Annotated in this window: 53 protein-coding genes and 1 pseudogene (2 of these 54 only partly in view); 31 read left to right on the forward strand and 23 right to left on the reverse strand. The window is 69.1% G+C overall.

Going from position 1 to position 57,039, the window contains the following annotated elements; all coding sequences use genetic code 11:
• From ACM6LU_RS18130 to ACM6LU_RS18145, 4 genes and pseudogenes are all read left to right on the forward strand, one after another.
• Positions 1–777, forward strand: partial view of a LysR family transcriptional regulator gene (locus ACM6LU_RS18130; protein ID WP_414938882.1) — the 3' portion only. The gene continues 129 nt to the left of window position 1, outside the view; only the last 777 of its 906 coding nucleotides appear in the window; its start codon lies off the left edge, out of view; its stop codon occupies positions 775–777.
• 54 nt (positions 778–831) lie between these two features.
• Positions 832–1,197, forward strand: coding sequence for a hypothetical protein (locus ACM6LU_RS18135; RefSeq protein WP_414938883.1), 366 nt, complete (start codon positions 832–834; stop codon positions 1,195–1,197).
• Between the two features lie 96 nt (positions 1,198–1,293).
• The gene (locus ACM6LU_RS18140; protein ID WP_414938884.1) at positions 1,294–1,545 is read left to right on the forward strand and encodes a hypothetical protein; all 252 of its coding nucleotides are present in this window, start codon (positions 1,294–1,296) and stop codon (positions 1,543–1,545) included.
• Between the two features lie 191 nt (positions 1,546–1,736).
• Positions 1,737–2,198: pseudogene (locus ACM6LU_RS18145) on the forward strand (MgtC/SapB family protein); the annotation flags it as partial.
• Between the two features lie 406 nt (positions 2,199–2,604).
• Here ACM6LU_RS18145 and ACM6LU_RS18150 read toward each other — a convergent pair.
• Together ACM6LU_RS18150 and acnA are read right to left on the reverse strand one after the other, a co-directional pair.
• A complete protein-coding gene (locus ACM6LU_RS18150; RefSeq protein WP_414938885.1) occupies positions 2,605–3,195 on the reverse strand; it encodes an alpha/beta fold hydrolase in 591 nt (196 codons plus the stop codon).
• A 79-nt stretch (positions 3,196–3,274) separates the two neighbouring features.
• Positions 3,275–6,088 carry an aconitate hydratase AcnA gene (gene acnA / locus ACM6LU_RS18155; RefSeq protein WP_414938886.1) on the reverse strand — a complete coding sequence of 938 codons (2,814 nt, stop codon included), beginning with the start codon at positions 6,086–6,088 and terminating at the stop codon, positions 3,275–3,277.
• Between the two features lie 377 nt (positions 6,089–6,465).
• On the opposite strand from acnA, the gene ACM6LU_RS18160 reads away from it, so the two are divergent.
• The 6 genes from ACM6LU_RS18160 (at position 6,466) to ACM6LU_RS18185 (ending at position 12,137) form a co-directional block, all read left to right on the forward strand.
• The gene (locus tag ACM6LU_RS18160; RefSeq protein ID WP_414938887.1) at positions 6,466–7,824 is read left to right on the forward strand and encodes an NlpC/P60 family protein; all 1,359 of its coding nucleotides are present in this window, start codon (positions 6,466–6,468) and stop codon (positions 7,822–7,824) included.
• A gap of 179 nt (positions 7,825–8,003) precedes the next feature.
• Positions 8,004–8,546 carry a molybdenum cofactor guanylyltransferase gene (locus ACM6LU_RS18165; protein WP_414938888.1) on the forward strand — a complete coding sequence of 181 codons (543 nt, stop codon included), beginning with the start codon at positions 8,004–8,006 and terminating at the stop codon, positions 8,544–8,546.
• Between the two features lie 22 nt (positions 8,547–8,568).
• On the forward strand, positions 8,569–9,003 hold the full coding sequence (locus tag ACM6LU_RS18170) for a VOC family protein (protein WP_414938889.1): 435 nt from the start codon (positions 8,569–8,571) through the stop codon (positions 9,001–9,003).
• 132 nt (positions 9,004–9,135) lie between these two features.
• Positions 9,136–10,206 carry an AAA family ATPase gene (locus ACM6LU_RS18175; protein WP_414938890.1) on the forward strand — a complete coding sequence of 357 codons (1,071 nt, stop codon included), beginning with the start codon at positions 9,136–9,138 and terminating at the stop codon, positions 10,204–10,206.
• Between the two features lie 69 nt (positions 10,207–10,275).
• Complete coding sequence (locus ACM6LU_RS18180) at positions 10,276–11,160, forward strand: DUF58 domain-containing protein (protein WP_414939153.1); 885 nt, start codon at positions 10,276–10,278, stop codon at positions 11,158–11,160.
• Positions 11,157–12,137 (forward strand): VWA domain-containing protein, encoded by a 981-nt coding sequence (locus ACM6LU_RS18185; protein WP_410598855.1) that lies wholly within the window; start codon positions 11,157–11,159, stop codon positions 12,135–12,137. Before ACM6LU_RS18180 ends, ACM6LU_RS18185 begins: the two co-directional genes overlap by 4 nt.
• 271 nt (positions 12,138–12,408) lie before the next feature.
• Here ACM6LU_RS18185 and ACM6LU_RS18190 read toward each other — a convergent pair whose 3' ends face one another.
• Positions 12,409–12,870 carry a tRNA (cytidine(34)-2'-O)-methyltransferase gene (locus ACM6LU_RS18190; protein ID WP_414938891.1) on the reverse strand — a complete coding sequence of 154 codons (462 nt, stop codon included), beginning with the start codon at positions 12,868–12,870 and terminating at the stop codon, positions 12,409–12,411.
• Between the two features lie 110 nt (positions 12,871–12,980).
• Between ACM6LU_RS18190 and ACM6LU_RS18195 the strand changes: the two genes are divergently transcribed.
• Positions 12,981–14,576 carry an alkaline phosphatase D family protein gene (locus ACM6LU_RS18195; RefSeq protein WP_414938892.1) on the forward strand — a complete coding sequence of 532 codons (1,596 nt, stop codon included), beginning with the start codon at positions 12,981–12,983 and terminating at the stop codon, positions 14,574–14,576.
• 176 nt (positions 14,577–14,752) lie between these two features.
• On the opposite strand, the gene ACM6LU_RS18200 is transcribed toward ACM6LU_RS18195, so the two are convergent.
• From ACM6LU_RS18200 to ACM6LU_RS18220, 5 genes are all read right to left on the reverse strand, one after another.
• Complete coding sequence (locus ACM6LU_RS18200) at positions 14,753–16,039, reverse strand: alpha/beta hydrolase family protein (protein ID WP_414938893.1); 1,287 nt, start codon at positions 16,037–16,039, stop codon at positions 14,753–14,755.
• A gap of 100 nt (positions 16,040–16,139) precedes the next feature.
• The gene (locus ACM6LU_RS18205) at positions 16,140–17,081 is read right to left on the reverse strand and encodes a TAXI family TRAP transporter solute-binding subunit (protein WP_414938894.1); all 942 of its coding nucleotides are present in this window, start codon (positions 17,079–17,081) and stop codon (positions 16,140–16,142) included.
• The gene (locus ACM6LU_RS18210) at positions 17,078–18,478 is read right to left on the reverse strand and encodes a sensor histidine kinase (RefSeq protein ID WP_414938895.1); all 1,401 of its coding nucleotides are present in this window, start codon (positions 18,476–18,478) and stop codon (positions 17,078–17,080) included. Before ACM6LU_RS18210 ends, ACM6LU_RS18205 begins: the two co-directional genes overlap by 4 nt.
• 3 nt (positions 18,479–18,481) lie before the next feature.
• On the reverse strand, positions 18,482–19,150 hold the full coding sequence (locus ACM6LU_RS18215) for a response regulator transcription factor (protein WP_414938896.1): 669 nt from the start codon (positions 19,148–19,150) through the stop codon (positions 18,482–18,484).
• 10 nt (positions 19,151–19,160) lie between these two features.
• A complete protein-coding gene (locus ACM6LU_RS18220) occupies positions 19,161–20,519 on the reverse strand; it encodes an MFS transporter (RefSeq protein ID WP_414938897.1) in 1,359 nt (452 codons plus the stop codon).
• A 191-nt stretch (positions 20,520–20,710) separates the two neighbouring features.
• On the opposite strand from ACM6LU_RS18220, the gene fabG reads away from it, so the two are divergent.
• Positions 20,711–21,415, forward strand: coding sequence for a 3-oxoacyl-ACP reductase FabG (gene fabG, locus ACM6LU_RS18225; protein WP_414938898.1), 705 nt, complete (start codon positions 20,711–20,713; stop codon positions 21,413–21,415).
• Between the two features lie 48 nt (positions 21,416–21,463).
• Positions 21,464–22,231: an enoyl-ACP reductase FabI gene (gene fabI / locus ACM6LU_RS18230; protein WP_414938899.1), complete on the forward strand. Its 768-nt coding sequence runs from the start codon at positions 21,464–21,466 to the stop codon at positions 22,229–22,231.
• Positions 22,232–22,295: 64 nt separating this feature from the next.
• Here fabI and ACM6LU_RS18235 read toward each other — a convergent pair whose 3' ends face one another.
• From ACM6LU_RS18235 to ACM6LU_RS18245, 3 genes are all read right to left on the reverse strand, one after another.
• Positions 22,296–22,700: a nuclear transport factor 2 family protein gene (locus tag ACM6LU_RS18235; RefSeq protein ID WP_414938900.1), complete on the reverse strand. Its 405-nt coding sequence runs from the start codon at positions 22,698–22,700 to the stop codon at positions 22,296–22,298.
• 8 nt (positions 22,701–22,708) lie between these two features.
• Positions 22,709–23,890, reverse strand: coding sequence for a Cmx/CmrA family chloramphenicol efflux MFS transporter (locus ACM6LU_RS18240; protein ID WP_414938901.1), 1,182 nt, complete (start codon positions 23,888–23,890; stop codon positions 22,709–22,711).
• A gap of 71 nt (positions 23,891–23,961) precedes the next feature.
• Entirely contained in the window at positions 23,962–24,546 is a 585-nt protein-coding gene (locus ACM6LU_RS18245; protein WP_414938902.1) for a TetR/AcrR family transcriptional regulator, read from the reverse strand.
• A gap of 85 nt (positions 24,547–24,631) precedes the next feature.
• On the opposite strand from ACM6LU_RS18245, the gene ACM6LU_RS18250 reads away from it, so the two are divergent.
• Positions 24,632–25,678, forward strand: coding sequence for a ferrochelatase (locus ACM6LU_RS18250; protein ID WP_414938903.1), 1,047 nt, complete (start codon positions 24,632–24,634; stop codon positions 25,676–25,678).
• Positions 25,679–26,458: 780 nt separating this feature from the next.
• Here the strand turns inward: ACM6LU_RS18250 and ACM6LU_RS18255 are convergent.
• Positions 26,459–27,256: a hypothetical protein gene (locus ACM6LU_RS18255; protein WP_414938904.1), complete on the reverse strand. Its 798-nt coding sequence runs from the start codon at positions 27,254–27,256 to the stop codon at positions 26,459–26,461.
• 397 nt (positions 27,257–27,653) lie between these two features.
• Between ACM6LU_RS18255 and ACM6LU_RS18260 the strand changes: the two genes are divergently transcribed.
• Together ACM6LU_RS18260 and ACM6LU_RS18265 are read left to right on the forward strand one after the other, a co-directional pair.
• Complete coding sequence (locus tag ACM6LU_RS18260; protein WP_414938905.1) at positions 27,654–29,051, forward strand: sigma 54-interacting transcriptional regulator; 1,398 nt, start codon at positions 27,654–27,656, stop codon at positions 29,049–29,051.
• Entirely contained in the window at positions 29,048–31,006 is a 1,959-nt protein-coding gene (locus tag ACM6LU_RS18265; protein WP_414938906.1) for a vWA domain-containing protein, read from the forward strand. Before ACM6LU_RS18260 ends, ACM6LU_RS18265 begins: the two co-directional genes overlap by 4 nt.
• Position 31,007: 1 nt before the next feature.
• Here the strand turns inward: ACM6LU_RS18265 and ACM6LU_RS18270 are convergent, their stop codons facing one another.
• Positions 31,008–32,321 (reverse strand): cytochrome P450, encoded by a 1,314-nt coding sequence (locus ACM6LU_RS18270; protein WP_414938907.1) that lies wholly within the window; start codon positions 32,319–32,321, stop codon positions 31,008–31,010.
• A 49-nt stretch (positions 32,322–32,370) separates the two neighbouring features.
• Here ACM6LU_RS18270 and ACM6LU_RS18275 point away from each other — a divergent pair, with 49 nt between their 5' ends.
• Both ACM6LU_RS18275 and mshC read left to right on the forward strand, forming a co-directional pair.
• Complete coding sequence (locus tag ACM6LU_RS18275) at positions 32,371–33,129, forward strand: MerR family transcriptional regulator (RefSeq protein ID WP_414938908.1); 759 nt, start codon at positions 32,371–32,373, stop codon at positions 33,127–33,129.
• Positions 33,130–33,208: 79 nt separating this feature from the next.
• Positions 33,209–34,447, forward strand: a complete 1,239-nt coding sequence (mshC, locus tag ACM6LU_RS18280) for a cysteine--1-D-myo-inosityl 2-amino-2-deoxy-alpha-D-glucopyranoside ligase (RefSeq protein ID WP_414938909.1) — start codon at positions 33,209–33,211, stop codon at positions 34,445–34,447.
• 16 nt (positions 34,448–34,463) lie between these two features.
• Here mshC and ACM6LU_RS18285 read toward each other — a convergent pair whose 3' ends face one another.
• Together ACM6LU_RS18285 and ACM6LU_RS18290 are read right to left on the reverse strand one after the other, a co-directional pair.
• Positions 34,464–36,071, reverse strand: coding sequence for an ABC-F family ATP-binding cassette domain-containing protein (locus ACM6LU_RS18285; RefSeq protein WP_414938910.1), 1,608 nt, complete (start codon positions 36,069–36,071; stop codon positions 34,464–34,466).
• Between the two features lie 152 nt (positions 36,072–36,223).
• Positions 36,224–36,685 (reverse strand): MarR family winged helix-turn-helix transcriptional regulator, encoded by a 462-nt coding sequence (locus ACM6LU_RS18290; RefSeq protein WP_414938911.1) that lies wholly within the window; start codon positions 36,683–36,685, stop codon positions 36,224–36,226.
• A 154-nt stretch (positions 36,686–36,839) separates the two neighbouring features.
• Between ACM6LU_RS18290 and ACM6LU_RS18295 the strand changes: the two genes are divergently transcribed.
• The 3 genes from ACM6LU_RS18295 to ACM6LU_RS18305 are packed head-to-tail and all read left to right on the forward strand — an operon-like array spanning position 36,840 to position 39,493.
• Complete coding sequence (locus tag ACM6LU_RS18295) at positions 36,840–37,418, forward strand: ArsR/SmtB family transcription factor (protein WP_414938912.1); 579 nt, start codon at positions 36,840–36,842, stop codon at positions 37,416–37,418.
• Positions 37,415–38,653: an MFS transporter gene (locus ACM6LU_RS18300; RefSeq protein WP_414938913.1), complete on the forward strand. Its 1,239-nt coding sequence runs from the start codon at positions 37,415–37,417 to the stop codon at positions 38,651–38,653. Before ACM6LU_RS18295 ends, ACM6LU_RS18300 begins: the two co-directional genes overlap by 4 nt.
• A 15-nt stretch (positions 38,654–38,668) precedes the next feature.
• Positions 38,669–39,493, forward strand: coding sequence for a metallophosphoesterase family protein (locus ACM6LU_RS18305; RefSeq protein WP_414938914.1), 825 nt, complete (start codon positions 38,669–38,671; stop codon positions 39,491–39,493).
• Positions 39,494–40,004: 511 nt separating this feature from the next.
• On the opposite strand, the gene ACM6LU_RS18310 is transcribed toward ACM6LU_RS18305, so the two are convergent.
• On the reverse strand, positions 40,005–40,904 hold the full coding sequence (locus tag ACM6LU_RS18310; RefSeq protein ID WP_414938915.1) for a PAC2 family protein: 900 nt from the start codon (positions 40,902–40,904) through the stop codon (positions 40,005–40,007).
• A 53-nt stretch (positions 40,905–40,957) separates the two neighbouring features.
• Complete coding sequence (locus ACM6LU_RS18315; protein ID WP_414938916.1) at positions 40,958–42,067, reverse strand: FAD-dependent oxidoreductase; 1,110 nt, start codon at positions 42,065–42,067, stop codon at positions 40,958–40,960.
• Positions 42,068–42,138: 71 nt separating this feature from the next.
• Between ACM6LU_RS18315 and ACM6LU_RS18320 the strand changes: the two genes are divergently transcribed.
• From ACM6LU_RS18320 to hisG, 6 genes are all read left to right on the forward strand, one after another.
• Positions 42,139–42,819, forward strand: a complete 681-nt coding sequence (locus ACM6LU_RS18320; RefSeq protein ID WP_414938917.1) for a TetR/AcrR family transcriptional regulator — start codon at positions 42,139–42,141, stop codon at positions 42,817–42,819.
• Positions 42,820–42,883: 64 nt separating this feature from the next.
• Positions 42,884–43,564: an HAD family hydrolase gene (locus ACM6LU_RS18325; protein ID WP_414938918.1), complete on the forward strand. Its 681-nt coding sequence runs from the start codon at positions 42,884–42,886 to the stop codon at positions 43,562–43,564.
• A 55-nt stretch (positions 43,565–43,619) separates the two neighbouring features.
• Positions 43,620–45,086, forward strand: a complete 1,467-nt coding sequence (locus ACM6LU_RS18330; protein WP_414938919.1) for a DNA-3-methyladenine glycosylase 2 family protein — start codon at positions 43,620–43,622, stop codon at positions 45,084–45,086.
• A 15-nt stretch (positions 45,087–45,101) separates the two neighbouring features.
• Entirely contained in the window at positions 45,102–45,593 is a 492-nt protein-coding gene (locus tag ACM6LU_RS18335) for a methylated-DNA--[protein]-cysteine S-methyltransferase (protein ID WP_414938920.1), read from the forward strand.
• Positions 45,594–45,665: 72 nt separating this feature from the next.
• Complete coding sequence (locus ACM6LU_RS18340; protein ID WP_414938921.1) at positions 45,666–45,929, forward strand: phosphoribosyl-ATP diphosphatase; 264 nt, start codon at positions 45,666–45,668, stop codon at positions 45,927–45,929.
• A gap of 32 nt (positions 45,930–45,961) precedes the next feature.
• The gene (gene hisG / locus ACM6LU_RS18345; RefSeq protein ID WP_414938922.1) at positions 45,962–46,807 is read left to right on the forward strand and encodes an ATP phosphoribosyltransferase; all 846 of its coding nucleotides are present in this window, start codon (positions 45,962–45,964) and stop codon (positions 46,805–46,807) included.
• Positions 46,808–46,852: 45 nt separating this feature from the next.
• Here hisG and ACM6LU_RS18350 read toward each other — a convergent pair whose 3' ends face one another.
• The 3 genes from ACM6LU_RS18350 to ACM6LU_RS18360 all read right to left on the reverse strand — a co-directional run bounded on the left by ACM6LU_RS18350 (position 46,853) and on the right by ACM6LU_RS18360 (position 49,794).
• Positions 46,853–47,788 (reverse strand): ParA family protein, encoded by a 936-nt coding sequence (locus ACM6LU_RS18350; protein ID WP_414938923.1) that lies wholly within the window; start codon positions 47,786–47,788, stop codon positions 46,853–46,855.
• Positions 47,789–48,021: 233 nt separating this feature from the next.
• Positions 48,022–48,810 carry a thioesterase family protein gene (locus tag ACM6LU_RS18355; protein ID WP_414938924.1) on the reverse strand — a complete coding sequence of 263 codons (789 nt, stop codon included), beginning with the start codon at positions 48,808–48,810 and terminating at the stop codon, positions 48,022–48,024.
• Between the two features lie 90 nt (positions 48,811–48,900).
• Positions 48,901–49,794: a PD-(D/E)XK nuclease family protein gene (locus tag ACM6LU_RS18360; RefSeq protein WP_414938925.1), complete on the reverse strand. Its 894-nt coding sequence runs from the start codon at positions 49,792–49,794 to the stop codon at positions 48,901–48,903.
• 128 nt (positions 49,795–49,922) lie between these two features.
• Here ACM6LU_RS18360 and ACM6LU_RS18365 point away from each other — a divergent pair, with 128 nt between their 5' ends.
• Together ACM6LU_RS18365 and ACM6LU_RS18370 are read left to right on the forward strand one after the other, a co-directional pair.
• Positions 49,923–51,074 (forward strand): site-2 protease family protein, encoded by a 1,152-nt coding sequence (locus ACM6LU_RS18365; RefSeq protein ID WP_414938926.1) that lies wholly within the window; start codon positions 49,923–49,925, stop codon positions 51,072–51,074.
• A gap of 98 nt (positions 51,075–51,172) precedes the next feature.
• Positions 51,173–51,997 (forward strand): tRNA (adenine-N1)-methyltransferase, encoded by an 825-nt coding sequence (locus ACM6LU_RS18370; RefSeq protein WP_414938927.1) that lies wholly within the window; start codon positions 51,173–51,175, stop codon positions 51,995–51,997.
• 230 nt (positions 51,998–52,227) lie between these two features.
• Here ACM6LU_RS18370 and ACM6LU_RS18375 read toward each other — a convergent pair whose 3' ends face one another.
• Both ACM6LU_RS18375 and ACM6LU_RS18380 read right to left on the reverse strand, forming a co-directional pair.
• Positions 52,228–52,677 carry a hypothetical protein gene (locus tag ACM6LU_RS18375; RefSeq protein ID WP_414938928.1) on the reverse strand — a complete coding sequence of 150 codons (450 nt, stop codon included), beginning with the start codon at positions 52,675–52,677 and terminating at the stop codon, positions 52,228–52,230.
• A 10-nt stretch (positions 52,678–52,687) separates the two neighbouring features.
• Entirely contained in the window at positions 52,688–53,527 is an 840-nt protein-coding gene (locus ACM6LU_RS18380) for a hypothetical protein (RefSeq protein WP_414938929.1), read from the reverse strand.
• Between the two features lie 361 nt (positions 53,528–53,888).
• On the opposite strand from ACM6LU_RS18380, the gene arc reads away from it, so the two are divergent.
• Positions 53,889–55,691, forward strand: coding sequence for a proteasome ATPase (gene arc / locus ACM6LU_RS18385; protein WP_076161922.1), 1,803 nt, complete (start codon positions 53,889–53,891; stop codon positions 55,689–55,691).
• Between the two features lie 55 nt (positions 55,692–55,746).
• On the opposite strand, the gene ACM6LU_RS18390 is transcribed toward arc, so the two are convergent.
• Positions 55,747–56,658, reverse strand: coding sequence for a DMT family transporter (locus ACM6LU_RS18390; protein ID WP_414939154.1), 912 nt, complete (start codon positions 56,656–56,658; stop codon positions 55,747–55,749).
• 143 nt (positions 56,659–56,801) lie between these two features.
• Between ACM6LU_RS18390 and ACM6LU_RS18395 the strand changes: the two genes are divergently transcribed.
• Positions 56,802–57,039, forward strand: the 5' portion of a protein-coding gene (locus ACM6LU_RS18395; RefSeq protein ID WP_410598890.1) for a hypothetical protein. Its footprint extends 107 nt past the window's final position; the window shows 238 of its 345 coding nt (coding positions 1–238); the start codon lies at positions 56,802–56,804; its stop codon lies beyond the right edge, outside the window.

The raw sequence follows: 57,039 nt of genomic DNA on the forward strand, positions 1-57,039 counted from the left end.
CGGCGGGCGATGGGGGACCCGATCCTGGTGCGCGCCGGCCGTGGGATGGTGCCGACGCCCTTCGCACTGCGGACCGCGCCGCGCGTGCGGTCACTGCTCGACGAGGCGTCGGCTCTGATCAGCGCCGACCGGGAACTCGCCATCGGGGACCTCGAACGCACTTTCACCATCCGCATCAACGACGGCGTCGCCGCGACGCTGGCGACGGCGGCCGTCGAGGCGACCGCCGCCGTCGCGCCGGGTGTGGTCCTGCGCTTCGTCGGGGAAGGCAGCGAAAGCACCGAGGCGCTGCGGGACGGCTCTGTGGATCTGGACATCGGCGCCGGTGACGTCTCGGCTCCCGACATCCGCTCGATGCTGCTGTACCGCGAACGAGTGGTCGCGATCGTCCAGGCGGACAGTCCACTGGCGCGCACGCGCCGCCCGACGCTGGCGCAGCTTTGCCGGTATCCCCACGTTTCCGCCTCCCGGCGCGGCCGCACCCGAGGGCCGCTCGACGAGGTCTTGGAGGCCGAGGGACTCCAGCGCCGGGTCGCGGCGATCGTCCCGACGTCCGCCGTCGCCGCGTTCCTGGTCGCGTCGAACGAGTACATCGGACTCGCGCCGCAGCGGCTCGCCGAGCAGTACGGCCGGTCGCTCGGCATCCGCTGGTTCCCGATCCCCGCGGACCTCCCGGAGATCGAAGTGCGCCAGCTCTGGCACGCCCGGCTCGACGCCGATCCGGCCCAGCGCTGGCTGCGCGGCACGATCCGCGACGCGTTCGATTCACCCGCTTAGCGGCGATTTCCGGAGCCGGAATTGACCTGGGAGGACTGATCGCCTCTCGCCAAGGTGATCTCGATCTGCGGCTTGCGTCGCAGCTGGGGGAAGGAAAACTTCGCGTACCAACAGAACTCTGTCCATCGCCGGGACGTCCGCGGTCACGCTGGCCGTTCTCGTTCCCGGCTCGGCTTCGGCGGCGCTGGCGAGATCAACGACGCCGGGATAGCGGTCGGCTGGTCCGACACGAGCGGCGCCGACGACGAGGTCACCGATCTCGGCACCGCGGCCGGTGACACCGGGAGCGAGGCCACGGGGATCAACGACGCGGGAACGGTGGTAGCGCGGTTGTTATCGGGAGCGACGTATTGCCAGGCGGACGCGATCAACGCCACCGGTGAGATCGGCCGGTCCGCTGGAGCGTCGACGGGAAGGTGACCGCACTGGCCATGCCCGGCGGGACCTCCGGTGGCGGGGCCGCGATCGCGGACGACGGCACTGTCGCGGGCTACTTCGCGTAGGTGATGGGCTTCGGTGCCGACGGCGACGATCGTCGACAGGGTGCAGCGGTCGGTCGGCGGTAGCCACGGCGTGTTCGCGGTCGGTATGTCGAAGGACACAGAAAGGGCGCTCCACCGCCGTGCGCTGGAACTCCGAGGAACCCTCACCGACTTCGGAAGGGCGGCTGGAGCAGGGCCGGGAACCATCACCTTCGCCACCTCGGTCAACACGCACGGGGTGATCGTCGGCCGGTCCAGCGCGGTCGCGGTGCGCTGGACGCCTTGATCGGCGTGGTATCTTCCGAAGGTTGATCAACACCGTTCGAGTACGAAAGCGAGGTGAGCGGCACATGCCGGAAGACAGTTCTGGAACGACCGGATGCGGTCGCCGTTCACCCGTGTGCGCGGTGCGGTGACCTTTCCGGTCTCCTTTCCCTGTCTGGCCTTGTGTGCGCACGCCAGAAAAGAGCCGGAATCATGAACACCTTCGAAATGCTGCTCAGGGTCGGCACCGGCGTCGGACTGGGCGCCGTCATCGGCATCGAGCGCCAGTACCGCGCCCGGATGGCCGGACTCCGCACCAACGCCCTCGTCGCCGTCGGCGCCACCCTCTTCGTCCTGTTGTCCGCGCACGGTTTCGGCGGGCTGGACACCAGCGGTGACGCCGACCCGACGAGGGTGGCCGCCCAGATCGTTTCCGGCATCGGCTTCCTCGGCGCCGGGGTGATCCTGCGGGACGGCCTCAACGTCCGCGGACTCAACACGGCCGCCACACTGTGGTGCTCGGCGGCCGTCGGATCCCTTGCGGGAGCGGGACTTTACGTCGTCGCGCTCGCGGGGACGGCCGTGATCGTCGGGGTCAACGTACTGTTGCGCCCGCTCGGCCACGTCCTGGACCGTCGCCCGGAGAACCGGGAAGAGTCCTCCGAGCAGGAAGAGCGCGAGACGGCTTAGTGCCCTGTGAGGTTGTCTTTGCCCGTCGCTGGTTTCGGTACAGGGAAACCTTGACCGGTTGATCTCGTGAGTGGGACGTTGAGTGTCCAGGTTCTACCCTCGGGGCAGCCACCTGGGAGTAGGCAAATACCTCCTCCGTTCTCTTTTCGGCTGGGCAAGGGTCGCTCACCCGGCGTCCTGGTGGTGAAGGCCTCCTTGCTGATCGCTGGTGACACTGAGACGACCGTGACGCCACGCTCCGCGCTTGAAGTCCGTGAAGGCCTCCTTGAGGGACCCAGAGTCCCTCAAGGAGGCCTTCACGGACCCGCCACCCGACACGAGATCGTTCGGCCCAAGCGGTCCAGGAAATCCAGCAGGAGCCGGGAAAACTCGGTGGGCTTCTCCAGGTTGATCATGTGCGCGACCCCGGGAACGACAAGTTTCCGGGGTCGCGTGCCTCGCGATCGATCTGCTCGGCGATGTCGAGGATGCCCGAAAAATCCAGTTGGTCCATCAGCGTGAAGCTGGTGCCACCGTGCCGGGTGATCGTGTGCGTGTACATCTCCCGGCACCGTCGGCGGCTTCCTGGTCGACGTCCGCCGGGGGGCCGTCCACCCGCATCCGCAATACGCACTCGATGGCGGCGGGGAGATCGCCTCTGGCGCCGGCTTCTTGGAGTTTTTGTTCTGTCCAGGACACAGGGGTCTTTCGTCGTCATCGCGCTGCGGCCGGTGGCCACGAGAACGAGGTCCTCGACGAGGTCTGGGCAGGTCAGGACGAAGTCCATCGCGATCCGCCCGCCACCGGACGACCCGATCAGTGAGGCGCGGGGGAGTTCCAGGGCGGTCATCAGCTCGCGGAGATCGTCGTAGTGCCTGAACCGCTCGGTCGGTGTGGACGATCCGCCGTGTCCCCGGGCGTCGTAGCGAACGGCGGTGCAGTGGTCTTCGAGCGCTGACATCTCGGCGTCCCACATGCGGGAGTCGAGCATCCCGCGCGCCATGGCGGGCACGGTACCGAAGAAACGCAAGAGGCCCCTTTCCCCGAAGTGCGGGGAAAGGGGCCTCTTGCGTACAGAGTGCTTACGCCTGGGTCATCTTCCGCAGGACGTACTGCAGGATGCCGCCATTGCGGTAGTAGTCCGCCTCACCCGGCGTGTCGATGCGGACGTCCGCCTCGAACTCCACCTTGGTGCCGTCGGTCTTCGTCGCGGTGACGTGGACCGTGCGCGGGGTCTCGCCGTCGTTCAGCTTCGTGATGCCCGAGATGTCGAACGTCTCGGTGCCGTCGAGGCCGAGCGACGAGGCCGACTCGCCCGCCGGGAACTGCAGCGGGATGACGCCCATGCCGATCAGGTTCGACCGGTGGATCCGCTCGAACGACTCGGTGATCACCGCGCGGACGCCGAGCAGCGAGGTGCCCTTGGCCGCCCAGTCGCGGGAGGAACCGGAGCCGTACTCCTTGCCGCCAAGGACGACGAGCGGGATGTTCTGGGCCGCGTAGTTCCGCGCCGCGTCGTAGATGAACGACTGCGGGGCGTCGTCCTGGGTGAAGTCGCGGGTGTAGCCGCCCTGCACGTCGTCCAGCAGCTGGTTGCGCAGCCGGATGTTCGCGAAGGTGCCGCGGATCATGACCTCGTGGTTACCCCGACGGGAGCCGTAGGAGTTGAAGTCCTTCTTCTCCACACCGTGCTCGGTCAGGTACTGCGCGGCCGGGGTGCCCGGCTTGATCGCGCCGGCGGGGGAGATGTGGTCGGTGGTGACCGAGTCGCCCAGCTTCGCCAGCACGCGGGCGCCGGAGATGTCGGTGACCGCCGACGGCTCCGCCTTCATGCCGTCGAAGTACGGGGGCTTCCGGACGTAGGTGGACTCCGCGTCCCACTCGAAGGTCTTGCCCTCGGGGGTCGGCAGCGACTTCCACCGCTCGCCACCGTCGAAGACGTCGGCGTAGTCCTTGGTGAACATCTCCTGCGTGATGGCGTAGTCGATGGTCTCCTGGATCTCCTTGGCCGCGGGCCAGATGTCCTTCAGGAAGACGTCGTTGCCTTCGGTGTCCTGGCCGAGCGGCTGGTTCTCGAAGTCGAAGTCCATCGTGCCGGCGAGCGCGTAGGCGATGACCAGCGGCGGCGACGCGAGGTAGTTCATCTTCACGTCGGGGTTGATCCGGCCTTCGAAGTTCCGGTTGCCCGAGAGCACCGAAACCGCGGTGAGGTCGTTCTCCTGGATCGCCGCGGAGATCTCGTCCGACAGCGGGCCCGAGTTGCCGATACAGGTGGTGCAGCCGTAGCCGACCAGGTGGTAGCCCAGCTTCTCCAGGTACGGCCAGAGACCGGCCTTGCTGTAGTAGTCGGTGACGACCTGCGAACCCGGCGCCATCGAGGTCTTGACCCACGGCTTGACCGTGAGGCCCTTGTCGACCGCGTTCCGCGCGAGCAGTGCCGCGCCGAGCATGACCGACGGGTTGGAGGTGTTGGTGCACGAGGTGATCGAGGCGATCACCACGGCGCCGTGGTCGAGGACGAATTCGCCGCGGTCCGACGTGCTGACCTTGACCGGGTTGGTCGGGCGGCCGCTGTGGCCGTTCGCCGCCGACTGGACCTGGACCTCGACCGCACCCTCGTCCTTGAACGAGAGGGCGGCCGGGTCGCTGGCCGGGAAGGACTCCTCGACGCTTTCGTCGACGTTGGTGTGCGGGACCTGCTCGCCGCCGACGTAGTCGTGGATCGACTTGCGGAACGAGTTCTTCGCGTCGGTCAGCTCGATGCGGTCCTGCGGGCGCTTCGGGCCGGCGATCGACGGGACGACCGTGGAAAGGTCCAGCTCGATGTACTCGGAGAACTCCGGCTCGTGCGACGGGTCGTGCCAGAGACCCTGTTCCTTGGCGTAGGCCTCGACGAGCGCGACCTGCTCCTCGGACCGGCCGGTGAGCTTGAGGTAGCGGACGGTCTCCTCGTCGATCGGGAAGATCGCCGCGGTGGAGCCGAACTCCGGGCTCATGTTGCCGATGGTGGCGCGGTTGGCCAGCGGCACCGCGCCGACGCTCTCGCCGTAGAACTCGACGAACTTGCTGACCACGCCGTGCTTGCGCAGCATCTCGGTGATGGTGAGCACGACGTCGGTCGCGGTCACGCCGGTCGGGATCTCGCCGGTGAGCTTGAAGCCCACGACGCGCGGGATGAGCATGGAGACCGGCTGGCCAAGCATGGCCGCCTCGGCCTCGATGCCGCCGACACCCCAGCCCAGCACGCCGAGGCCGTTGACCATGGTGGTGTGCGAGTCGGTGCCGACACAGGAGTCGGGGTACGCCTGGCCGTTGCGGGACATCACCGTGCGCGCGAGGTGTTCGATGTTGACCTGGTGCACGATGCCGGTGCCCGGCGGGACGACCTTGAACTCGTCGAAGGCGCCCTGGCCCCAGCGCAGGAACTGGTACCGCTCGCGGTTGCGCTCGTACTCGATCTCGACGTTGCGCTCGAACGCGTCGGGGCGGCCGAAGACGTCGATGATGACCGAGTGGTCGATGACCAGCTCGGCCGGCGCCAGCGGGTTGACCTTGTCCGGGTCGCCGCCGAGGTCGGTGACGGCCTCGCGCATGGTGGCGAGGTCGACGACACAGGGCACGCCGGTGAAGTCCTGCATGATCACGCGGGCGGGGGTGAACTGGATCTCGATCGACGGATCGGCCTTGGCGTCCCAGTCGCCGAGCGCGCGGATGTGGTCGGCGGTGATGTTCGCGCCGTCCTCGGTCCGCAGCAGGTTCTCGAGCAGGATCTTCAAGCTGTAGGGAAGGCGCTGGGAGCCCTCGACCTTGTTCAGGCGGAACACCTCGTAGGAGGCGTCGCCCACCTTCAGCGTGTCTTTGGCGCCGAAGCTGTCCTTGCTGGCGGGTGCGGTCACTTCTAACTCCAGTGGCGGGTCAGTTCGGGGTGTTCTCCAGGTCGTTCGGGCCGACCAGGAGCGAGTGTTGCGCACCCCCACCGTAAGTCCGGACCCGGGATGGCACACCTCGTTCGTCCCCACAAACAGTACGCCTGTCCTTTTTTCGATTCAAGTCGCCCTCGGCTCGGGTGTCCCTTCTTGCTCGGTTTGAGTGGCAAGCCGACACGCTCATCGCGAAGGTTGCGGCCATTCGAGTGATGAAACGTTCGTCTGTTCGTCCCCCGTTGAGGGGAAATGGTGCCTACGGTGTGTAAGTTCCTGGTGGTGTTTCTGGTATTGCTGTGACTGAAGTGGCACAGTGAGTTCGTCGTTCAAGATCAGGAGGTGGGCGGATCGTGCGTGGTGAAACCGGGTCCGGCAGCGTTACCCGCCGTGGCGTGACCATCGGCGCGCTCGGCGTCGCCTTGTTGCTCGGGGTGACCGGTACGGGTCTCGCGGTTCCGCCGCCCCCGCCGAACCCCAGCGACTCCGAGATCAACTCCAGCAAGGCCGACGCCAACGCCAGGGCGGGTGATGTCGGCAGACTCACCAATCAGCTGGCCCAGGCCGAGTCGAAGCTCTCTCAGCTCAACGACGAGGTCGAGCTGAAGATGGAGGAGGCCAACAAGGCCAGGGTCGACGCGGAGACGGCGCTGGACGAGGCCGCGCTGGCGGACCGTGAAGCGCGGTCGGCGCGCACGGAGGCCGACGCCGCGCAGTCCACCATCGACGAGGCCCGTGCGGACCTCGACAAGTTCGCCGCCGCCAGCTTCCAGCAGGGCAGCACCGTCGGCTCGGTGTCGGCGTACCTGACCGCCAACAGCCCCAAGGAACTCCTCGGCCGCGCCCAGATGCTCGACGCGGTCGGGGGCAGCAGGCTCAACGCGCTCGACACGATGAAGCGCGCGCAGACCGAGAAGTCCAACAAGGACGCCACGGCCCGCAAGAAGCTGGAGATCGCGCAGGAGCGCAAGCGCGAGGCCGAGGCGGCCAAGCACGAGGCCGACAACGCCCAGAGCGCCGCCCAGCACGCGCAGGACACCCAGGCCACCCAGAACGACCTGCTGGAAGCCGACAAGACCAACGTCGAGAAGCAGCTTTTCGAGGCGCAGCAGAAGGTCAGTGGGCTCCAGGGGCAGCGGCAGCGCTACGACGACTGGAAGGCGCAGAAGGCCCGCGAGGACGAAGAACGCGCTCGTCAGGCCGCTCTCGCCGCGTCCCGGCCCAGCCCCGGTCAGGGTGGCGGTGACCGTCCGTCGACCGGAAGGCCCGTCCAGTCGGCTCCCGCTGGTTCGAGTGTCGAGGCCGTCGTCCGGCGGGCGCTGTCACAGCTGGGACTTCCGTACGCGTGGGGCGGTGGCAACGGCTCCGGGCCGACGCGCGGCATCCGCGACGGCGGCACGGCGGATAGCTACGGCGACTACCTGAAGACCGGCTTCGACTGCTCCGGGCTGATGATCTACGCGTTCGCCGGGGTGCGGTCGCTCCCGCACTACAGCGGATACCAGTACAACGCGGGGCGTAAGGTGCCGCTCTCGCAGATGCGCCGCGGCGACATGCTCTTCTGGGGCGGCAGCGCGCGGGGCATCCACCACGTCGCGATCTACCTCGGGAACGGGCAGATGGTCGAGGCGCCGCAGTCCGGTCTGCGGGTCCGGATCGCGCCGGTGCGCTACGGCGGCATCATGCCGTACGCGGCGCGTTTGATCGGCTAGAGCGTGTCTCCCGAACTGACGTTGGCTGGTCGAGTGAGAGCACGCGCGCGCGTTTCTTTTGGGTCGGAGGCCTCGGATTTGCGGAGGTGGGTCGCTGACATGGCCGCCAGAGTGAACGGCCAATGCCGCGGCCCGGCCGCGGAAGACCGAAAGCGCGCTTTGAGAGACGCGGCCTAGCCGTGGCGTACGCGGGGATCGTGCTGGCGGGCGGTGCCGCGCGCCGCCTGTCCGGTGTGGACAAACCCGCCCTCGTCGTCGGCGGGAAACCTTTGCTGGCACGGGCTCTGGCGGCGCTCGCCGAAGCGGACCCGGTGATCGTCGTCGGGCCGGAACGGCCGGGTTTCGGCGACGTCCGGTGGACGAGGGAAGCCGAGCCCGGTACGGGACCGGTGGCCGCGCTGGCGGCGGGACTCGCCATGGTGCACACGGGGATCGTCGCCGTCCTCGCCGGTGATCTCGCCGGAGTCCGGAAGTCCACTGTGGACCGGCTGGTGGCCGCGCTGGGGTCCGCTTCCGGCGCGGTCCTCGTCGACGCCGGTGGTGAGCGGCAGTGGCTGTTAGGCGTCTGGCGGACGGAAGCGTTGCGTGGCGCCTTGCCGGAGCCGGTGGAGAACGCGTCGCTGCGGCGGACCTTGGGCGGGCTGGACATCGTCGACGTCCCTGAGGAACCGGGGGAGAGCGCCGACATCGATACGCCCGAAGATATCGGTCGATTCTCTTGAGACTGGTGGCTATTGTGGACCGATGGCGTCGGTCAAACAGGTCCAAGTCACCTTCGATTGCAAGGAACCCGAGCGGGTGGCCCGATTCTGGTGCGAGGTGCTGGGGTACGTCGTGCCGCCGCCGCCGGAAGGATTCGCCACCTGGGACGACTACACCCGTTCGCTGCCGCCGGAGAAACAGGACGCGGGGTTCGTCTGCCAAGATCCCACCGGGGTGGGCCCTCGGCTGTATTTCCAGCGCGTTCCCGAAGGCAAGGTCGTCAAGAACCGGGTGCATCTCGACGTCCGGGTCGGTACCGGGCTCGTCGGTGAGGAGCGCCTCGCCGCCCTCGAGGCCGAGTGCGCGCGACTGGTCCCGCTCGGCGCCGTCCGCGGGCCGCTGCTGCTCGCCGACGAAGAGAACGAGTCCTGCCTCACCATGCAGGACATCGAGGGCAACGAGTTCTGCCTCGACTGAGGTGTCCCCGGCGGCTCCTTCACAGCCGTCATACCGGTGGTCCGGTTGGCTACCGTCACGAACGGCTGTGTCAGCGACCACTACGGTCACAGCCGGACGCAAGAACGCAAGCGGGGAACACAGGAGGCACGAGTGACCGAGCCCGGCTACGCCGACGGCGCGCAGCAGCAGCCCGGAACGCCGGCGCGGGACGCCCAGTTGCTGGAGCGGACCGTGTTCGAGGTCAAGCGGATCATCGTCGGCCAGGACAGACTGGTCGAGCGGATGCTCGTCGGCCTGCTTGCCAGGGGCCACCTCCTGCTCGAAGGTGTCCCCGGTGTCGCGAAGACCCTCGCCGTCGAGACCTTCGCGCGAGTGGTCGGCGGCTCGTTCTCGCGGGTGCAGTTCACCCCGGACCTGGTCCCCGCCGACATCCTCGGCACCCGGATCTACCGCCAGGGCGCCGAGCGGTTCGACGTCGAACTCGGCCCGGTGGTGGCGAACTTCGTGCTCGCCGACGAGATCAACCGCGCGCCGGCGAAGGTGCAGTCGGCGATGCTCGAGGTGATGGCCGAGCGGCACGTGTCGATCGGCGGCCAGACCTTCCCGATGCCCGACCCGTTCCTCGTGCTCGCCACGCAGAACCCGATCGAGAACGAGGGCGTGTACCCGCTGCCAGAGGCGCAGCGCGACCGGTTCCTGTTCAAGATCGTCGTCGAGTACCCGACCGCCGAGGAAGAGCGGGAGATCATCTACCGGATGGGCGTCACTCCGCCCACCCCGCAAGAGGTGCTGAGCCCTGGCGAGCTGGTCCGGCTGCAGAACGTCGCTTCGCAGGTGTTCGTGCACCACGCGCTGGTCGACTACGTCGTCCGCGTGGTACTCACCACCCGTACCCCGAACGACCACGGCCTCGCCGACGTCGCGGGCTGGGTGTCCTACGGTGCCTCGCCGCGTGCCAGCCTCGGCATCATCGCCGCCGCGCGGTCGCTGGCGCTCGTCCGCGGCCGGGACTACGTGCTGCCGCAGGACGTCGTCGACGTCGTGCCGGACGTGCTGCGTCACCGGCTCGTGCTGTCCTACGACGCGCTGGCCGACGGTGTCCCCATCGACCACATCATCACGCGGGTGCTGCAGACCGTGCCGCTGCCGCAGGTCTCGGCCCGTCCGCAGGGCGGCGCCGGGCAGGGCGGCCCGGTCCCGGCCGGCGCACCGGTCAGGTAAGGGACGAGCGTGAAGAACGAGAAGGGCGACCGTCCTTCCTGGGCGCCGCCGGTACTCCGCGGGGAGCGGATGGAGGCGGGCCTGCGCACACTCGAACTCGACGTGCGCCGCCGTCTCGACGGTCTGCTGCAGGGAAACCATCTCGGCCTGGTGCCGGGGCCGGGTTCGGAACCGGGGGAGGCCCGGCCGTACCAGCCCGGTGACGACGTCCGCCGGATGGACTGGGCGGTCACCGCGCGGACGACGAGCCCGCACATCCGGGAGACCGTCGCCGACCGCGAACTGGAGACGTGGCTGGTGGCGGACGTGTCCGCGAGCCTCGACTTCGGCACCGCGCTGTGTGAGAAGCGTGACCTCGTCGTGTGCGCGACGGCCGCGGTCGCCCACCTGACCGGCGGGGGCGGCAACCGGATCGGCGCGCTCGTCTCGAACGGGGCGGGCAGTATCACGCGCATCCCGGCGCGCGGCGGGCTTCCGCACGCGCGGGGACTGGTCCGTAAACTCGCCGAGACCCCGCGTGCCGAGGAAGGTGTCCGCGGTGATCTCGCCGCGGCGCTGGAGAAACTGCGCCGCCCGCCCCGCCGTCGCGGGCTCGCCGTCGTGATCTCCGACTTCCTCGGCGACAGGGAATGGCAGCGCCCGTTGCGCGCGCTCGGCGGTCATCACGACCTCATCGCCATCGAAGTCCTCGACCCGCGCGACATCGACCTGCCCGACGTGGGCACCGTCGTGCTGGCCGACCCGGAGACAGGGAAACAGCGCGAAGTGCACGCTTCGGCCTTGCTGCGCAAGGAATTCGGCGCCGCGGCGCACGCTCACCGGCAGGAGGTCGCGGCCGCGCTGCGGCGGGCCGGTGCCGCGCATCTGGTGCTGCGTACCGATTCGGACTGGATCGCGGACATGGTCCGGTTCGTGGTGGCCCGCAAGCGCCGCTGGTCCGGTGGTGTCGCGTGAGCCTGACCGGATTCGCCTCACCGTGGTGGTTCCTGCTGCTGCTGGCGGTCGCCGCGGTCGCCGTCGGCTACGTGCTTTCCCAGCGCGCGCGGCGCAAGCGCACCATGCGGTTCGCCAACCTGGAACTGCTGGACAAGGTCGCGCCGAAGAGTCAGGGCTGGGTTCGGCACGTTCCCGCCATCCTGATCGTGCTCTCGTTGCTGGTGCTCACCGTCGCGCTCGCCGGGCCGACGGCCGAGCAGAAGGTGCCCCGCAACCGGGCCACCGTGATGCTGGTGATCGACACCTCGCTGTCGATGGAAGCGACCGACGTCGCCCCGACACGGCTGAAGGCGGCCCAGGAGTCGGCGCGCTCGTTCGCGCAGAACATGACTCCGGGGGTGAACCTCGGCCTGATCTCCTTCGCGGGAACGGCGACCGTGCTGGTCGCGCCGACGACCGATCGCGGCGGCGTCGTAAAGGCGATCGACAACCTCAAGCTGGCGCAGTCGACAGCAACCGGTGAAGGGATCTTCGCCGCGTTGCAGTCGATCGAGAGCTTCTCGGCAATCGTCGGTGGCGCGGAAGGTCCGCCGCCCGCGCGGATCGTCCTGATGAGTGACGGCAAGCAGACCGTCCCGGACGACCTGTACGCACCGCGAGGCGGGTACACGGCCGCGCAGGCGGCGAAGCAGGCGCAGGTGCCGATCTCGTCGATCTCGTTCGGGACCACGCACGGCTCGGTCGACATCGACGGCAAACCGCAGGACGTGAAGGTCGACGACGAATCGCTGGAGGAGATCGCGCGCCTTTCGGGCGGCGACTTCTACAAGGCGGCCAGCGCGGACGAGCTGAAACGCGTGTACGACGACCTCGGTGAGCAGATCGGGTACGAGCTGAAGGACGCCGACGCGAGTCGTCCTTGGGTGATCCTCGGGACGCTGGTGCTGATGATCGGGGCCGCCGCTTCGCTCTTCCTGGGGCAACGACTTCCGTAGCTCGCACGACAAAGTCTGTGAAGGTTCCTTCCCTACTTTGAGGGTCAGAGTCCCGGCAAAGTCGAGGTCTTGCAAATCGGGCGTATGCGGGCTCACCCACAGCGGGGCTGACCAACAGCTCTGCGACTTCGCCGGGACCCTGAGAGTGGGAAGGAGGCCTTCACTACGTTGCGGGCGAGATGTGGCGAGTTGCTCGTGAGTGGCGACTCGGCTCGCGGGGAGGTTTGGGCAGTTGATGAAGGAATGAACGCGGGCGCGGCCCCGTGACACTTCAGGGAGTAGCGAAGCCGTTCTGCCGCCAAGCCTCGTAGACGCTGATCGCAGCCGTGTTCGCCAGATTCAGCGAGCGGCTCGTCGGCAGCATCGGCAGCCGCACCCGCTCGGTCACCTGCGAGGCCTCCTGGACCTCCGCGGGCAGCCCGGCCGACTCAGGGCCGAACATCAGCACGTCTCCCGGCTCGTAGGCGACCTCGGTGTGCAGCCGCGTCGCCGAAGCGCTGAACGCGTAGACCCGGGCGGGCAGCAAAGCCGCCCACGCCGCGTCGAGGTCCGCGTGGACGTGGACCCGCGCGAGGTCGTGGTAGTCGAGCCCGGCGCGTCGCAACTGCTTGTCCTCCAGCGTGAAACCGAGCGGCTCCACCAGGTGGAGCTCGCAGCCGGTGTTCGCGGTCAAGCGGATCGCGTTACCCGTGTTGGGCGGGATTTCGGGGCGGTAGAACAGGATGCGGAACACGGAGGTTGATCGTCTTTCGTTCACGGGCGCTTCGCCTGAGGGCGGCCGGGAGGCCATATACGCGGACGAGCATGAGGCCGCCCGTGACCATCCCACCACAGGAGGGCTTCATGCCTTCGCTCCCTCACCCCCTGTCGCGGCGTCGCTTCCTCGGTTACGGCTCCGCCGGTGCGGCCGCCGTCCTCCTGGGGACCGGTGCCTGGAACGCCGCCGGCGCGATGCCGCTCGCGAGCGGCTCCGGTGACCCGTTCACCCTCGGTGTCGCGTCGGGTGACCCGTTGCCCGGCGGTGTCGTGCTCTGGACCAGGCTCGCACCACAGCCCTACGACGCCGACGGCTTCGGCGGGATGCCGCGCAAGCCGGTTCGCGTCGAGTACGAGGTCTCGCTCGACGAGCGCTTCCGCGCCGTGATCCGCCGCGGCTCCGTGGTCGCCACCCCTGAACTCGGCCACTCCGTGCATCCCGAGGTCCACGGCCTCGCCCCGGATCACCAGTACTTCTACCGCTTCCGCGCGGGCGGCGAGATCTCCCCGGTCGGCCGCACGCGGACGGCGCCGATCGCGTGGTCGTCGCCGCGCGAACTGAACTTCGCGTTCGCGTCCTGCCAGAACTGGGAGGCCGGGCACTTCACCGCGTACAACCACCTGGCCGCCGAGGATCTCGACCTGGTCGTGCACCTGGGTGACTACCTCTACGAAAGCGGCGTCACCGGCGTCGGACGCGGGACGCCGGTGGGGCCGCAGTTCAAGGGTGAGACCTTCGACCTCGCGCGCTACCGGCTGCAGTACGCGCTCTACAAGTCCGAAGCGCCACTGATGGCCGCGCACGCCGCCTTCCCGTGGATCCACGTCAACGACGACCACGAGGTGGAGAACAACTGGGCGGGCGACCACTCCCAGGCCGACAACGAGCCCGACCAGGACCCGGTGGTGTTCCGTCAGCGGCGCGCCCAGGCGTTCCAGGCGATGTACGAGCACCTGCCTTATCGCATCGCCCAGCTGCCGAAGGGGCCGGACGCGCGTCTGCACCGGCGGCTGAGCTACGGCACGCTGGCCGACTTCACCATGCTCGACACCCGCCAGTACCGCGACGACCAGCCGTGCGGCGACGGCCAGTCGGCGAACTGCGCCGAGCGGCTCGACGAGGACCGCACCCTGCTCGGCTCGGAACAGCGGAGGTGGCTGCTCGACGGCTTCTCCCGGTCCCACGCGCGGTGGCAGATCCTGGGCAACCAGGCGCCGATGGGCCAGACCGACACCGACGCGGGCGAGGCGACCAACGTGTACCTGGACCCGTGGGACGGCTACGTCGCCGACCGCGACCGGGTGCTCGCGGCGGCGCGGGACCGGGGTGTGCGGAACCTGGTGGTCATCACCGGCGACCGGCACCAGAACTACGCCTGGGACCTGAAGCGCGACTTCGGCGACCCGGGTTCGCCCACCGTCGCGAGTGAGTTCGTCGGGACGTCGATCACCAGCGGTGGCAACGGCGCCGACATGACGCCCGCCGGGGAGAACCTGCTGAAGGCCAACCCGCACATGAAGTTCTTCAACAACCAGCGCGGCTACGTCCGGGTCAACGTCAACCGGCACCGCTGGCGGAGCGACTTCCGAGTGGTGCCGTTCGTCAACACCCCCGGCGCGCCGATCAGCACGCGGGCCAGCTACGTCGTCGAGGACCGCCGCCCCGGCGTCCAGGCCGGCTGAGCCAACCGGAAGGCGGCGTACGACTCGCTTACGGACGCGGGCGGCGCCGCCTTCCGGAGCGTCGCCGGATCAACGAAGATGTAGTGGCTCGTAGGAGCTGAAGGACGCTTTCCCCGCATCGCATGGGGTGAAAGCGTCCTTCGCCCGATGGCATGTGGGGAAAGTCCCCTTCAGCTCTACTCGATGAAATCGATATTCGGATATCGCGGGGACTCGCCGTCGAACATGCGCTTTTCCCAGCCACGAAGGTGCAGATCGAAGAACGCTCCGACGTAATCCCGTTGCGCGGCAAGCGAACGACGGGGATCGATGGTGCCGATGACCGCCTCACGCTTCTCCGGCGCCACTCGCGAACCCAGCTGCGGCACGACGACCTGCAGATCGCTGTAAGCCATGTGCGTGCTGCCGCCACGCAGGAGCAGGTCCCGCTTCCAACCACGCTGGTTGGCCCAGAAGTCCGCCCAGCTGCGGTCGAATTCGGGATGACGGTGCGTGTGCTCGATCGGTTTGCCTTCCGGGTCGACCCCTTCGGCGCCCATCAGCATGAACGGCCGGTCGAGGCCGCGTTTCGTGACCTCGCCAGGGATGTAGGCGCTTCCCGGTGGATAGCCGAACGCCGTCGCCATCGCGCCGTCCAGGTTGATCCCGGCGTCGACCCGGCGATCGTGGACCATCGTCTCGCCCGCCGTGAACCCGCCGTAGGAATGCCCGTAGGCGCCGACCCGGGACAGGTCGAGTGACCGGCCGAGCCCGCGGGGGAGCGGCCGGTTCTCCGCGTCCGGGTTCTGGCCGCGGGTGATCTTCGTGAGCTGGTCGAGGACGAACCGGCTGTCGCCGACCCGCGCGTCGAGCGCTTTCTTCATGAACTCGGAGCCCTCGCCCGGGGGAAGCGCGGTTTCGAGCCGTCCGCCGGGGAATTCGACGGCCGCGCTCTCGTAGGTGTGCGAGAGCGAGACGACCACGTAGCCGCGGCTCGCCAGATCGTCGACGAGGGCGGTGTACATCTCTCGCGGACCGCCGAAGCCCGGCGAGAAGAGCACTACCGGCTTCGGAACGTCGTGAGCCGCGGGGACGCCGGTCTCGGCCCGTCGTTTCGCCGACGCCCAGTCGATGGAGCCGACCGGGAGGTCGAGGTAGTCCTCGCCCGCGAGCGCCTGGTCGATGACGCCGCCCATGGCGGGACTGAACCATGGTGCCCGGGGGCCGTCGGCGAACCGGTCCGCCGGATAGGTGACGGTGGCCATGACCTCCCGGCGCCGCTCCGGTTTCCACGGATCGGGCCGGGACCGGTCGACGAGGTGGAGGTCGGTGGTGCCGACCTCGTACTGGCCGGTGAGGGCCGGTGCGGTGAGTTTGGCCTGCTCCGCCGCGACGGCGGGGGCGGTCGTGGCGAGCCCGCCCACGAGCGCGAGGCCCGCGACGAGCGCCGAACCCCACACCACCCTGGTGTGTCTCGATGACACTGCTGGTCCTTCCGGATCGGGGCGGCCGGGGTGGGCCGCCTGCCTCCGACCATGGCAGCGCTCCGGTACTACGCGCATCACCCTGGAGATGGAGCCGGTCTCACCCGTGAAGGGCACGGTAGGCCGACGCGGCCCCGGGGTGCAGCGGAACCTTGCCGGTGCCGATCAGTGTCCGGACGTCGAGGAACTGGGTTCCGACGGCGGGTGCCGGGACGAGATCGGCGGCGTGCCCGGCCAGCACCCGCGTGACGGCGGCCGCGACGTCGTCGGGAAGGGAAGGCGCCGCCAGCAACAGATTCGCGACGCCGATCGTCCGCAGTTCCCCGACCCCCTGGTAGGCCTGGGCCGGGACGTGGACCAGGTCGTACACCGGGCCGTAGCCCGCGCGCAGGGCGGGAAAATGGGCGTCGAGCGGGAGGAGCGTGATCGGGGTGGTCCGGTTCAGCTCGGTGAGCGCGGGCGTGGGGATCCCGCCGGACCAGAACAGCGCGTCGACCTCGTGCGCCACCAGCGCGTTGGACGCCTGCCCGAGCAGGAGGTTCTTCGCGTTCACCGGGACTTCGGCGCGGGCGAACAGCCGGGTGCTGAACACCGCGACGCCGGACCCGCTCGCCCCCATCGCCACCGGCCGTCCCGCCAGGTCGGCGAGCGAGCGCACGCCGCCGTCCGCGCGGACCACGAGCTGGTGGTAGTTCTCGTAGACGCGGCCGATGGCCGAGAACGCGATCGGGACGGAGAACGGCTCCGCTCCGGCGAAGGCGGACTCGGAGACGTCGCCGAGGACGAGCGCGAGGTCGGCCCGCCCGTCCCGCAGGCGCCGCAGGTTCTCGACGCTGGCCTCGGTCGCGACGGCCGTCGCGCGCAGCCGTGGTTCCGCCCGGTTCAGCTGCTGGGCCAGCAGTTCCGCGAAGGCCAGGTAGAATCCGCCGCTCTCACCCGCCGCGATGACGATCTCCCGGTCCGGGCCCTGGTAGCCCGCCGTCGAACAGCCGGCGAGGGTGGCGAGCCCGGCGAGGAGTGCGGTGCGCCTGGTGACGGTCATGGCGTGCTCCCGGCGAGAGGAATTTCGACGCGGACTTCGAGTCCACGCGGTTTCGCCTCGCGCAGCTCGAGCTTCCCGCCCCTGGCGAGTACGTGCTGGCTCGCGATCGCGAGCCCGAGCCCCGTTCCGCGCGGCGCGCCGTCGCCACCGGCCCGCCAGAAACGTTCGGTCGCCCGTTCACGGTCCTTTGTGGACAGTCCAGGACCGTTGTCGGACACGAAGACCGTGGCGGTCGAGTCGCCGGTTTCGTAGCCGGTGGTGATGGTCGCGCCCCGGCCGGCGTAGTGCACCGCGTTGTCCAGCAGGACGTCCAGCACCTGGGCGAGATCGCCCTCCGGGCACCGTACCGGCACCGGCGCGTGATGCCCTTCGGCAGCCGCGAGGTCGACTCCGGCGTCGTCGGCCGACGGACGCCAGGCGTCGACCCGTTCCGCGAGCACGGAAGGAAGGTCGCAAGGTTCGTCACCGGATTCGCCGGCGGCCAGCCTGGTCGCCGCGCTTTCGGCGAGGGCGAGCGCGAGCAGTCCGTCGAGCAACGACTCCAGGCGTTCGACCTCCGCGACGGTCGCCCGATACGCCCGCTGGCCGTCGCCGTCGACCTGCGCGGCCAGCGAGTCGACCCGCAATCGCAAAGCGGCCAAGGGATTCCGCAACTGATGCGACGTGTCCGCGACGAGCCGCCGTTGCTGTTCGGACGCCTCGACGACGGCGTCGGACATCCGGTTGAACGACGTCGCGAGCGACCGCAGTTCCCTCGGCCCTGCCCGGTCGGGCACCTGTGCGCGATGCCCCTCGGTCACCGCCTGCACGCCGGTCTCCAGTTCGTGCAGCGGCCGCACCATCCACCGCGCCAGCAGCACCGCGAGCAGTACGAACACCGCCGCCACCAGCACCGCGCCCGCGACGATCGCGGCCCAGCGGGCGGTGACGTCGTCCGCCGCCGCGGCCACCGACGCCCGCAGCACGACCACCCCGGCCACTCGCGTGCCGGTGCCGACAGGACGGGCGAAGTAGACCGGATCGGCCGACCACGGGCTGAGCTGTTCGGGTCCTTTCGCGAGCTGGTTGCGAAGGGCGGACTCGACGAGCGAGTGGACCACCGGTTCCGCGGCCGCCATGCCGCCGGTCTCGACCAGCGGCACCCCACGCGCGTCGACCACCACGACGTCCTCGCTGTATAACGACGAATACCGTGCGGCGTCGACCGCCAGCGCGGACGGGTCACCGGCGTCGACGGCCTGCTGGGCGAGGACGACGAACCGGTCGACGTCGGCGTTGCGGGCGATCACCAGCTGCTGTGTCCGTTGCGCGGCGGTCGATCCGAACAGCGGGATCGCGAACGCGGCGACCACGGTCAGCGCGAGCGCGACGAGGACGACCAGCAGCCGGGTGCGCACCGGTCAGTCCCGGCCGAGACGGTAGCCGAAACCCCGGATCGTGGTCAGCAGTCCCGGCCGGTCGAGCTTCGCGCGCAGCTGGGTCAGGTGCACGTCGAGCGAGCGGGAGACGGCGAGGTACGCGTCGCCCCAGACCTCGTCCATCAGCTGCTGTCTGCTCACCGCGGTACCCGGCCGCGTGGCGAGCACGGCCAGGACGGCGAACTCCTTGGCGGTGAGACCGATGTCGTGCCCGTCGACCAGCACCCGCCGTGCCCCGAGGTCGATTTCGACGTCTTCGACGCGGACGACACCGTCCTGCGGAGCGGCCGAGACGGCGGCGCGCCGGACGACGGCGTCCATCCTCGCCAGCAGTTCGGCCAGGCGAACCGGTTTGGTCAGGTAGTCGTCGGCTCCGAGCCGCAGCCCGCGTACGACGGAGCGCTCGTCGCCGCTCGCGGTGAGAACGAGCACCGGCACCGGCGAGACCTGCCTGACCTTCCTGAGCACGTCGAGCCCGTGCACGTCGGGCAGGTTGAGATCCAGCAGGATGACGTCCGCTTCGCGGTGCCGGTGCAACGCGTCGCTGCCCCGGATCACCGCGGAGACGGTGTGGCCGCGCGCTTGCAGTGCTTCGGCCAGCGCGTCGGCGACGCCGGCGTCGTCCTCGACAAGCAGCACTCGCACGGCCATACCTTCCCGCCTAGCCTTCGCGACCGGACACCAGCTCGGGCTCGGGCTGCTTTTTCCTGTCCAGCTCCGAGGTCTTCGAGGTTTCCCGCATTGTGCCGTACACGATCAGCGACACCAGGACACAGCCCGCGACGTAGTAGAAGAACACCGACTCGTGGCCGGCGCCTTTCAGTGCCTGGGCGATGAGCTCGGCGGTGCCGCCGAAGATCGCCACGGTGAGCGCGTACGGGAGACCGACGCCGATGGCGCGGATCTTCGTCGGGAACAGCTCGGCCTTCACGATGGCGTTGATCGAGGTGTACCCGGTGACGATCACCAGCCCGGCCAGCATCAACAGGAAGGCGAGTACCGGTTCCTTCGTCCCGCCCATCAGCGTCATGATCGGGACGGTCAGCAGCGTGCCGGCGATGCCGAAGAACATCAGCAGCGGGCGGCGGCCGATGCGGTCGGACAGCTTGCCCGCGAACGGCTGCAGGATCGCGGCGACGAGGATCGCGCAAAACAGGATCAGCGTGACCGTCCGGCGCGGGATGCCCGCGGTGTTCTCCATGAACTTCTGGCTGTAGGTGGCGAAGGTGTAGAACGACACCGTGCCGCCGAGGGTGAGGCCGATGACGAGCGCGATCTCCTTGGGGTACTTGATCAGCGCGCGCAGTGTGCCCTTCTCACCCGCGTCCTTGCCGGTTCCGGACGTCTTGGCCTCTTCGAAGCTGGCCGACTCGTCCATCCCGCGCCGCAGGAACATCACCACGACCGCGGCGAGCGCTCCGACGACGAACGCGATCCGCCAGCCCCATGACGTCAGCTGGGCCTCGGTGAGGATCGCCTGCAGCAGCAACTGAAGGCCGAGCGCCAGCAGTTGGCCGCCGTACAGCGTCACGTACTGGAAGCTGGAGTAGAAGCCGCGTTTGCCGGGAGTGGCCACTTCGGACAGATAGGTCGCGGAGGTCGAATACTCCCCGCCGACCGAAAGTCCCTGGATGAGCCGGGCGACCAGAAGCAGGATCGGCGCGGCGATCCCGATCGTGGCGTAGGTCGGGGTCAGCGCGATCATCAGCGACCCGGCAGCCATCAACGTGACGGAGAGCACGAGTGCGCTTCGTCGCCCGAAGCGGTCGGCGAACCGGCCCAGCATCCAGCCGCCGAGCGGCCGCATGAGGAACCCGACGGCGAACACCGCCGCCGTGCCGAGGAACGCCGCCGTCGTGTCCTTGGTGGGGAAGAAAGACTTGGCGAAGTAGGTGCTGAAAGCGGCGTAGGCGTACCAGTCGTACCACTCGACCAGGTTGCCGATCGAGCCGCGCAGCACGTTGCCGACGACTCGTCGCTCGCTCACGGGCGGCGACGCTTCGCCGATCCGGGTTGTCATCTTTGACCTCCTGTGTTCCGGCTCACGGTGAACAATCCGTGACGGCCGGGCAAGGTTTTCGCGCGGTTCCTAACATCCGCTTAGGACGGTCACGGTTACCCGGAGGTAGGGGTGGCGCGAGTCCGGCTGGTCCCGGGCGAGCCGATAACCTCAGTGCGTCAGCGGGACGAAGACGAGGCGAGGAGAGCTCTGTGGGACGGTCGGTACTGGTCACCGGCGGCAACCGCGGCATCGGTCTGGCGATCGCGAAAGACCTCGTGGCGCAGGGGCACAAGGTCGCGATCACGCACCGTGGCTCCGGTGCGCCCGAAGGCCTCTTCGGGGTGCAGGCCGACGTCACGGACGCCGAGCAGATCGACGCCGCCTTCAAGCTCGTCGAGGAGCACCAGGGCCCCGTCGAGATCCTCGTCGCGAACGCCGGGATGACCGACGACACCCTGCTCATGCGCATGAGCGAGGAGCAGTTCACCCGCGTGGTGGACGCGAACCTCACCGGCGCCTACCGGGTCGCCAAACGTGCCTCACGCGGCATGCTGCGCGGCAAGTGGGGCCGCTACATCTTCATCTCGTCCGTCGTCGGTCTCACCGGGTCGGCGGGCCAGGTCAACTACGCCGCGAGCAAAGCCGGTCTCGTCGGTCTCGCCCGCTCGCTGGCGCGCGAGCTGGGCTCGCGCAACATCACCTCGAACATCATCGCCCCGGGCTTCGTCGCCACGGACATGACCGGCGAACTCGGTGAGGACCGCAAGAAGGAGATCCTCGCCCAGATCCCCTCCGGCCGGTACGCCGAACCGTCGGAGATCGCCGCCGCCGTCCGCTACCTCGCCTCCGAAGAGGCCGGTTACGTCAACGGCGCTGTCCTGCCGGTCGACGGCGGCCTCGGCATGGGCCACTGACGTCCCCCGTTTTCCCGTACTGATCACCCACTCCGGACTGGAGGTCCCGTGCCAGGACTGCTCGAAGGCAAGCGCCTGCTGATCACCGGCGTCATCACCGACGCCTCGCTCGCGTTCCACGCGGCCAAGATCGCGCAGCAAGAGGGCGCGAAGGTCGTGCTCACCGGCTTCGGCAGGCTGTCGCTCGTCGAGCGCATCGCCAAGCGTCTCCCCGAGGAGGCGCCGGTGCTGGAGCTGGACGTCACCAACCAGGAGCACCTCGACTCACTCGCCGACCGCGTCCGTGAGCACGTCGACGGACTCGACGGCGTGCTGCACTCGATCGGGTTCGCCCCGCAGTCCTGCCTCGGCGCGCCGTTCCTGGACGCCCCGAGCGAGGACGTGAAGGTGGCCGTCGACGTCTCGGCGTACTCCTTCAAGGCGCTCGCGGTCGCGACCCTGCCGCTGCTCTCGCGCGGTGCGTCGATCGTCGGCATGGACTTCGACGCGCGTGTCGCGTGGCCCGTCTACAACTGGATGGGGGTGGCGAAGGCGGCGCTGGAGTCGGTGAACCGGTACCTGGCGCGCGACCTCGGCCCGAAGGGTATCCGGGTCAACCTGGTCAGCGCCGGTCCGATGAAGACCATGGCGGCGAAGTCGATCCCCGGTTTCTCCGAGCTGGAGGAGGGCTGGGGCGACCGCGCGCCGCTCGGCTGGGACAGCTCCGACCCGGATCCGACGGCGAAGACGGTCTGCGCTGTGCTGTCGGACTGGCTGCCCGCCACGACCGGCTCGATGATCATGGTCGACGGCGGAGTGCACGCCCTCGGCATCTGAGTTCGCGAGTACAGGCAGGCCCCCTTCCTTGCGCCGGGCGCAAGGAAGGGGGCCTTCCTGTACTTCAGGGGAGGACGGCGTTGGCGACGTGCCAGGAGTCTTCGAGCATCAGGTACTTGGTGATCAGGCCGTCGTCGTTCACCTCGAACTGGATGGTGAAGGCCGTCTCGATCACCTTGCCGGTGCTGCGGATGGTCGAGCGCAGTCGTCCGACCGCGACCGCGTGCGGCCCGTCGACGAGGACGCGCTCGATGTCGAACCGGTCCTTGATGAGGCCCTTGTCGAGCAGGTCGTAGAACTCGCGGATTTCCGCCGGGTTCCGGCGCGGGCCGATCCACGGGACCAACTCGGTCGCGCCGGGGATGTCCCACTCCACCATGTCGGCGATGAGTTCGGAGGCCCCGTCGGTGTCCCCTGTGGACATTCGGCGGAAGAACTCGTCGAGGGTGGCTTGTGTTCGGTCGGACATGATTCTCCTTACTGGGTAACGGGTTCGCGAAGCAGGCGGGTGTCGTCGGTGCGCTGGACACCGGCGGCGAAGGTGAGGGCGAGCACGGTGGCGACGCCGAGTCCGACGCTCACCCACGCGACGCTCGGGTAGCCGAGGCCGGCGTCGATGGACTCGCCGCCGAGCCACGGGCCGACGGTGTTGCCGACGTTGAAAGCGGCCGTGGTGCTGGCGCCGACGAGCGTCGGGGCGTTGCCCGCCACGGCGAAGGCGCGGACGTTCAAAGCCGGATTGACCCCGAATCCGGCGACACCGAACAGGAACACGGCGAGGATCGCGACGGGGGTCGCCGGGCCGGAGAGCGCGAGCAGCACCAGGGCGAGCAGGGCGACGGCCAGACCGCCGTAGAGGGTGGCGAACGGCCTCGCGTCGGCGAGGCGGCCACCGACGGTGATGCCGATCAGCGCGCCGAGCCCGAACAGGGACAGCACTCCCGGAACCCAGCTTTCCGGTAGTCCAGCGATTTCGGTCAGCAACGGCGCGAGGTAGCTGAAGGTCGCGAAGATCATCGCCTGCGCGAACGCGATCACGCCCAGCGCCAGCCAGAACCGGCCGCGACGGTAGAGCCGCAGTTCGGTCGCGACGACGGTCTTGACCTCGCCGTTCTGCGTTTCCGGGACGAGGGCGAAGACGCCGATCAACGCGACGACGGTCAGTGCCGTGACCGCCCAGAACGCGGCCCGCCAGCCCGCGTGCTGGCCCAAGAACGTCCCGGCCGGGACGCCGGCGATGTTCGCGATCGTGAGCCCGCCGACCAGGATGGCCAGCGCGCGGCCACGGCGCTCCACCGGGACCAGCGCGACCGCGGTGGCCGCCGCGACCGCCCAGAACCCGGCGCAGGCGACAGCGCTGACGACGCGGGTGACGAAGAGCAGGGCGTACCCCGTGCCCAACGCCCCGACGACGTGCGAGAGCCCGAAGACGACGAGTAGCGCCATCAGGGTGGCCCGCCTCGGCACCCTCAGCGTTGCGATCGCGAGCAGGGGAGCGCCGACGACCATGCCGATCGCGAAGGCGGAGATGAGCAACCCGGCTTCCGGGATGCCGACGTTCAGATCGGCCGCCATCCCCGGCAGCAGGCCGGTGATCATGAACTCGGACGTGCCGAGCGCGAACACGCTCAGTCCGAGGACGCAGACTGCCAGAGGCACGGGATTTCCCTCCAGTTTTGTATTGATCAGTCCAAAATTTGGGCGGCGTTTCGCACAAGGCTTGTCTCGGTTTATTTCGCGGCGATCGCGCCCAGCGCGATATCGGCGACCGCTTCCATGGCCGTCCGTCCGGCGCCGCGGCGGGACATCAGCCGGAGTCCGGCGACGGTGCTGTGTGCGAACTCGGCGATGTCGTCCGGCTCGCGGGCGCCGTCGATCGTCCCGTCGAGCCTGCCTTCCCTGGCGCAGGCCGCGAGAAGGGCGAGGTGCCGTCCGGTGTCGGCGTCGATCCGCGCCTTGATCTCGGGATCGCGGTCGCCGAACTCGGCCACGGTGTTGACCACGAGGCAACCGCGGCCGTGGGTGGCGACCTCCTCGTCGATGGTGAACGAGAACAATGAGCGGAACCGCTCGATGCCGGTCCCAGGGTTCTCCAGTAGCGCCGTCCTGGCGACGATGCCGCGGTCGGCGTAGTGGTCGAGTACGCGCATGAACAGCTCGTGCTTGCTGGTGAAGGTGTTGTAGATGCTGCTGCGGCCCAAGCCGGTGGCTTCGCAGAGGGCCTGTGTCGACGTGCCCTCGTAGCCGCGACCCCAGAACGCGTCCATGGCCCGCCCGATCGCGGCGCGCTCGTCGAATTCCTTCGGCCTGGCCATGGAAGTGACCGTACCAGGTTTTGGATCGGTCAGTCCAAAATGGGCCGGGTCAGCGTGCGGGGCGCCACAGCGGCAAGATGTCAGGGTGGGTTATGACGCGCTGCTTTGGCTTTCGTTCGGTGGTCCCGAGGGACCCGACGAGGTGATGCCGTTCCTGGAGAACGTCACGCGGGGGCGGGGGATCCCTCGGGAACGGTTACTCGAGGTCGCCGAGCACTACCAGCACTTCGGCGGGGTCTCGCCGATCAACCGCCTGAACCGCGCCGCGATCTCCGCGGTGGAGAAGCAGCTCGCGACCGCCGGGATCGACCTGCCCGTCCACTTCGGCAACCGCAACTGGCGGCCGATGGTCGAGGAGACGCTGGCGGAGATCACCAAGACGGGTGCTCAGCGTGTCCTGGTCTTCCCCACGAGCGCGTACGGCGGCTATTCCGCCTGCCGTCAGTACGACGAGGACATCGAGCGCGCCCGCGCGGCGGTCGGGGACGGCGCGCCGGAACTGGTGAAGCTGCGGCAGTTCTTCGACCACCCGCTGTTCGTCGCGGCTTTCGCCGACGCCGTCCGCGCCGCGCACGCGGAACTGGGGAACCCGGCAGGAACCCGGACGGTCTTCTGCGCACACTCGGTGCCCGAGTCCGCCGATACCGCGTCCGGGCCGCCCTCGGAAGGCGGTCGCCGCTACTCGCGCCAGATCGCCGAAGCTGCGCGTCTCGTCGCGGTCGAAGCGGGCATCGAGACCTACGACGTCGTCTGGCAGTCGCGTTCCGGCCCGCCGCAGGTGCCGTGGCTGGAGCCGGACATCGTCGACCACATCGACGCGTTGCACGCGGACGGCGTCACTTCGGTGGTGGTCTGCCCGGTGGGTTTCGTGTCCGATCACCTCGAGGTGATCTGGGACCTCGACAACGAGGCCGCCGAACGTGCCGCGGAGCACGGCATGGGCTTCGCACGGGCCGCGACGCCGGACACCGACCCGCGCTTCGCCGAACTCGTCGTCGAGCTGGTTCGCGAGCACACGGAGGGTGTGCCGGCGCGGAAGCTGTCGCCGTTCCCGGTGGCCGGATGCACGATCAATGGGGCGCCTTGCGCTGTCGGGTGCTGCGAGCCCGCGAAGCGCCCCACGCGCCCGTAGCCGTCCGGTCTCGTGAGACTGCCCGCCGGAAGTACATAAAAGGCGGCCTTCTGTAGCTCCGGAGGCCGGCAGCCGTCTGACCTGCGCTAACACGGCTACTGGCCTTCGGCGGTACGCAGCGGGTATACAACAGCGGAGAACAGGTCATCCGTGAGCGGGCGCGCTCGTGGGCCTGCTCGAACAGGTGCCCATGTAGTCGGGGGACCTGTTCCATCGATGCTCCCCGGTGCGACGGGCCGCCTTCGATGAGCCGGGACGCGTAGTAGTGGCAAGGTCGCGCCGTAGGCACCGCCGGACTTCAGGCCGTCCGGCTGGATCGCGGGGTGCCAGAGGTCCCGGTTCCACGCGCCCGGTGTGAACAGGCCGCCCTGGCTCCGGTAAACGACGAGGTCACACGTCCGAAGCGGGAGGGTAGAGTCCGTGTGCGGCCTGGGGTGCACACCACAGGACAGCAGGCAGTCCCTCCGGCCCACGAGCGCGCGGAAGCGCTACGGCAGGAGCTTCCGCCACAGAGCAAGCCCGGCGAACTGGGCCGGAAGACTCACGGCCGATGGTTCGCGAACGACGGGGCAAGACGTGACACCGATCTTGAGCGGCCGACGAGATGGCGGCCGAAGCACAACGCCGGCTTGAAGCGCTGGACATCCCTGGGACGCCAAGCGCGGTCGCCGACGTTGAGACGAAGTTAGCGGCCCATATGGCGGCGTCAGCCATCACCAACGCGAGCGTCGTTGCCCGCACTCCCTCCGGAGGGCTCCGTAACCTGCGATCGACTGGTTGCTACGGGTGGCGGTCCGCCTGATCCGCGAACACCCGCACCGCCTCGTTGATCGCCGCGTACCGGGCAATACGGACGGCCTCGGTCAGCGGCCGCAACGCCTCCGCCCGGCGGTTGACGGCGGACGCGGACAACGCACCGCCCGGATCGTCGGCGTGTGCGATCGCGAGGATCGCCGCGATCTCCTCCGACCGCTGGAGCACTCGCAGTGAACGGCCGGGCATCCCAGCGGGCCAGGGCGCGTCGGTGGCGGATCGCAGGCGTGCCGAAAGTTCCGCTCGGACACCCGGCCGATCGCTGGCGACGTCGAGGGTCTGCAGTGCTCCGGCGCTCGCGCGGATCGCGTCGGTCAGGCCGTGCTCGGCTTCGCCCAGTGGGCGGTACTCGAGGACGCCCGGCGTGGGTACCGAGTAGACGGTCCACCGCATCAGGCCTTCGGCGATCGCCTCCGGGACCAGGCCGTAGCCGAGATCCGGCAACAAGGCGGCGTCGCCGGTCCGCAGCGCGGCCTCGGAGAAGAGACCGCCACCGCCGAGACCACGGACATCGCCAGGCACCGGCATCAGCAACTGCAGGCTTTTCGCGCCCTGCGAACGCAGGGCCAGCAACAGTTGGACCGGGGTCGCCGCGCGGTTGAACGCGAGCGGCAGCTCGAACGCCTCGGCGGCCGCGGCATCCGCGGCGACGACGTCGTGGGCTTCGGCCCAGACCTGCAGGGCGTCAAGGATGTCGTCGGAGGCGGCGGCTCCGTTCAGCCACGCCGAAGACCAGACCGCGAGGGTCGCACTAGGACGGCACACTCTGTTTATTTTATCGTGCGCTGACGGAAACCGTCCGCAGGGCGCAGATCGGAATCAAAGTCACCCTGGCGGAGAGGGCGCCCTGCGAACGGTTTCCGTGGGCCTTCGGCCCGAAAGAGGGCGCACGACCGGTGAAGCCGGGCAGCGTGACCACGTCCGGCCGGCCCCGCCTGAGGTACGCGGCCGCGACCAGGGCGAGCACGCTGAGGCCGATGCGGCAGGATTCACCCGCGGGAAGGCGGCGCGGGTGGTTTCTCGGGCATCGACCGAGCCTCGCGTGCGGGTACCCGGTTCCACATCGACCGATCTCCTGAAGTGCTCTCCACCGACTGGTTGATCCAGAGCTGGAGTTGGTTCACGTCGACAGGGGGCACGATCGAGACGTAGCGTCGAACGGGTGAACGATGTTCCCGCAAATCTGCCCCGGACCGCCGGGGACCTTCGCGCGGCTGGCCACCCGCCGCGTTCGGTCAAACAAGAACTGCACGACAACCTGCTCGTCAAGCTCCGCGCGGGGGAGGACCCCTGGCCCGGGATCGTCGGTTTCTCGCGCACCGTGCTGCCCCAGTTGGAGCGTGCGCTGCTGGCCGGGCACGACGTCGTGCTCCTCGGCGAACGCGGCCAAGGCAAGACCCGGCTGCTGCGCACCCTCGCGGGACTCCTCGACGAATGGACGCCCGTCATCGAGGGTGCCGAACTGGCCGAGCACCCGCTCGACCCGATCACCCCGGAATCACGCCGCCGTGCCGCCGAACTCGGTGACGCACTGCCGGTGACCTGGCGCCATCGCGATGAGCGCTACACGGAAAAACTGGCCACACCGGACACTTCGGTCGGTGACCTGATCGGTGACGTCGACCCGGTGAAGGTCGCCGAGGGCCGCAGTCTCGGCGACCCCGAAACCATCCACTTCGGACTCGTCCCGCGCGCCCACCGCGGCATCGTGGCGATCAACGAGCTGCCCGACCTCGCCGAGCGCATCCAGGTCGCGCTGCTGAACGTGATGGAGGAACGCGACATCCAGGTGCGCGGGTACACCCTGCGCCTGCCGCTGGACGTGCTGCTGGTGTCGACCGCCAACCCGGAGGACTACACCAACCGGGGCCGCATCATCACCCCGCTCAAGGACCGGTTCGGCGCCGAGATCCGGACGCACTACCCGCTCGACGTCGAATCCGAGATCGCGGTCGTGCGGCAGGAGGCGCATCTGGTCGCCGAAGTCGGCGAACCGTTGCTGGAGGTGCTCGCCCGGTTCGTGCGGAACCTGCGGGAATCGCCGGTGATCGACCAGCGGTCCGGTGTCTCGGCCCGGTTCGCCGTCGCGGCGGCGGAAACCGTGGGCGCGGCGGCGTTGCGCCGGTCCGCGCTCACCGGCGAGGAACCCGCCGTGGCGCGCCCGGTCGACCTCGACGCGGTGCCCGCCGTGTTGCGTGGCAAGCTCGAATTCGAGCCGGGGGAGGAGGGACGCGAGACCGAGCATCTCGTGCACCTGCTGCGGAGGGCGGTCGCGGAGACGGCCCGCTCGCGGTTCGCCGGACTGGACCTGCTGCCGCTGGCCGACGCCGTCGAGGACGGGCACCTGGTGACCACCGGCGAACGCGTCCCCGGCAAGGACGTCCTCTCCGCACTGCCGGAACTGCCCGTGCTCCACGACGTCGCCGCGCGTGCCGGCGTTGGCAAGGACGAACCGGCGGGACGGATCGCGGCCGCGGTCGAGCTGGCACTGGAATCCCTTTTCCTGTCGAGGAAACTCGCCAAGGACTCCGACGACGCGACGACCGTCTACGGCCGATGAGCGCCGTACCGGAGGGGTATTCGTACGGGCCATGGCACGACGGCCCGGACCCGCTGGCGCCGCCCGCCGACCTGCGGGACGCGCTCGACGAGATCGGCCGCGACGTCATGGCGGGCGCCTCGCCCCGGTCCGCGCTGGAAGAACTGTTGCGGCGCGGCACGCCGCGCACCGCGGGCCTGGACGAGCTGACCCGGCGGCTCTGGCAGCGCCGGTCGGAGATCCAGCGGCGGCACCGGCTGGACGGCACGCTCCACGAGGTCCGGCAGCTGCTCGACCAGGCGTTGGAGGCCGAGCGGCGCGAACTGTTCCCCGATCCGGACGACGACGCCCGCTTCCGTGAGGCGCAACTGGACGCGTTGCCGCCGGGAACGGCGGCGGCGGTCCGCGAACTCGGTCAGTACGACTGGCGATCCCGGCAGGGCAGGGAGAACTACGAGAAGATCCGCGACCTGCTCGGCCGTGAGCTGCTGGATTCCCGGTTCGAGGGGATGAAGGAAGCACTCCAGAACGCGGGACCGGAGGACGTCGAGCGTGCCAACCGGATGCTCGCCGACCTCAACAGCCTGCTGGCGGCGCACGCGCAGGGCCGTGAGGACGTGCCCGAGCGGTTCGCGGAGTTCATGCGCGAGCACGGCGAGTTCTTCCCGGAGAACCCGAAGAACGTCGAGGAACTGATCGACGTCCTCGCCGCCCGCGCCGCGGCCGCCCAGCGGATGCTCAACTCGATGACCCCCGAGCAGCGCGCCGAACTGGCCGAGTTGTCGCAGCAGGCGTTCGGCGATCCCCGGCTCGCGCAGCAGCTGTCCACTTTGGATTCCCAGCTGAAAGCACTGCGGCCCGGCGAGGACTGGACGTCGTCGGAACGCTTCCGGGGCAATGATCCGCTCGGCCTCGGCGAGGGCGCCCGGGCGATGTCCGACCTCGCCGAACTGGACGCGCTGGCCGAACAGCTCGGCCAGTCCTATCCCGGTGCGAGGCTGGAGGACATCGACGTCGACGCGCTGAGGAGGCAGCTGGGGCCGGACGCGGGTGTCGACGCGCGGAGGCTGTCCGAACTGGAACGCGAGCTGCGGCGGCAAGGCCTGTTCGAACGCGCTCCCGACGGCACGCTTCGCTTGTCGCCCAAGGCTTTGCGACGCCTCGGGGAGACGGCGCTCGCCGACGTCGTGAACGCGTTGCGCGGCAAGGCGGGTCAGCGGGAGACCGAATCGGCGGGCGCCGCGGGCGAGCCGACCGGCGCGACCAGGCCGTGGCGGTTCGGGGACACGCAGCCGTGGGACGTGTCCAGGACGGTCCGCAACTCGGTCTTGCGTTCGGTTTCGGTTGGCGATCGGTCCGTCCGGCTGGACGTCTCCGACGTCGAGGTGATCGAGACCGAGCACCGGTCGCGCGCGGCGGTGGCGTTGCTCGTGGACACCTCGTGGTCGATGGTCCAGGAGGGCCGCTGGCTGCCGATGAAGCGGACGGCGCTCGCGCTGCACCAGCTGATCAGCACCCGGTTCCGCAACGACGCGCTCCAGCTGATCACGTTCGGCCGCTACGCCACCTCGGTCGAGCTGGCCGAACTCGTGGGTTTGGAAGGCGCTTGGGAGCAGGGCACGAACGCCCACCACGCGCTGCTGCTGGCCGGACGGCATCTGCGGCGGCATCCGGACGCACAACCGGTGGTCCTGATGGTCACCGACGGCGAGCCGACAGCGCATCTGGAACCCGATGGCACGGCGGAATTCGACTACCCGCCCCAGCCGAGGACCCTGCTCAAGACACTGTCCGAAGTGGACCGGATGGCGAAGCTGGGTGCGTCGGTGACCGTGTTCCGGCTCGGGGACGACCCGCGCCTGACGGCGTTCGTCGATCTCCTCGCGCGCCGCTCGGGCGGCCGGGTCGTCGCTCCGGACCTCGACGGGCTCGGCGCCGCCGTGGTCGGCGACTACCTGCGGACCAGGAAGCGGTAGGTCAGCGGCCGGTCACCTTGATCCTGGCTCCACGGGCCGGTTCCAGCGTGATCGGCCGCGACCGGACCCGTTCCGGCCGCGCGTGCTCCGGGGTGACCGTGAACCGGCCGAACAGCTCGCGTAGCACGATCGTGGCCTCCATCAGGGAGAACCCCGCACCGAGACAGCGGCGCGCGCCGCCGCCGAACGGTAGCCAGCTACCGGCGGGAGGCGTGCCTTCGAGGAACCGCTGCGGCCGGAAGACCTTCGGGTCGGGATGGTGATCGTCCTCGCCGTGGACGACGATGATCGACGGCATGACGTCGAACCCGGCCGGGATCCGGTAGCCGCCGATCTCGACGTCTTCAGTCAGCCGTCGGACGACTTCGCCGATCACCGGGCGTAGGCGCATCGCCTCCTTGATCACCGCTTCGAGCGCCTTCTCGTCGCCGTCGTCCGCCGCGCGGGTGGTGAACGCCGCCTGCCCGGGATCGCGGGAAAGCTCGTGCAGCGCCCAGGCCAGCGCGGTCGCGGTGGTCTCGTGGCCCGCGAGCAGGAGGGTGACCAGCTGATCGCGGAGTTCCACGTCGGTCAGCTCGTCCCCGTCGGCGGGCACGGTGAGGAGGCGGGACAGGACGTCGGTGCGCCGGTCGAGGTCGGCGGCCCGGCGTCGCTCGGAGATCTCGGCGTAGAGCAGTTCGTCGACCCGGGCCTGGCGTTCGGCGTAGGTACGCCAGGGGCGGTAGCGCCGCAGCCGAGGGTCCTGCCAGCCGATCACCTGGATCAGGCCGATCTCCACCAGATGCCCGATCAGCCGCCGGAGTTCGTCGAGTCGTGGTCCTTCCGCGACACCGAACACCACCCGCAGGATGATTTCCAGGGTCAGCGCGCGCATCCGGTCGTGCGCGCCGAAGGCCCGGTTCTCCGGCCAGCGGTCGAGTTCGGCCCCGGTCAGCTCGGTGATCATGTCGCGGTAGCCACGCAGGGCCGCGCCGCTGAACGCGGGCATCAGCAGCTTCCGCGTACGCAGGTGCCGGTCCTCGTCGGTGATCAGGACGGAGTGCTCGCCCATCACCGGTTTCAGGACGACGTTGCCCTCGCCCGCGTGGAACGTGGTGACCGGTCCGGAGAACACGGTCTTGATGTCGTCGAGGTCGGTGAGCATGACGATGTCGCGGTGCGGCGCGAACTTCATCCGGACGACGGAGCCGTAGCGGCGCTTGAGGAGCGGGAGCACGTGATGCCGGAGGTTGCCGACGGCGAGCGTCTGGACGAGGGCGGGCAGCGGGGGCCCTGGCGGAAGTGCGGCCGACACGGTGGTTCCAGCTCTCCCCATAAGTCGTTTCTACGCGCGGCGGGGGAAAGCGTCCACCTACGCTGAGCCGATGGGGTATCCGGTGGGGAAGGTCGCGGCGTTGTCGGGAGTGACCGTGCGCACGCTGCACCACTACGACGAGATCGGCCTGTTGTCGCCGGGCGGGCGGACACCGGCGGGCTACCGCAGCTACAGCGACGCCGACCTCGACCGGTTGCAGCGCATCCTGTTCTACCGCGAACTCGGGTTCGGCCTGGAGGCGATCGCGAAGGTCGTCGACGACCCGGGCCTGGACGCGCTGGAGCACCTCCGGCGGCAGCGGACCCTGCTGCGGGAGCGGATCGGCGAGCTGACCCGGATGGCCGAGTCCGTCGAGCGGGTGATCGAGGCCAAGAAGGTCGGTGGCGCGCTGACCCCGGAGGAGAAGTTCGAGGTCTTCGGCGAGTTCCGTGAACCGGAGGGCTACGCGGAGGAGGTCGTCCGCCGATGGGGCGAGACCCCGCAGTGGCGGACGGCGGCCGTGCCACTGTCCAAGGCGGAGTGGATCGAGGCGGAGAAGGTCCGGCAGGACTGGGTGCGGCGGCTGCTCGCCGTCGTCGATTCCGGCGCGCCGGCGGACGGCGCCGCGGCGATGGACCTCGCCGAGGAACACCGGCTGCTGCTGGCCGCGTTCATGGGGGACTGCGACCACGCGATGCACCGCGAGGTCGCCGGGATGTACGTGACGGAACCGGTCCAGCTCGGCTTCCTGGTGCGTGAGCCGGACCAGCGGCCGGGCCTGGGGGAGTACATCCGGGACGCGGTCCACGCCAACGCCGACCGGTCCTGAAAGGCGAGTTCGGTTACTCCGGCCGTGTCCGGCTCCCACCGGACGGGAACGGCGCGGCGGCTCCGCTTACAGTCGAGGTATGCAGACTTGGTCAACGGTCGACGTGCCCCGTATCCCCGGCACCCCCCGTCCGCTGCGGCTCCATGACACCGCGACGGGGCAGATCCGCCCCACCGCGCCCGGGTCCACCGCCCGGATGTACGTCTGCGGCATCACGCCGTACGACGCCACCCATCTGGGGCACGCCGCCACGTACCTGACCTTCGACCTGGTGAACCGCCTGTGGCGTGACGCCGGGCACGAGGTCCACTACGTCCAGAACGTGACGGACATTGACGAGCCCCTGCTGGAGCGCGCCGAGCGCGACAAGGACGACTGGGTCGTCCTCGGCATGCGCGAGACGGCGTTGTTCCGTGAGGACATGGCCGCGCTGCGGGTGCTGCCGCCGCGGCAGTTCGTCGGGGCCGTGGAAAGCATCCCGGAGATCGTCGAGGTCATCGCCAAGCTGCTGGCGAACGGCAGCGCGTACCGCGCCGACGACGCCGAGTACCCGGACATCTACTTCGACCACAACGCGACCGGGCACTTCGGTTCCGAGTCGAACTACGACGCCGAGACCATGGCCAAGTTCTTCGCCGAACGCGGCGGCGACCCGGACCGGCCCGGCAAGCAGCACCCGCTCGACGCGCTGCTGTGGCGGATGGCCCGGCCGGGTGAGCCGTCGTGGGAGTCGGAACTGGGGGCGGGACGCCCGGGCTGGCACATCGAGTGCAGCGCGATCGCGGTCAACCGCCTCGGCCTCGGCTTCGACGTCCAGGGCGGCGGCTCGGACCTGATCTTCCCGCACCACGAGTACAGCGCCGCGCACGCGGAGGCCGTCGCGGGGGACCGGCCGTTCGCGCGGCACTACGTGCACGCCGGGATGATCGGCCTCGACGGCGAGAAGATGTCGAAGTCGCGGGGGAACCTCGTGTTCGTCTCACGGCTGCGTGCCGACAAGGTCGACCCTGGCGTGATCCGGCTCGCGCTGTTCGCTGGCCACTACCGCTCCGACCGGCCGTGGACCGCGCAGTTGCACACGGACGCCGAAGCCCGCCTCGCGCGCTGGCGTGACGCCGTCTCGCTCGGCACCGGCCCGGCCGCGGAGGACACCGTCGCGCGCCTGCGCGACCACCTGACCGACGACCTCGACACCCCCAAGGCGCTCGCCGCCGTCGACGCCTGGGCGGAGCAGTCCCTGAACCGCTCGGGCACCGACCCGGCGGCTCCCGGGCTGATCCGGAACGCGGTCGACGCACTGCTCGGCATCGAACTGTAGACACGCGTATAACGCCCTACGCGGCGACGCGACCGGCTTCCAGCCGGAGGTGGTCTCCCGCCCAATCCCGCCGCAGCCATCGATCGTGGGAAGCGATGACGACGGCACCCGGCGCCGAATCGAGTGCGGCGGACAACTCCTCGGCCAAGGTGAGCGAGATGTGGTTCGTCGGCTCGTCCAGCAGGAGCACCTCCGGCGGATCGGCGATCAGCAACGCCAGCGCGAGCCGCCGCCGTTGCCCGACCGACAGCGCGCCCACCCGGGTCCCGAGATCGCGCGGCGCCAGCAGGCCAAGGCCGCGCAAGGGCGGAGCGTCCTCGCCGAGCGCTTCTGCGTAGGTCCGCTGCGCGGTCTTGTCCGGCTCGGCGAACGCGACATCCTGTGCCAGCAGGCCGATCCGCACCCCGCGTCCGGAAAGGACGGTCCCTGAGTCCGGTGTCAGCGCGCCGGCGAGGACGGACAACAGCGTCGACTTCCCAGCACCGTTCCCGCCGGTGATCAGAAGCCTCGACGTCGTCGTGATGTCGAGGGTCGCCAGGCGCAGCCGTCCGGCGATCTCGATCTCCCGCACGGAGATCGCCGTCTTGTCTGCTCCGGGTTCACCGGTCAGGCCGCCCTGGAACCGCAGGGGTGCGGTCGGTTTCCGTACCTGGTCGCGTTCCAGTTCGTCCAGCCGCAGTTGCGCGTTGCGGACCCGGCGTGAGATCTGTTTCTGCACCCTCCCGGTTTTGAAGTCGTAGAGCATCTTGGCGTTGTCGCGCTGTGGCCGGTTGTGCGCGACGTTGCGCGCGGTGACGGCCACCGACTCGCGCAGTTCCTTCAGTTCGTCCTGTTCCTCGGCGTAGCGCTGCTCCCAGCGCGCCCGTTCGGATCGTTTCTGGTCCAGGTAGTCGGAATACGTGCCGCCGTACCGGGTCGTGCCGCCCAGTGCCGGGTCGAGGTCGACGATGTCGGTGCATACCGCGTCGAGGAACACGCGGTCGTGCGACGACAGCACGAGCACACCGGTCAGCGAAGCGAGATGGTGTTCCAGGAACTCCATCGCGACGTCGTCGAGATGGTTCGTCGGCTCGTCCAGGATGAGCGTGCCCGGTCGCCGGATCAGCAACGCGGCCAGTCCGAGCCGCGACCGCTGCCCGCCAGACAAGGTGCCCAGTTCGCGCTCCGGGTCGATCCCGGCGAGCCCGAGACCCGCGCATACGACCTCGGCCCGCCGGTCGGCGTCCCAGAGATCGTGAACCTGCGCCCAGTCGAGGACGGTGCCGTACTCGTCGAGTACCGCCGCGTCGTCCGGGTGGTCGGCGAGCGCTTCGGTCAGTTCGCCGAGTCTCACCGACGCCTGCCGGATCTCGGCGAGTGCGTCGTCGATGACGTCGTAGAACCGGGCGGTCAGCGGGAAAGGCAGCTCCTGCAACAGGAAGCCGAGGTCGTCGCCGCACAGCACCTCACCCGCGTCGGGTTCCTCGACCCCGGCCAGCAGGCGCAGGAGCGTGGACTTGCCGACGCCGTTCTCGCCGACCAGGCCGAGCCGCTGCCCGGCCGAAGCGGTCAGGTTCACGCCGTCGAGCACGACGCGGGCACCGTAGGAGTGGACGAGATCTTTGGCGATCAGGGAAAGAGACATACGACATCACCGCGTTTCGAGGTCATGAGGGATCCCAGCCGGGCCTGATCGCTTACGGGAGCCGTGCTCCACCGAAGCCGCCTCGGAGCGGGGAAGGTGCGGTGTCAGTTGTCCATGATGCGAGCAGTCTAACGCAACCCATGTAGCGTTAGTCAACCCCCAGTGCGCAACCTGTTGGCTTCTTGCTCGGCGAAGGTGCGCCCGTCGGTCATGACGCCGAGCAGTCCGGCGAGCTGGCGCCGGTCCAGGCGGCCAAGGCGGTCGCCGAAGAACCGGGCCATGGGGGCGTAGAGGTCTGAGACCTCGCCGAGCCGGTCCGGCAGTGGACGGACCAGGAGGCGACGGCGATCGGCCGGATGCGGGACCCGTTCGACCAGGTCCCGTGCCTCCATGCGATCGAGCATCCGGGTCACCGCGCCGGTGGTCATGCCGAGCGCCCGTGCCAGCTGGGTCGGGGAGGTCGCGGCGCCGCTGATGACCAGTTGGAGTCCGTGCAACTCGGTGGGGCTGACCCCGAGCCGTTCCGCCATGGCCGTGTGGAACAGCACGGTCGCGCTGACGAACCGGGGGATCTCCAGAGCCGCCGCGGTGGCGAGTTCTCGCTGGTCAGGCATGTGCGTTCCCACGGGTCAGTAGTTGAGTTGTGCAGTTACTGCGGTGGGCAGCAGCTGTCGCGGCAAGGGTATCGAGGTCGGTTGACATGCTCGCGGCCACTTGCAACTCTGAAAGAGAACTTTCGAAAGACTTCTTTCAGATTGGATCGAGGCGATGGCCGGGTTGCCGCCGCGCAAGCGGATCGAAGACGTCGAGCTGATGCGGGCGCTGGCGCATCCGTTGCGTTCGGCGCTGGTGGACCACCTGATGGCGGTCGGCCCGCGGACCGCGAGCGAATGCGCGACGGCCGTGGGCTCGACAGCCTCGAACTGCAGCTGGCATCTGCGCCAGCTGGCCCAGCACGGCCTCGTGGAGCGGGTCGAGGGGGAGGACGGGCGAGAACGGCCCTGGCGCGCTTGCCAGGTCGGCATCGAGCTCGGCGACGGACCGGAGCTGCGCGGGGCGCGGCTGGCGGTCGTCGGAACCACGCTCGCGCGGGAGAAGGAGCTGATCGAGCGCTATCTCGACGCCGCCGACCAGCTCGACAAGGAATGGCAGGACGCGTCCGGGATCAACACGTACTCGCTGCGGGTGACCGCTGCGGAGCTGGACGAGCTGGTCCGGGGGATCGACGCGCTCGTACGACCTTACGTCAGCACGATCCGCGAAGACGCCCCTGCGGGAGCCCTGCCCGTCCACTTGGGACTGCGGGCGTTCCCGCGCATCGACACCGAGGGGAAACCGAGTACTTGAAACCGTTGACAGAACCCGCTTTCGCGAGGCTGTGGGTCGCCGCCTTCTTCTCCGAGACCGCCGAGTGGATGCTGCAGATCGCCCTGCCGGTGTTCGTGTTCCAGGCGACCGGTTCCGCGGCCACCACGGCGTTGAGCATCATCCTCGGCCTGGTGCCCGCGGTGCTGCTGAGCCCCATCGCCGGCGTGATCGCGGACCGCTGGAACCGGCGGCTGGTGCTGTGCGTGGTGTGCGCGGGGCAGGCTTTCGTGGCGCTGCCGCTGCTGTTCGTCGCGTCCGGCGGCCCGGTGTTCGTGCTCTACGGGGTCATGGCCGCTCAGGCAGGACTGGCTTCGTTGTTCGAACCCACGCGTAACGCGCTCGTACCGGAACTGATCGCTCCGGACGAGCTGATCGGCGCCAACGGGCTCATGAGCATCAACAGCAGCGTCGCGCGCCTCGCCGGAGGCTGGGCGGGCGGTCTCCTGCTCGGTTTCGGCGGGCTGGGCTGGGTCGTGGTGGCCTATCTCGGGGTGCTGGTGATCGGCTCGGCCCTGCTGGCACGCCCGTTCCGGCAAGTCGGCGCGCCGATCGCGGCGGGCCCGCACGAACCGGTGCTGCGAGCCTGGCTGGACGGGCTTCGCGAAATCGGCCGCGAAGGGCGCCTTCGCCTCGCCAGCGTCGTCGTCGTTCTGACTTCTCTGGCGCAGGGGATGTTCCTGGTGCTGTTCGTGGTGTTCGTGCTCGGCATCCTCGACGGCACCGAAGGCGACGTCGGACTACTGCGCGGGGTGCAGGCGCTGGGTGGGCTGGCCGCGGGATTCGCCGTCGCCACCGTCGCCCGCAAGGTCGCGCCCGCCGCTCTGCTCGGCTGGGGCGGGCTCGCGCTCGGCCTGCTGTCGGCGCTGATCTGGAACCTGCCCGCGCTGACCGCGTCGCTGGGTGTCTTCATCGGACTCTTCGCACTCGTCGGCGCGCCTGGGGTGCTGGCCGGATCCGGTTTGCTCTCCCTGGTCCAGACGACCGCGTCCCCCGAACGGTCCGGTCGCGTGCTGAGCACCATGTTCGCCGGGACGGCCGGGTTCACCGCGCTGGGCGCTCTGCTGGCTGGCGGACTGGTGAGCGTGCTGGGCACCGGCGTCCTGCTGAATCTCCAGGCGGGGCTGCACGTCGCTTCGGCGCTCATCGTGCTGGGCGTGTCGGCATCGGGACGGTTACGCCGCGATGCGGTTTTGGCGGCTCACCAGTCCGGGTGAAGCTACGGTGGTGGAGTGCCGCATCTCTTCGCCACCAGCGACCTCCACGTCACCCATGAGGGCAACGCCCCGCTCGTCGACGAGGTCGTACCCCGGACCCCTGACGACTGGCTGCTCGTGGTCGGTGACGTCGCCGAACGAGCCGACTCCGTGACCGGGGTGCTCAGAACCTTGCGGGAACGCTTCGCGAAGGTCGTCTGGGTACCCGGTAACCACGAACTGTGGACCACCCAGAAGGACGAATGTCAGCTACGGGGCCAGGCGCGCTACGAGCACCTGGTCGAGCGATGCCGGGAGATCGACGTCCTCACCCCGGAGGACCCGTACCCGGTGTGGGAACACCAGGAGAAGCCGCTGACGATCGCCCCGCTGTTCGTGCTGTACGACTACAGCTGGCGGACCCCCGCGGCGGAGGGGCTGCCGCTGCTGACGGCCGTCGACCAGGCACGCGAGGCGGGCGTGCTGTGCACGGACGAGTTCTTCCTGCATCCGGATCCGTATCCCAGCAGGCAGGCGTGGTGTGCCGACCGGGTGAAGATCAGCACGGAGCGGCTGGAGGCGATCCCGGAGGATCACGGGACGATCCTGATGTCGCATTGGCCGCTGCACCGCCACCCCACCGAGCCGTTGTACTGGCCGGAGTTCGCGCTGTGGTGCGGGACGACCGAGACCGAGGACTGGCACCTGCGTTTTCGCGCGGAGGTCGCCGTCTACGGGCACCTGCACATCCCGCGTTCGACCGAGGCGGACGGGGTGCGGTTCGAAGAGGTCTCGCTCGGCTATCCGCGTGAGTGGCGGAAGCGGGCGCGAGGCCCCATCCCGCTGCGACGCATCTTCTGAGACCCGATCCAGGCGGTTACCGGCGCCCTGGTCGCTCTGAAGTACATGAAGGCCCCCCTTCCTTGCGCCTAGCGCAGGGTCCCGGCCAAGTCGCGGAGCTGCTGGTCTGCGCTGCTGGGCGGTAGTCCGGGCTTGACGTTGGTGCCTATACGGGTCGAGTGGGGAGGATTTGGGACCTTGAGCGTCCGAAATCCTCCCCACTCGGGCGTGTGCCGGAGGTGAACCTCTGTTGGTCAAGCTTCGCAACCGGTGTGATCAGCTCGCGCAGCGACGGATAGCCGCTTGACCTGCGAGATCTCGACTTTGCCGGGACCCTGGCGCCTAGCGCCGGAAGGGGTCCCTCATGTACTGGGGGAAGGTGTGAAGGTCGAGTTACTGTCGGCTCCAGCCGCCTCTACCACTCCGAGCACCGGCTTTTCCCGCGTGTCCCGATCCCTCACGCCTGCCTGCCTGCCGCAAGTAGTCCTCTACTTGCGGCAGGCAGGCCAGGGTGAGTGAGAGGGCTTGGCTGTCAGCCTCGTCCCGGACCGTCCTGGCCGGGACGGCGCCGCCGCAGGTACCGCTCGAACTCGGCCGCGATCTTGTCCCCGCTCACGTCGTCCAGCGTGAACTCGGTTTCCGCGTCGCCGCGCTCCTCGAGCCCCCGGACGTACTCGGTGATCTCCTCGTCCTCTTCGGCCATCTCGGTGACCGTCCGCTGCCACTCCTCGGCCTGCTCGGGAAGGGCGCCGAGCGGGATCTCGACGTCGAGGACGTCCTCGAGTTTGTGCAGCAGCGCGAGGGTGGCCTTGGGCGACGGCGGGTGCGAGACGTAGTGCGGCACGGCCGCCCAGATCGACACCGCCGGGACACCGGCCTGTACGCAGTAGTCCTGGAGGACGCCGACGATGCCGGTCGGGCCCTGGTAGTTGTTCAGCTCCAGGCCGAACTGTGAAGCGGTGTCCTTGTCGTACGCCGTTCCGGTGACCGGGACGGGCCGGGTGTGCGCGGTGTCGGCCAAGAGAGCGCCGAGGGTGACGACGGTGGCCACGTCCAGTTGCTGGATGTGCTCCAGCAGTTCGGCGCAGAAGGCTCGCCAGCGCATGTTCGGTTCGGGCCCTTGGACCAGCACGACATCCCGGCTGACGCCTTCCGGGCGGCAGACCGAGAGCCGTGTGGTCGGCCAATCGACCCTGCGGGTGACGCCGTCCACCATGCGAACGGTCGGTCTGCTCACCTGGAAGTCGTAGTACTCGTCCGGACTCAGCTCGCTCAGCGGTGTCGCATCCCAGTTGAGCTGCAGATGCTCGACCACCCGGCTGGCCGCGTCACCTGCGTCGTTCCATCCTTCGAACGCCAGGATCATGATCGGCTTGGTGTCATCCGGGTGGTCGCGGCCGGGCCGCTGGGTCTCGTCGACGGGCTCACTCACCGGACCAGCCTACGACCACGCGGCCCCGCGCCGTTGAGCATGTCCGGTCGTCTTCAGCCGGGTTGGAAGAACGCGAGCAGTTTCCGGGCGGCGTCCGGCGAGCTCAGCAATTCGTGCATGTCCGCGCACATCCGGGCGGCGGCGCTGGTGCGTTCGAACATCTCGCGTTCGTATTCTCCGACGGCGGCGGGGAAGTCGTCCGGGTGCGCGGCCAGCGCGAGTGCGAGCAGGGCGCCGTCGAGCAGCGCCATGTTGGCGCCCTCGCCCGTCGGCGGCATCAGGTGCGCGGCGTCGCCGACCAGCGTGACGTCCGGCGCCGACGGCCAGGTCAGGCCGGCCGGGAGAGTGGTGATCTGCCGTGACACGACCGTGTCGTCGCAGGCCGCGATCAGCGCGGTGAACCGCGGGTCCCAGCCGTCGAGCAGGGCGATCAGCCGCGCCCGGGCGGCCGCCGGGTCGTCGAACGGGATCCCGCTGACGGCGAGCCAGTCCTCGTCGGTGTGGTAGAAGCTGAGGCCGATGCGAACGCGGCCGTCGCCGTTGCGCTGCGCCCCCATCGATATCCCGCCGCCGAGCACCCAGTAGTTGCCGCGTCCGACCATCGCCGCGAGGTCGGGGTGCGTGCGGTCGATGTCGGGAATGCCGACCTCGACGGTGTTCTGGCCGATATGCGCCGGGCGGGCGTCGGTGAGCAGCGCGCGGACGCGGGACTGCGCGCCGTCCGCGCCGACCAGCAGGTCGTACGTCGCGCTGCGCCCATTGGCAAAGCGCAGCACGCCGTTGTCGGCGGAGCTGAACGCGTGCCCCCAGCGAACCGTGTCTTCGGGGAGGGAATCGAGCAGCAGGTCGCGCAGATCGGCACGGTCGACCTCGGGGCGAACGAGCGGGGCGTCGTCGGGCGTGTCCTCCTGGAGCAGCAGGGTGCCGTCCGGTTCCAGAAGCCGCATGTCCTGGCCCTCACCGCGGGCGATCGCGAAGAACTGGTCGATCAGACCGGCCTCGCGCAGTGCTCGCTGGCCGGAGTGGATGTCGAGCATGCCGCCCTGGCCACGGGCGTCGCGTGACGGTTCACGTTCGTACACGACGGCGTCGATGCCGTGCACGTGCATTACTCGGGCGAGAGCCAGGCCACCGAGGCCTGCTCCGACGATGGCGATCGTCATGGTCATCTCCCTTCGATACACCGTACTTGTCAATACACTGTATCGACACGATGCGATGTATTGTCAACGGAATGTTGGTGTGGGAGAGGCCGGAGCCGCCGAATCGACCTGTGCCGGTCCCGCTGAGCAGGGAGCGGATCGTGCGAGCGGCGATCCAGCTGGCCGACGCGGACGGCCTGGACGGGGTGTCGCTACGCAAGATCGCCACCGCGCTGGACGTCGGCCCGATGCGGCTGTACGGCTATATCGAGAGCAAGGACGAGTTGCTCGATCTGATGGTCGACGCCGTCCACGCCGGGATCCAGCCGTCCGGGGACGGACGGCGGGAGGTGCTCCGGTCCCTTGCCGAGACCACCCGGCACGCCGCTCACGAGCACGAATGGCTCGCCGATCTCCTGGGCGGCAGGCCCCGGCTCGGGCCGCACGCGCTGGCCACGTCGGAGTGCGTGTTGGCCGCGATGGACGGCGCCGGCCTGGACGTCGTCATGCCGGTCGTCGCCGCGGTCAACGCGTACGTGATCGGCGCGGTGCGCCGGGAGATCGCCGAGCGACGTGCCGAACGGGCCACCGGGATCGACAAGAGGCGCTGGCAGGTCGCGCACGGCCCCTATTTGGAACGGGCCTTCGCCGAAGGCCGTTACCCGGCGCTGGCAACGGTGGTGCGTGACGCCGCCCACCTCGACGCCGACGAGACCTTCCGGATCGGCCTCGAATGCCTGCTCGACGGCATCGAAGCCCGTATCTCCAGGTGAGCTGGGCTCGGTTACCGTGGAGACGGAAATCGGTACTTCAACACGCGATCATCGAGGGGGAGCCGTGACCGAACCGTCCACACTGGACGGACTCGCCGCCGTGCTGTGGGATATGGACGGCACGCTGGTCGATTCGGAGAAGCTGTGGGACGTCGCCCTCTACGAGGCCGTCGAGACCCTCGGCGGCACGCTGACCGAGGAACAACGCCTGAGCCTCGTCGGGTCCAATATGGACGACACGGCCGCGTTCCTTCTTGAAGTGTGCGCCAAGCCCGTCACTCCCGGGTCGATCGCGGAGATGGGGGAGTGGATCCGCGAGCGCACGGCCAACCTCTTCGACGGCCCCCTTCCGTGGCGCCCCGGCGCTCAGGAGCTGCTCGAACTTTTGCGCGCCGAAGGGGTGCCGATGGCGCTGGTCACCTCCACCGAACGGTCGCTGACCGAACTCGCCCTCAACACCATCGGTCGCGAGTACTTCGCCGCGACCGTCTGCGGTGACGAGGTCGATGGTCTGAACAAGCCGGACGCCAGGCCGTACGAGCTGGCGACGGAGTTGCTGGGAGTCCCGGCTTCCCGATGCGTCGCGATCGAGGATTCACCGCCGGGCGCCGCTTCCGCGGCCGCGGCCGGGTGCACGGTGATGGTGATCCCGAACGACGTCGAGGTCCAGCCGGGAGAGCGGCGCGTGTTCCGGTCGTCGTTGGTCGGGCTCGACGTGTCCGCGCTGACCGCGTTGCTGCCATGACCACCATGTCGCATTCCCGCTAGACCCCGGCCGCGTGGTCGGTGATGCTGACGGGGTGCATGAGGACTTCGAGCGTTGCGTCCGGGCGGTCCAGGCGAAGGACGACCGTTTCGACGGCTGGTTCTTCACCGCCGTCCTGACGACGCGGATCTACTGCCGGGCGAGCTGCCCGGTCGTCCCGCCCAAACCGGAGAACATGTCGTTCTACCCGAGTGCGGCGGCCGCGCAGGAGGCCGGATTCCGCGCCTGCAAACGGTGCCGCCCGGACGCGAGTCCCGGTTCGCCGCAGTGGAACGAGCGTGCGGACCTGGTGGCCAGGGCGATGCGGCTGATCGCCGACGGCGTCGTCGACACCGGCGGCGTGAGCGGTTTGGCCGCCCGGCTGGGATACAGCGTCCGGCAGGTCGAGCGGCACGTGCGCGCCGAACTCGGCGCGGGCCCGCTCAGTCTCGCCAGGGCGCAACGCGCACAGACGGCGCGGCTGCTGATCGAGACGACCGGTCTGTCGATGATCGACGTCGCCCTCGCCGCCGGTTTCGGCAGCGTCCGGACGTTCAACGACACCGTCCGCGAGGTCTTCGCGCTGTCCCCGACCGAACTGCGAGCCCGGGTCCGCACCGCGCCGGCGACCGCGCCCGGGACGCTGAACCTGCGCCTGCCCTACCGGAAGCCGTTGTTCCCGGACAACCTGTTCGGACACCTCGTCGCGACGGGAATCCCCGGCGTCGAGGAATGGCGTGACGGCGCTTATCGCCGGACGCTGCGGCTGCCGCACGGTCCCGCCGTCGTCGCGTTGAAGCCCGAAGACGGCTACATCGGTTGCCGGCTCACCCTTTCGGATTTGCGGGACCTCTCGACCGCGATCAGCCGCTGCCGCCGCCTGCTCGACCTCGACGCCGACCCGGTCGCGGTCGACGACGCGCTGGCCGCGGACCGGCTGCTCGGGCCACTCGTGGCCACCGCACCCGGCAGGCGGGTGCCGAGGACGGTCGATGGCGAAGAGTTCGCCGTCCGCGCCGTCCTGGGCCAGCAAGTGTCCACCGCCGCCGCACGGACGCACGCCGCCCGGCTGGTCCTCGCGCACGGCGAGCCCGTCGAGGACGCCGAGGGTGGAAGTCTCACGCACGTCTTCCCCGACGCCGCCGCGCTCGCGGAGATCGACCCGGAAAGCCTCGCGATGCCGCAGAGCCGCAAGCGGACCCTGCTCGGCCTCGTCGCCGAACTGAACAACGGCGGTCTCGACCTCGGGGCGGGCAGCGACTGGCAGCAGGCTCGGGAGCGGCTGCACGCGTTGCCCGGATTCGGCCCGTGGACCGTCGAGAGCATCGCGATGCGCTCGCTCGGCGACCCGGACGCCTTCCTGCCGACCGACCTCGGCGTCAAGGTCGCCGCGAAGGGGCTCGGGCTCGGCCAGGCCGCGTTCGTCGCGCACGCCGAGCGTTGGCGTCCGTGGCGTGCCTACGCCGTCCAACACCTCTGGGCGACCGGGGACCACCCGATCAACCGGCTGCCCGCCGCCTGAGTTCCGAGGAGCGCCATGCGCACGCACAACGTCATCGACAGTCCATACGGCCCGCTGACCCTGGTCGCGGACGGCGAGTGTCTCTGCGGCCTGTACATGGTCCAGCAGCGACACCGCCCGGCAGAGGAGACCTTCGGCCATCCGGATCCGAGCGCGCCGGTCTTCGTGGAGACCGAGAAACAACTGAAGGAGTACTTCGCCGGCCAGCGGAAGGACTTCGATCTCCCGCTGAGCTTCGGCGGCACCGAATTCCAGCGGATGGTCTGGAAAAGCCTGCGCGGAATCCCATATGGCGAGACGGTTTCGTATGGCAGGCTGGCCGACCGGCTCGGCAGGCCAACCGCGTCGCGGGCAGTCGGGCTCGCGAACGGGAAAAACCCGATGGGGATCATCGTGCCGTGCCATCGCGTCGTCGGTTCGACCGGCGATCTCACCGGCTACGGCGGTGGTATCGAACGGAAGAGGCAGCTGCTCGACTTCGAGCGGGAGGGCGCCACGCTGTTCTGAGGTGTGAAGCGGGTGCCAACTCACCGGCCCGGGGCAGCGCGACGCGAGCGTGGATGGAAGGATCTCCAGACTGTGAAGACCTTCGATGAGCTGTTCTCCGAGCTTGCCGACCGCGCGGTCACGCGCCCCGACGGTTCCGGCACCGTCGCCGCGCTGGACGCGGGTGTGCACGCGCAGGGCAAGAAGGTGCTCGAAGAGGCGGGCGAGGTGTGGATCGCCGCCGAGCACGAATCCGACGACAGGCTCGCGGAGGAGATTTCACAGCTGCTGTACCGGGTACAGGTGCTCATGCTCGGCCGTGGACTGTCGACAGAGGACGTGTACCGGTACCTGTGACGCGTTCGCGTCCGGAGAACCAAGGAGAAGCAATGCTGCGTGTCGCCGTGCCGAACAAGGGAGCCCTCGCCGCCGCCGCGTCGGAGATGCTCGGAGAGGCCGGCTATCGCAAGCGACATGAGGCCCGCGACCTGACCGTGCTGGACGCGGTCAACGAGGTCGAGTTCTTCTTCCTGCGTCCCAAGGACATCGCGATCTACGTCGGCTCCGGCGAGCTGGATCTCGGCATCACCGGCCGCGACCTCGCGCTCGACTCCGGTGCCCCGGTCGAGGAGATCCTCAGCCTCGGTTTCGGCGGCTCCACCTTCCGGTACGCCGCGCCGGCGGGCCGGGACTGGAAGGCCGAAGACCTGCAGGGCAAACGGCTCGCGACGTCGTATCCGCGGCTCGTCCGAGAGAACCTGAAGCAGCACGGGGTGGAGGCGGAGGTCATCCGTCTCGACGGCGCCGTCGAGATCTCGATCCAGCTCGGGGTGGCCGACGCGATCGCCGACGTCGTCGAGTCCGGACGTTCGTTGCGCCAGCACAACCTCGTGGCCTTCGGTGACCCGATCTGCGTGTCCGAAGCCGTGTTGCTGCAGCGGGCCGGTACCGAGCAAACCAGGCCCAAGGACCAGCTGAAGGCGCGGCTTCAGGGTGTCGTCTTCGCCCAGCACTACATGATGCTGGACTACAACTGCCCGCGTTCGCTCATGGAAGCGGCCGTCGCGATCACGCCGGGCCTCGAGTCGCCGACGGTCGCGCCGCTGGCCGACGAGGACTGGGTGGCCGTGCGGGCGATGGTGCCGCGCAAGGAGGTCAACCGGATCATGGACGAACTCGCCGAGACCGGCGCGAAGGCCGTCCTGGCTTCGGACATCCGGGCCTGCCGCTTGTAGGTGATTACGCGTGAGGTCGCAAGTAGTCGACTACTTGCGACCTCACTACCGAGGTCGGTTCGGCTTCTTGGGCATGAGGTCGTAGAGCCGCTTCCGCGCGCCGTTGTCGTTGGCGCTGCGCGTCACCGAGACCTCGGTGATGAAGTCCTCGAAGACGAACTCCTCGTCCGCTGGCACGATCGCCGGAGCCGGGTGGTTCCGCAGGTAACCGTCCAGCGTTTCCGCGATCTCCCGGAACGACAGAGCCTGCAGGGTTTCCGGCGCGTAGGTCGTCACGGGCACGCCGTGCGCGGCGGCCTCGTTCATCACCACACCGAGCGGGACGTGCGAGAGCATCGGGATCCCGAACGTGTACAGCTCCTGCAACGCGGCCGCCGCGTAATGCGAGATCGGGCGGCGGTACAGCCCGGGAACGAGGCCGTAGTAAGCGATCGGCGGGCGGCCGACGGTCTGTTCGACGTAGCGCACCTGGTCCGAAAGCAGGCGCAGCGCCCGGATGCTCGTCCGGTCCGGCTGCACCGGCACGAGGATCCCGTGCGAAGCGGCGAGCGCGTTGTTGGTCAGCACGTCGAGCGCGGGCGGGCAGTCGATGATGACGTGGTCGTAGTTCGCGAACTGGATGACCCTGGCCAGCTGCCAGCCCGGCACGCGGAACTGGTCCAGCCGCCGGATCAGGTCGAACATGCCCGGCGACGTCGGGATGACGTCGAACGCGCCACCCCGGCCGAGGTTGCTGCGCGGATGCCGCACGGCCAGTTCCTCGATCGGGCCCTTCCACACCTTGGTCAGGGCTTTCGCCAGGCTGGGCATCTGCGGGGCCACCTCGTCCAGACCGAGGAGTTCGGTGGTCGCGTGCCCCTGTGGGTCGAGGTCGATCAGCAGCACCCGGCGGCCACGCTCGGCCAGTGCGGCCGACGCGCCCACGCTGAGTGAGGTCTTGCCGACCCCGCCTTTCTGGTTGACCACCGAGGTGATCTGCATGCCGAAGCGCTCCCTGCGTCTGTTGTTCCGGGAAGGCTATTGGAAACGGGCTCAGAAAGCGCGTCTATCTGACGGTGTTTTGGTCGCGCGCTCCTGGAGGCATCCCGCAGGGCACATATCTCGGCACGCTTCGCTTCGCGTTGGACAGTGCCCTGTCAAATGCTTCCTGAGCCCCCGGCGTGAAGCGGCGCTCAACTGCGGTTCAGCTGGTCAGGGCCGTACGGCTGGCAATATCAACCCGCCTGTCGCGGCCGCACCAGCAACGCCTGCGCTCCGGAGGCGAGCGACCCCGACACGTCGTGCAGGGTGGTCGTCGCCGTGCCGACACCGTTCGGGCCGACCAGGGTGGCCGCGTCGACGCCGATCCATTCACCCAGTGGTGGGCGGCGGAGGTGCACGGTCAGCTCCGAGTTGATGAACCACCACTCGCGCGGGTCGAGGAAGTTCGAGATCCCGTTGCCGGAGTCCGCAAGGACGAACAGTCGCTGCAGCGCGCTCGGCTTCTCCCCGTCCACGAGGGCGACGCGCTGACGTCCCCAGACCGTCGCGGGGCCGGGTTCGTCCAGCGCGCCCTTGACGCGCCGCCACTCGACGGCGTCGAGGTAACCGCCGAGCCAGCCTTCCGGCATGCTCGACGTCGTCGGCAGGTCGTCCGGCGACGGCAGGGCGGGGCCTTCGGCGGTGGCGACCGCCGTGGTGTCCGAGGTCGCGATGCGCCAGGCCGAGGCGCGGGCGACGACTCGCTCGCCGTGGGCGAGTTCGGCCTCCAGCCACTCGACCGAACGGCCCGGCCGTGCCACCCGGGCCCGCACCGAAAGCTCCTTCAAGGGCGCGGGGCCGAGGATCTCGATCGTCACCCGCGCCAGCTGGCTCGCGTGTGGTGCTTCGAGGTCTTCGAGTGCGCGGACCAGCAATGCCGAGGGCGGCCCGAAGTGCTGCGCGTCCGGGGTCCACGGGCCGGCGGTGTGCGGGGTCGGGACGAACAAGTCGTCGCCTGACGGCACGTAAAAGGCTTCTGTCACACCGGCAGCCTAAGGCCGTGTCCGGTAAGGCTTGTTCCCGGTCTTCGCGCCAGGATCACGAAGCCCATCGAGCAGATTCACTGGACACGGCTAATCCGCACGGTCCAAAACGGACTCTTCGCCGGGATCCGGTTCGGGCCAGCCGGGATAAGGCGGGGGAGTGCCGCCGTACTGCGGGCAGACGGCCTGGTGGTCGCACCACGCGCACAGTTTGCTCGGATTGGGCCGGAAATCGCCGGTTTTGCCCGCTTTGAGGATCGCCTGCCAGATCGCCTCGAGCGTGCGCTCGAACCGGACCAACTCGGCCTCGTCCGGCGTGTAGGCCAGTGATTGCCCATCGGTGAGGTACATCAGTTTCAGCTGGCGCGGCACGACACCACGAAGCCGCCAAAGGACCACGGCGTAGAACTTCATCTGGAACATCGCCTTGGCCTCGCCGATCTCGCGCGGCGCGGCGCCGGTCTTGTAGTCGACGACGCGGATCTCACCGGTCGGCGCCACGTCCAGCCTGTCGACGTAGCCCCGCAGCAGTACCCCGGAGCCCAGCTCGATCTCGACGTGCAGCTCGCACGCTTCGGGTTCCAGCCGACGTGGGTCCTCGAGCCCGAAGTAGGTGTCGACGAGCTGCTCCGCCGACGAGAGCCAGGAAGTGACGGCTTCGGGATCCTCCTGATCGAACAGCTCGATCCACTCCGGACGTTCCGCGGACAGCGTCTCCCACGCCGGTGCGAGCAGCTCCTTGGCCTGCGGAGGGGTGCGATCGGCCTGGGGAAGGGAGAACAGGCGCTCCAGCACGGAATGCACCAGTGTGCCGCGAAGCTGGGCCTTCGTCGGGATCTCGGGCAGCCTGTCGACGGCGCGGAACCGGTAGAGCAGCGGGCACTGTTTGAAGTCGCTGGCACGCGACGGGGACAGGGCCGGCCGACGGCGCGGGGTTTCGGCGCCGGGCGGGGGATCGGCGGTGACCGTGTCGGTGTCGGGCATGCAGGCAGGGTAGCGCCGGGTACCGACAGTTCTCCGACCGCAACGCACCGGAGCGGCATGACCGACACCACCCGGACGGGAAGGGCGGGTCACGAGCATCCCACACCTGGACATCTACGCTCTGACACATGGCGGTGACGGGTGAGCAGGGTCCGCCTCGACGAGGCGTGGCCCCGGCGGGTGGGCTCCTGCTGTTCCGCGTCTCCGGGATCCCTGTGCTTCTCGCCCCTTCGTGGTGGATCGGCTCTCTGATCATCGTGGTGCTCTACACGCCACTGGTCGGCCGGTTTCTACCCGGTGCGAGCACGCTGACCTCGTGGCTGCTGGCGGCCGCGTTCGCGGTCCTGCTCGGACTTTCGGTACTGGCGCACGAACTCGGGCACTGCCTGGTGGCGCTGCGCCTGGGCATCCCGGTCCGGCGCCTGCGCCTGTTCCTGCTCGGTGGTCTCTCCGAGGTCGCCAGGACTCCCCGGCAGCCGCGCCATGAAGGGTTCGTCGCCGCCGCGGGTCCAGCGGTTTCGTTGCTGCTCGGTGGTTTCTGCGGGCTGCTCATGTTCGCCGTCCCGCCGGAAAGCGCGGCATGGCTGCTCATCGCCGAATGCGCCGTCGCGAACTTCGCCGTCGGGTTCTTCAACCTCCTGCCGGGGCTTCCGCTCGATGGAGGTCGCCTGGTTCGCGCCGGCGTCTGGGCGGCGACGGGCCGCCGGGACAAAGGCACTCGCGCCGCCGTCGTCGGTGGCGGTGTCGTCGCGGCCGGACTGATCGTCTGGGCGCTGTGGGGCCTGGCGGCTGGCAGCGAGGATCGCTGGCTGCGGCTCGGTGTCTGCGTCGTGACAGCGTGGTTCGTGATCCTCGGCGCGCGAAGCGAACTCGCCGCCGAAACACGGCGAGGCTGGCCCGAAGGCGTCCAGCTGAGTGAACTCGTCCGGCCCGTTCTCCAGCTTCCCGCCGAAAGCCCCGTATCGGACGCGCTGGCCGCTTCCGCGGGCCGTGGGGTGGTCCTGGTGCGTGCCGACGGCGTCGCCGCCGGCCTGCTCGACGAAACGGCCGCGGCACAACTGGCGGGCACGTCGCCGCACGCTCCCGCCGAGATGGCCGCGGAGCCGATCCGCGCCGACACCGTGCTGCTTTCTTCGGAGTCGGGGGAGGAGATCGCCGAGCGGGTCAGGGAAACCGCCGCGTGGCAATTCCTCGTCGTGGACGACGAAGGCAGGCCCGCGGGCGTGCTCCGGCGCGAGGACCTGCGCGCCGCGATGACCCGGAGTCGACCCCCGGCGTAGCGCGGTACGGCCACCTGCGAGGATCGGTCGTCCCGTCCGAGGCAATCTTTCCCGCCGAGGACGCATGGGCTCAGTGTGTTCGCGCGTATGGAGGTTCAGTGTCGGTCCGTGGGCCGTTTCGTATTGGTGACCGGGTTCAGCTGACCGACTCCAAGGGGCGGCACTACACCATGGTGCTCGCCGAGGGACAGCAGTATCACACCCATCGCGGCGCGCTGGCGCACGACGACGTGATCGGGGCGCAGGAGGGTTCGGTCGTCACTTCGGCGGGCGGCAGCCACTATCTGGCGCTGCGCCCGCTGCTGCCGGACTACGTGCTGTCGATGCCGCGCGGCGCGCAGGTGATCTACCCGAAGGACGCCGCGCAAATCGTGATGTGGGGTGACATCTTCCCGGGCGCGCGGGTGCTCGAGGCCGGCGCCGGTTCCGGTGCGCTGACCTGTTCGCTGCTGCGGGCGGTCGGTCCGGAAGGCAGCGTGCGGTCCTACGAGATCCGGGACGACCACGCCGAACACGCCGAACGGAACGTGGAGAAGTTCTTCGGCCACAAACCGGACAACTGGTCGCTGACGGTCGCGGACCTGTCGACGCACACCGGTGAGGTCGACCGGGTGGTGCTCGACATGCTGGCGCCCTGGGACCAGCTGGAGACGGTCGCCGCGCAGCTGGTGCCCGGCGGCGTGCTCACGGTCTATGTGGCGACGGTCACCCAGCTTTCCCGGATCACGGAAGCCTTGCGGGACCAGCAGTGCTGGACCGAGCCGGAATCTTTCGAGACGCTCATGCGCCCCTGGCACGTCGTGAGTCTCGCGGTGCGGCCGGATCACCGGATGGTCGCGCACACCGCGTTCCTGCTGACGGCGCGCCGTCTGGCCGACGGGACCGTGTCACCGCGGGTCCACCGCCGCTCCGGCAAGGGCTGAGGCGAACCACTCACGAGACCTTCCTGCCAGTCTGGCCGTCTCACGTGATTGGTTGGACGGCACGTGTGATCAGACGGACGACACGCGAGCGGCCGGGCTGGGCGTCGAGTCGTTTTCTGAACACGCGTGTCGTCCATCCCGTCACGCGAGGCGTCCCCCTGGTCACGCGAAACCGCCACCGGCGCACCGCGGTAGGTACCTCGGGCGCCTGGAGCGCCGGTGACCGAGGCTTACGGCACGCACCACTTCCCGTCGCGTTTCTTGAGTGGGAAGGGTGTGTCCTTCTGGCCGCCCGCGCCCTCGACATGGACGGTCACGGTGGCCGAGTCGCCACCGACCTTCGGCGGGTCCGGGACGGTGGCGCTCACCTCGCCCGCGGCCTCCCACTTGCGCTTCAGCTCGGCCAGATCCGCCGACGACTGCTGGGTGCAGGTGAGCTTGCCGAACGCCGTCGCGTCGTGATTCACGATGGCCGCGGCGATCGCCTTGCCGACCACCTCGACCGCCGCCACGTCCGGATCCACCGGGACCGGCCGGGACGAACCCGGCCACGACGGAGGCGCCGCGGTGCTCGACGCGGCCGGGTCGGAGCCTGAGGGGGCCACCAGCAGCAGCCCCACCACGACACCCACCACGACCGCGCCGCATCCGGCGAGAACGGCGATCAGCCTGCTGGACACCGTTTTCGCGTCAGCTCTTGCCGCCGGTGAAGCACCAGAGGTCGGACTCCTTCTTGAAGTTCAGGTTGCCCGAGTCGGCCTTGCCGTTCTGGGTGACCTTCGCCGGGAGCTTCGCGGTGTCGCCGCTGACCGTCAACTCCCCGGTCTTCTCCATCTTGATGTCCTTGGCGATCGGCACTTCGTCCTTGGTGTTCACGCTGCGGCAGGCCGACTGCGCGACGGTCTTGCCGTCGCCGGCGTTGTAGGCGGCGAGGACGGCGTCGGCCACCTCCTGCGGCGTCGCCTTGCCCAGCGGTGCGGGACCGGAGCCCTTGCTCGCCGAGGTGCTCGGTGAGCTGGACTTGCTCCGGGTCGAAGAGGTCGACGGCTTCTTGGACGACGAAGACTCGGAACCCGTCGGGGCCACGCTGCTGGAACTCGCGGGCGGCGCCGCGGTCGGATTGTCGTCGCCCGAGTTGAGCGCGATGACGAGGGCGGTGACACCGCCTCCGACCAGGACGACCGCGCCGATCGCGATGCCGACGATCAGGCCGGTCTTCTTTTTCTTCGGCGGCTCACCGTAGCCGCCTTCCTGCGGGTAGGCGTTGTAGCCGCCCTGCTGCTGACCGTACGGATCCGGCTGGCCGAACTGCTGCGTGGCACCGGGGTGTCCCTGCTGGGGTTGGGGGCCGCTCTGCGGGTACCCGCCCTGCTGGCCGTACGGATCCTGTCCGTACTGACCGGGCTGCTGGCCGTACTGGCCGTCACCGGGGTATCCCTGTTGCGGCTGGGGGCCGCTCTGCGGGTACCCGCCCTGCTGGCCGTACGGATCCTGTCCGTAGCCGCCGGGCTGCTGCGGCGGGTAAGTCATGGCTGTTGCCCCCTAGTTGTTCTGCGAAAATGCTCAACTCGACATGCCGGTCCGCCTCCCCGGCGAACGTCGGCCCGATGCTAGCCACCGAGCCGGATCGCCGCTCGATTAGGGCCGAACTGATACCGGAACCCGTTTGCACCCGGACGGAGCCGGGTATTCCGCCGCAGGTCAGGGCAGGTGGACGGAGTGTGACCATGGGAGTGCCGGACCCGGCACCGGGATGGCCTCTTGCGCGGCGGGAACGTACGTGCGTCAGGTCGTCCGGAACGCGACGCGCCGATCTTGTGATGCGGAAAGGCCTTTTATTGTCGGTGATCGCCGGTACCGTGGAATGAAAAGCACTCCGAGGAGGTGCCCAATGCATCATGACCTTCCCGGAGGTCGGCGCGAGGAGGCCGACCCTTCAGAAACGACCGGAGCTGGAACCACGTCCGACGAGCAGGCACGTCAAATTCGCTTCCTCGAGGAGGAAGTGGCCCTGCTGCGCCGGAAGCTCACCGATTCGCCACGTCAGAACCGGGTGCTGGAGCAGCGACTCGCCGAAGCGTCGGAACGAGTGAGCCAACTCACGGAACGCAACACGAAACTGGTCGAGACGCTCCGCGAGGCGCGTGGCCAGTTGCTCGCGTTGCGAGAGGAGGTCGACAGGCTGGCCCAACCTCCGAGCGGTTACGGCGTGTTCGTCACCGCATACGAGGACAACACGGTGGACGTGTTCACCGCGGGCCGCAAGATGCGGGTTTCGGTCTCACCCGCGGTGGAGGTCTCGTCGTTGCAGCGCGGACAGGCGTTGCGGCTCAACGAGGCCCTCACCGTCGTCGAAGGCGGCGACTTCGAGAAGATCGGCGAGGTCTGCGCGCTGCGCGAGGTGCTGGCCCCGGACGTCGAGGGCGGCAGCCCCCGTGCGCTCGTGGTGGGGCACGCGGACGAGGAGCGGGTCGTCCTGCTCTCCGATCCGCTGGCCGAACAGCCCCTCAAGCCGGGCGATTCCCTGCTGGTCGACTCGAAAGCCGGCTACGCCTACGAGCGCGTGCCGAAGGCGGAGGTCGAGGATCTCGTGCTGGAGGAGGTGCCCGACGTCCAATACGAGGACATCGGTGGCCTCACCCGGCAGATCGAGCAGATCCGCGACGCCGTCGAGCTGCCGTTCCTGCACGCGGATCTCTACCAGGAGTACCAGCTGCGCCCGCCGAAGGGCGTACTGCTCTACGGGCCTCCTGGCTGCGGTAAGACCCTCATCGCCAAGGCGGTGGCCAACTCGCTCGCCAAGAAGGTCGCGGAAGCACGCGGCGACAAGGCGGACGGGAAGTCCTACTTCCTGAACATCAAGGGTCCGGAGCTGTTGAACAAGTTCGTCGGGGAGACCGAGCGGCATATCCGCCTGATCTTCCAGCGGGCTCGGGAAAAGGCCTCCGAAGGTACCCCGGTGATCGTGTTCTTCGACGAGATGGACTCGATCTTCCGCACCCGCGGTTCGGGCGTGTCCTCCGACGTGGAGACCACGATCGTCCCGCAGCTGCTCTCGGAGATCGACGGTGTCGAGGGCCTGGAGAACGTCATCGTCATCGGCGCCTCCAACCGTGAAGACATGATCGACCCGGCGATCCTGCGGCCGGGCCGGCTCGACGTCAAGATCAAGATCGAGCGTCCGGACGCCGAAGGCGCGAAGGACATCTTCTCCAAGTACCTGTCCGACGGTCTGCCGATCCACGCCGACGATCTCGAAGAGTTCGGCGGGGACCGCAGGGCGACGTTCGACGCGATGATCCAGCACACGGTCGAGCGGATGTACGAGGAGACGGACGAGAACCGGTTCCTCGAGGTCACCTATGCCAACGGTGACAAGGAGGTCCTGTACTTCCGTGACTTCAACTCGGGCGCGATGATTCAGAACATCGTGGACCGGGCGAAGAAGTCGGCCATCAAGTCGGTGCTGGAGACCAAGCAGCCCGGCCTGCGTGTGCAGCATCTGCTGGACGCGATCGTCGACGAGTTCGCGGAGAACGAGGATCTGCCCAACACCACCAACCCGGACGACTGGGCCCGGATCTCCGGCAAGAAGGGCGAGCGGATCGTCTACATCCGCACGCTCGTCACCGGCAAGAACCAGGATTCGGGGCGGGCGATCGACACCGCCACGAACACCGGTCAGTACCTGTAGAACAAGCCGAAGGGGCCCTTCATCGCATGCAATGCGATGAAGGGCCCCTTCGTTTTCAAACGGCTACAGGTTCCTTGACCTTCTTGCGCGGGCTCAGGCGACCGTGCGCGGCCAGGATCCCCAGTACGACGAGCAGCGCGCCGACGGGCTGGTTCCACGCCAAGGGTTCGTCGAGGACCAGAACGCCGAGCAGTACGCCGACCACGGGTGTGAGGTAGGTCACTGCTGACGCGTTCGACGCGCCCCACGCCGCGATGATCGACGCGTTCCAGGCGTAGGCGAGTCCGGTGCCCAGTGCTCCGAGCGCGATCATGCTGAGGACGATCGGCGTGTCGAGGCGCACCGGCGTCGTCGCGATGAACGGCGCGAGCACCAGCATCACGACGGCGCCGCAGCAGACTTGCCCGAGGGCGATGGTCGGCGCGTCGAGGTTCCGCCAGGAGATGAACCGCCGCACGTAGACGAACGAGATCCCGTAGCAGGTCGTCGCGCCGAGGCACGCCAGTTGTGCGGTCAGTTCGTGGGAGAGATCGATCCCTTGCCAGACCCCCACGATGGTGAGCACGCCGAGGAAGCCGAGGACCAGGCCGGTCGTGCGGGCCTTCGTGAAGCGCTCGGCGGGCAGCGCGGCCGCGGCGACGAGCATGGTGATCAGCGGGGTCGTCGCGTTGAAGATGCTGGCGAGCCCGGACGAGATGTACTGCTCGGCCCAGGAGAACAGCAGGAACGGGATGACACACAGCAGCACGGAGACGACCGCGAGATGGCCCCACAGCGCCGGATCGCGGGGGAGTGGTTTGCGGCGCCAGGCGGCGATGCCGATCAGCGCCAGTGCGCCGAGGCAGACGCGGGAGAGCGCCACCTGAGCCGGCGAAAGGCCGGTGAGACCGATCTTGATGAACAGAAAACTCGCGCCCCATACGATCGCGAGTGCCGCGAACCGGGTCGTGATACCGAAACGTCCCAATTGTCCTTCTTCCGAGTCCTTGCCTTCGAACTCAGTGAAGCGGGAATCCACTGTGTACTCCAGCGGTTTTCGGACGATGTGTCCGACGCCTCCGGCGCGCCTCTCGGCCGAGGCGAGCGTATAACGCTCTATACTTCGGAGCCGTGAGCGAATCTTCCGGGCGCCCGCGCGCGCCGATCACCGAGGCCGATGTCCTGGCTTGGCTGGAAACGACGGCCGCCGCCGTTCAGGCGGGGGAAGTGAGCGCCCCCGAACTGATCGAAATCCTAGGGGAGTTGCGACGCGCCTCCGCGGCCTGCGCCGACGCGTCCGACTGGGCGTTGCTCGCCGCCAGGGAAGAGGGCGCCAGCCTCCGTCAGATCGCGCCGGTCTTCGGCAAGG

This window comes from Amycolatopsis sp. cmx-11-51 (assembly GCF_047608665.1).
Lineage (GTDB): Bacteria > Actinomycetota > Actinomycetes > Mycobacteriales > Pseudonocardiaceae > Amycolatopsis.

Excerpts from the sequence above, each read along its gene's own strand:
- ACM6LU_RS18150 (WP_414938885.1), bottom strand. The coding sequence starts at position 3,195 with ATGGCGCGCGGGATGCTCGACTCCCGCATGTGGGACGCCGAGATGTCA.
- ACM6LU_RS18170 (WP_414938889.1), top strand. The coding sequence starts at position 8,569 with ATGGCGTCGGTCAAACAGGTCCAAGTCACCTTCGATTGCAAGGAACCC.
- ACM6LU_RS18180 (WP_414939153.1), top strand. The coding sequence starts at position 10,276 with ATGGAGGCGGGCCTGCGCACACTCGAACTCGACGTGCGCCGCCGTCTC.
- ACM6LU_RS18195 (WP_414938892.1), top strand. The coding sequence starts at position 12,981 with ATGCCTTCGCTCCCTCACCCCCTGTCGCGGCGTCGCTTCCTCGGTTAC.
- ACM6LU_RS18205 (WP_414938894.1), bottom strand. The coding sequence starts at position 17,081 with ATGACCGTCACCAGGCGCACCGCACTCCTCGCCGGGCTCGCCACCCTC.
- ACM6LU_RS18215 (WP_414938896.1), bottom strand. The coding sequence starts at position 19,150 with ATGGCCGTGCGAGTGCTGCTTGTCGAGGACGACGCCGGCGTCGCCGAC.
- ACM6LU_RS18220 (WP_414938897.1), bottom strand. The coding sequence starts at position 20,519 with ATGACAACCCGGATCGGCGAAGCGTCGCCGCCCGTGAGCGAGCGACGA.
- ACM6LU_RS18235 (WP_414938900.1), bottom strand. The coding sequence starts at position 22,700 with ATGTCCGACCGAACACAAGCCACCCTCGACGAGTTCTTCCGCCGAATG.
- ACM6LU_RS18245 (WP_414938902.1), bottom strand. The coding sequence starts at position 24,546 with ATGGCCAGGCCGAAGGAATTCGACGAGCGCGCCGCGATCGGGCGGGCC.
- ACM6LU_RS18265 (WP_414938906.1), top strand. The coding sequence starts at position 29,048 with ATGAGCGCCGTACCGGAGGGGTATTCGTACGGGCCATGGCACGACGGC.
- ACM6LU_RS18270 (WP_414938907.1), bottom strand. The coding sequence starts at position 32,321 with ATGGGGAGAGCTGGAACCACCGTGTCGGCCGCACTTCCGCCAGGGCCC.
- ACM6LU_RS18275 (WP_414938908.1), top strand. The coding sequence starts at position 32,371 with ATGGGGTATCCGGTGGGGAAGGTCGCGGCGTTGTCGGGAGTGACCGTG.
- mshC (WP_414938909.1), top strand. The coding sequence starts at position 33,209 with ATGCAGACTTGGTCAACGGTCGACGTGCCCCGTATCCCCGGCACCCCC.
- ACM6LU_RS18285 (WP_414938910.1), bottom strand. The coding sequence starts at position 36,071 with ATGTCTCTTTCCCTGATCGCCAAAGATCTCGTCCACTCCTACGGTGCC.
- ACM6LU_RS18290 (WP_414938911.1), bottom strand. The coding sequence starts at position 36,685 with ATGCCTGACCAGCGAGAACTCGCCACCGCGGCGGCTCTGGAGATCCCC.
- ACM6LU_RS18295 (WP_414938912.1), top strand. The coding sequence starts at position 36,840 with ATGGCCGGGTTGCCGCCGCGCAAGCGGATCGAAGACGTCGAGCTGATG.
- ACM6LU_RS18315 (WP_414938916.1), bottom strand. The coding sequence starts at position 42,067 with ATGACGATCGCCATCGTCGGAGCAGGCCTCGGTGGCCTGGCTCTCGCC.
- ACM6LU_RS18320 (WP_414938917.1), top strand. The coding sequence starts at position 42,139 with ATGTTGGTGTGGGAGAGGCCGGAGCCGCCGAATCGACCTGTGCCGGTC.
- ACM6LU_RS18335 (WP_414938920.1), top strand. The coding sequence starts at position 45,102 with ATGCGCACGCACAACGTCATCGACAGTCCATACGGCCCGCTGACCCTG.
- hisG (WP_414938922.1), top strand. The coding sequence starts at position 45,962 with ATGCTGCGTGTCGCCGTGCCGAACAAGGGAGCCCTCGCCGCCGCCGCG.
- ACM6LU_RS18350 (WP_414938923.1), bottom strand. The coding sequence starts at position 47,788 with ATGCAGATCACCTCGGTGGTCAACCAGAAAGGCGGGGTCGGCAAGACC.
- ACM6LU_RS18360 (WP_414938925.1), bottom strand. The coding sequence starts at position 49,794 with ATGCCCGACACCGACACGGTCACCGCCGATCCCCCGCCCGGCGCCGAA.
- ACM6LU_RS18365 (WP_414938926.1), top strand. The coding sequence starts at position 49,923 with ATGGCGGTGACGGGTGAGCAGGGTCCGCCTCGACGAGGCGTGGCCCCG.
- ACM6LU_RS18380 (WP_414938929.1), bottom strand. The coding sequence starts at position 53,527 with ATGACTTACCCGCCGCAGCAGCCCGGCGGCTACGGACAGGATCCGTAC.
- arc (WP_076161922.1), top strand. The coding sequence starts at position 53,889 with ATGCATCATGACCTTCCCGGAGGTCGGCGCGAGGAGGCCGACCCTTCA.